The organism is Leclercia sp. M-A074-M, from assembly GCF_965195605.1.
GTDB lineage: Bacteria > Pseudomonadota > Gammaproteobacteria > Enterobacterales > Enterobacteriaceae > Enterobacter.
This window is the reverse complement of sequence record NZ_CBDAHM010000006.1, coordinates 1-57,671: the sequence shown is the minus strand read 5'-3', so window position 1 is coordinate 57,671 and position 57,671 is coordinate 1. Positions and strand designations below refer to the sequence as shown.

45 protein-coding genes (1 of these 45 running past the window's edge) are annotated in these 57,671 nt (G+C 59.8%); 14 read left to right on the top strand and 31 right to left on the bottom strand.

The genetic code is table 11. The annotated features are described in order from the left end of the window. Positions 1-234 carry the end of an amidohydrolase family protein gene (locus tag ACOKCT_RS13510; RefSeq protein WP_159340343.1) on the top strand. It extends 1,155 nt beyond the left edge of the window, so only the last 234 of its 1,389 coding nucleotides appear in the window; the start codon falls outside the window, past its left edge; its stop codon occupies positions 232-234. Between the two features lie 245 nt (positions 235-479). Here ACOKCT_RS13510 and ACOKCT_RS13505 read toward each other — a convergent pair whose 3' ends face one another. Continuing rightward, positions 480-1,400, bottom strand: a complete 921-nt coding sequence (locus tag ACOKCT_RS13505; RefSeq protein ID WP_103180848.1) for a LysR substrate-binding domain-containing protein — start codon at positions 1,398-1,400, stop codon at positions 480-482. A gap of 281 nt (positions 1,401-1,681) precedes the next feature. On the opposite strand from ACOKCT_RS13505, the gene ACOKCT_RS13500 reads away from it, so the two are divergent. The 4 genes from ACOKCT_RS13500 to ACOKCT_RS13485 are packed head-to-tail and all read left to right on the top strand — an operon-like array spanning position 1,682 to position 5,655. Beyond that, positions 1,682-3,013, top strand: a complete 1,332-nt coding sequence (locus tag ACOKCT_RS13500) for an MFS transporter (RefSeq protein WP_103180847.1) — start codon at positions 1,682-1,684, stop codon at positions 3,011-3,013. Positions 3,014-3,049: 36 nt separating this feature from the next. Next, positions 3,050-3,799, top strand: a complete 750-nt coding sequence (locus ACOKCT_RS13495) for an SDR family NAD(P)-dependent oxidoreductase (RefSeq protein WP_103180846.1) — start codon at positions 3,050-3,052, stop codon at positions 3,797-3,799. 12 nt (positions 3,800-3,811) lie between these two features. After that, positions 3,812-4,657, top strand: a complete 846-nt coding sequence (locus tag ACOKCT_RS13490) for a transketolase (RefSeq protein ID WP_156655136.1) — start codon at positions 3,812-3,814, stop codon at positions 4,655-4,657. Next, positions 4,657-5,655 carry a transketolase family protein gene (locus ACOKCT_RS13485; protein ID WP_420193569.1) on the top strand — a complete coding sequence of 333 codons (999 nt, stop codon included), beginning with the start codon at positions 4,657-4,659 and terminating at the stop codon, positions 5,653-5,655. Before ACOKCT_RS13490 ends, ACOKCT_RS13485 begins: the two co-directional genes overlap by 1 nt. Positions 5,656-5,692: 37 nt before the next feature. Here ACOKCT_RS13485 and ACOKCT_RS13480 read toward each other — a convergent pair whose 3' ends face one another. Further along, on the bottom strand, positions 5,693-6,295 hold the full coding sequence (locus tag ACOKCT_RS13480; RefSeq protein ID WP_103180843.1) for a short chain dehydrogenase: 603 nt from the start codon (positions 6,293-6,295) through the stop codon (positions 5,693-5,695). 98 nt (positions 6,296-6,393) lie between these two features. Between ACOKCT_RS13480 and ACOKCT_RS13475 the strand changes: the two genes are divergently transcribed. After that, positions 6,394-7,281: a LysR family transcriptional regulator gene (locus ACOKCT_RS13475; protein ID WP_103180842.1), complete on the top strand. Its 888-nt coding sequence runs from the start codon at positions 6,394-6,396 to the stop codon at positions 7,279-7,281. Between the two features lie 92 nt (positions 7,282-7,373). Here the strand turns inward: ACOKCT_RS13475 and ACOKCT_RS13470 are convergent, their stop codons facing one another. From ACOKCT_RS13470 to ACOKCT_RS13400, 15 genes are all read right to left on the bottom strand, one after another. Further along, on the bottom strand, positions 7,374-7,934 hold the full coding sequence (locus tag ACOKCT_RS13470; RefSeq protein WP_159340339.1) for an Ail/Lom family outer membrane beta-barrel protein: 561 nt from the start codon (positions 7,932-7,934) through the stop codon (positions 7,374-7,376). 168 nt (positions 7,935-8,102) lie between these two features. Beyond that, positions 8,103-8,444 (bottom strand): hypothetical protein, encoded by a 342-nt coding sequence (locus ACOKCT_RS13465; RefSeq protein WP_156239645.1) that lies wholly within the window; start codon positions 8,442-8,444, stop codon positions 8,103-8,105. Positions 8,445-8,486: 42 nt separating this feature from the next. After that, positions 8,487-8,822 (bottom strand): hypothetical protein, encoded by a 336-nt coding sequence (locus tag ACOKCT_RS13460; protein WP_327059673.1) that lies wholly within the window; start codon positions 8,820-8,822, stop codon positions 8,487-8,489. Positions 8,823-8,849: 27 nt separating this feature from the next. After that, a complete protein-coding gene (locus ACOKCT_RS13455; RefSeq protein WP_420193568.1) occupies positions 8,850-9,206 on the bottom strand; it encodes a hypothetical protein in 357 nt (118 codons plus the stop codon). 15 nt (positions 9,207-9,221) lie between these two features. Further along, positions 9,222-9,611 carry a hypothetical protein gene (locus ACOKCT_RS13450; protein ID WP_420193567.1) on the bottom strand — a complete coding sequence of 130 codons (390 nt, stop codon included), beginning with the start codon at positions 9,609-9,611 and terminating at the stop codon, positions 9,222-9,224. A gap of 1 nt (position 9,612) precedes the next feature. After that, entirely contained in the window at positions 9,613-9,948 is a 336-nt protein-coding gene (locus ACOKCT_RS13445) for a hypothetical protein (protein ID WP_420193566.1), read from the bottom strand. Between the two features lie 107 nt (positions 9,949-10,055). Beyond that, positions 10,056-10,517, bottom strand: coding sequence for a hypothetical protein (locus ACOKCT_RS13440; RefSeq protein ID WP_420193565.1), 462 nt, complete (start codon positions 10,515-10,517; stop codon positions 10,056-10,058). 106 nt (positions 10,518-10,623) lie between these two features. Then, the gene (locus tag ACOKCT_RS13435) at positions 10,624-11,106 is read right to left on the bottom strand and encodes a hypothetical protein (RefSeq protein WP_420193564.1); all 483 of its coding nucleotides are present in this window, start codon (positions 11,104-11,106) and stop codon (positions 10,624-10,626) included. 152 nt (positions 11,107-11,258) lie between these two features. Beyond that, positions 11,259-11,414, bottom strand: a complete 156-nt coding sequence (locus ACOKCT_RS13430) for a DUF6966 domain-containing protein (RefSeq protein WP_371816560.1) — start codon at positions 11,412-11,414, stop codon at positions 11,259-11,261. Then, the gene (locus ACOKCT_RS13425) at positions 11,354-11,557 is read right to left on the bottom strand and encodes a hypothetical protein (protein WP_103180830.1); all 204 of its coding nucleotides are present in this window, start codon (positions 11,555-11,557) and stop codon (positions 11,354-11,356) included. Before ACOKCT_RS13425 ends, ACOKCT_RS13430 begins: the two co-directional genes overlap by 61 nt. 103 nt (positions 11,558-11,660) lie before the next feature. After that, a complete protein-coding gene (locus tag ACOKCT_RS13420) occupies positions 11,661-11,915 on the bottom strand; it encodes a hypothetical protein (RefSeq protein ID WP_103180829.1) in 255 nt (84 codons plus the stop codon). Then, the gene (locus tag ACOKCT_RS13415) at positions 11,902-20,457 is read right to left on the bottom strand and encodes a hemagglutinin repeat-containing protein (protein ID WP_420193563.1); all 8,556 of its coding nucleotides are present in this window, start codon (positions 20,455-20,457) and stop codon (positions 11,902-11,904) included. Before ACOKCT_RS13415 ends, ACOKCT_RS13420 begins: the two co-directional genes overlap by 14 nt. Further along, positions 20,450-20,998, bottom strand: coding sequence for a toxin-activating lysine-acyltransferase (locus tag ACOKCT_RS13410; protein WP_420193562.1), 549 nt, complete (start codon positions 20,996-20,998; stop codon positions 20,450-20,452). The genes ACOKCT_RS13415 and ACOKCT_RS13410 overlap by 8 nt, the downstream gene beginning before the upstream one ends. Next, the gene (locus ACOKCT_RS13405) at positions 20,998-22,647 is read right to left on the bottom strand and encodes a ShlB/FhaC/HecB family hemolysin secretion/activation protein (protein WP_236560492.1); all 1,650 of its coding nucleotides are present in this window, start codon (positions 22,645-22,647) and stop codon (positions 20,998-21,000) included. Before ACOKCT_RS13405 ends, ACOKCT_RS13410 begins: the two co-directional genes overlap by 1 nt. Before the next feature lie 250 nt (positions 22,648-22,897). Continuing rightward, positions 22,898-23,290, bottom strand: a complete 393-nt coding sequence (locus ACOKCT_RS13400; protein WP_103180825.1) for a YdeI family stress tolerance OB fold protein — start codon at positions 23,288-23,290, stop codon at positions 22,898-22,900. 142 nt (positions 23,291-23,432) lie between these two features. Here ACOKCT_RS13400 and ACOKCT_RS13395 point away from each other — a divergent pair, with 142 nt between their 5' ends. Genes ACOKCT_RS13395 through ACOKCT_RS13380 form a run of 4 tightly spaced genes read left to right on the top strand, consistent with a single transcriptional unit; the run spans position 23,433 to position 25,925 of the window. After that, positions 23,433-23,939, top strand: coding sequence for a hypothetical protein (locus ACOKCT_RS13395; protein WP_159340333.1), 507 nt, complete (start codon positions 23,433-23,435; stop codon positions 23,937-23,939). 9 nt (positions 23,940-23,948) lie between these two features. Continuing rightward, positions 23,949-24,401 (top strand): DUF421 domain-containing protein, encoded by a 453-nt coding sequence (locus ACOKCT_RS13390; protein WP_103180823.1) that lies wholly within the window; start codon positions 23,949-23,951, stop codon positions 24,399-24,401. Continuing rightward, the gene (locus tag ACOKCT_RS13385; RefSeq protein ID WP_156655127.1) at positions 24,398-24,928 is read left to right on the top strand and encodes a 2-oxo-tetronate isomerase; all 531 of its coding nucleotides are present in this window, start codon (positions 24,398-24,400) and stop codon (positions 24,926-24,928) included. Before ACOKCT_RS13390 ends, ACOKCT_RS13385 begins: the two co-directional genes overlap by 4 nt. 10 nt (positions 24,929-24,938) lie before the next feature. Beyond that, positions 24,939-25,925, top strand: coding sequence for an SDR family oxidoreductase (locus ACOKCT_RS13380; protein WP_420193612.1), 987 nt, complete (start codon positions 24,939-24,941; stop codon positions 25,923-25,925). A 148-nt stretch (positions 25,926-26,073) separates the two neighbouring features. On the opposite strand, the gene cydB is transcribed toward ACOKCT_RS13380, so the two are convergent. From cydB to ACOKCT_RS13350, 6 genes are all read right to left on the bottom strand, one after another. Then, a complete protein-coding gene (gene cydB, locus ACOKCT_RS13375; protein WP_420193561.1) occupies positions 26,074-27,084 on the bottom strand; it encodes a cytochrome d ubiquinol oxidase subunit II in 1,011 nt (336 codons plus the stop codon). Continuing rightward, entirely contained in the window at positions 27,084-28,487 is a 1,404-nt protein-coding gene (locus tag ACOKCT_RS13370) for a cytochrome ubiquinol oxidase subunit I (protein WP_103822604.1), read from the bottom strand. Before ACOKCT_RS13370 ends, cydB begins: the two co-directional genes overlap by 1 nt. 74 nt (positions 28,488-28,561) lie before the next feature. Further along, complete coding sequence (locus ACOKCT_RS13365) at positions 28,562-29,434, bottom strand: manganese catalase family protein (protein ID WP_103180818.1); 873 nt, start codon at positions 29,432-29,434, stop codon at positions 28,562-28,564. A gap of 15 nt (positions 29,435-29,449) precedes the next feature. Further along, a complete protein-coding gene (locus tag ACOKCT_RS13360; protein WP_103822602.1) occupies positions 29,450-29,956 on the bottom strand; it encodes a ferritin-like domain-containing protein in 507 nt (168 codons plus the stop codon). 31 nt (positions 29,957-29,987) lie between these two features. Beyond that, positions 29,988-30,482, bottom strand: a complete 495-nt coding sequence (locus tag ACOKCT_RS13355) for a ferritin-like domain-containing protein (protein ID WP_103180816.1) — start codon at positions 30,480-30,482, stop codon at positions 29,988-29,990. Positions 30,483-30,574: 92 nt separating this feature from the next. Continuing rightward, the gene (locus ACOKCT_RS13350; protein WP_103180815.1) at positions 30,575-30,760 is read right to left on the bottom strand and encodes a general stress protein; all 186 of its coding nucleotides are present in this window, start codon (positions 30,758-30,760) and stop codon (positions 30,575-30,577) included. Positions 30,761-31,341: 581 nt separating this feature from the next. Between ACOKCT_RS13350 and ACOKCT_RS13345 the strand changes: the two genes are divergently transcribed. Together ACOKCT_RS13345 and ACOKCT_RS13340 are read left to right on the top strand one after the other, a co-directional pair. Then, positions 31,342-31,860, top strand: a complete 519-nt coding sequence (locus tag ACOKCT_RS13345) for a hypothetical protein (protein ID WP_420193560.1) — start codon at positions 31,342-31,344, stop codon at positions 31,858-31,860. A gap of 186 nt (positions 31,861-32,046) precedes the next feature. Further along, positions 32,047-32,433, top strand: coding sequence for a hypothetical protein (locus ACOKCT_RS13340; RefSeq protein WP_103180813.1), 387 nt, complete (start codon positions 32,047-32,049; stop codon positions 32,431-32,433). Between the two features lie 33 nt (positions 32,434-32,466). Here the strand turns inward: ACOKCT_RS13340 and ACOKCT_RS13335 are convergent, their stop codons facing one another. The 4 genes from ACOKCT_RS13335 to ACOKCT_RS13320 form a co-directional block, all read right to left on the bottom strand. Further along, positions 32,467-33,153 carry an RluA family pseudouridine synthase gene (locus ACOKCT_RS13335; RefSeq protein ID WP_159340332.1) on the bottom strand — a complete coding sequence of 229 codons (687 nt, stop codon included), beginning with the start codon at positions 33,151-33,153 and terminating at the stop codon, positions 32,467-32,469. Between the two features lie 42 nt (positions 33,154-33,195). Next, on the bottom strand, positions 33,196-34,431 hold the full coding sequence (locus ACOKCT_RS13330; RefSeq protein WP_420193559.1) for an MFS transporter: 1,236 nt from the start codon (positions 34,429-34,431) through the stop codon (positions 33,196-33,198). An 89-nt stretch (positions 34,432-34,520) separates the two neighbouring features. After that, on the bottom strand, positions 34,521-35,000 hold the full coding sequence (locus ACOKCT_RS13325; RefSeq protein ID WP_159340331.1) for a DMT family transporter: 480 nt from the start codon (positions 34,998-35,000) through the stop codon (positions 34,521-34,523). A gap of 4 nt (positions 35,001-35,004) precedes the next feature. Beyond that, positions 35,005-35,439: a DMT family transporter gene (locus ACOKCT_RS13320; RefSeq protein ID WP_103180810.1), complete on the bottom strand. Its 435-nt coding sequence runs from the start codon at positions 35,437-35,439 to the stop codon at positions 35,005-35,007. Positions 35,440-35,537: 98 nt separating this feature from the next. Here ACOKCT_RS13320 and ACOKCT_RS13315 point away from each other — a divergent pair, with 98 nt between their 5' ends. Together ACOKCT_RS13315 and ACOKCT_RS13310 are read left to right on the top strand one after the other, a co-directional pair. Further along, positions 35,538-36,482 (top strand): LysR substrate-binding domain-containing protein, encoded by a 945-nt coding sequence (locus ACOKCT_RS13315; RefSeq protein WP_420193558.1) that lies wholly within the window; start codon positions 35,538-35,540, stop codon positions 36,480-36,482. 96 nt (positions 36,483-36,578) lie between these two features. After that, complete coding sequence (locus ACOKCT_RS13310; RefSeq protein ID WP_420193557.1) at positions 36,579-36,971, top strand: hypothetical protein; 393 nt, start codon at positions 36,579-36,581, stop codon at positions 36,969-36,971. Positions 36,972-37,096: 125 nt separating this feature from the next. On the opposite strand, the gene ACOKCT_RS13305 is transcribed toward ACOKCT_RS13310, so the two are convergent. The 4 genes from ACOKCT_RS13305 to ACOKCT_RS13290 form a co-directional block, all read right to left on the bottom strand. Continuing rightward, positions 37,097-38,266 carry an HlyD family efflux transporter periplasmic adaptor subunit gene (locus tag ACOKCT_RS13305; RefSeq protein WP_103181127.1) on the bottom strand — a complete coding sequence of 390 codons (1,170 nt, stop codon included), beginning with the start codon at positions 38,264-38,266 and terminating at the stop codon, positions 37,097-37,099. A gap of 10 nt (positions 38,267-38,276) precedes the next feature. Beyond that, positions 38,277-40,469, bottom strand: a complete 2,193-nt coding sequence (locus ACOKCT_RS13300; RefSeq protein WP_103180807.1) for a type I secretion system permease/ATPase — start codon at positions 40,467-40,469, stop codon at positions 38,277-38,279. Then, complete coding sequence (locus tag ACOKCT_RS13295; protein ID WP_103180806.1) at positions 40,466-41,866, bottom strand: TolC family outer membrane protein; 1,401 nt, start codon at positions 41,864-41,866, stop codon at positions 40,466-40,468. Before ACOKCT_RS13295 ends, ACOKCT_RS13300 begins: the two co-directional genes overlap by 4 nt. A 77-nt stretch (positions 41,867-41,943) precedes the next feature. Continuing rightward, positions 41,944-57,671 (bottom strand): BapA/Bap/LapF family large adhesin (locus ACOKCT_RS13290; RefSeq protein WP_420193556.1); only part of this gene is annotated, 15,728 nt, incomplete at its 5' end.

The window sequence follows — 57,671 nt, the reverse complement described above, 5'->3', positions numbered from 1 at the left end:
TACGCCCAGCTCTACATTCGCCCGAACGAGCAGACGCTCTCCCGCGCGCTGGGTATCGCCACCGGCGACGTGCTGCCGCTGAACGACAAAGGCGAACGCGTATGGCCGAAGGCGCAGGATGCCGCCAGCTTTGTGCTGGTGGACGCCTCCTGCTCCGCCGAAGCGGTGGCGCGAATTTCTCCGCGTACCGCGACCTTCCATAACGGGAATCTGGTGTGGGGCACGGTAGGGTGATGTGAAGCCGGGTGGCGGCTACGCCTTACCCGGCCTACGAGGTAAAAGCAAACCTCGCCCCGGCCTTCCGGAAACGCTTCGGCGATTTTCAGCCGGACCAGGGAGCCGTTTTAAGTTCCTAATTTTTATGTGATCATTTCATTGCTTTAAAGGCAATTAAATTACCTGGGGTTCCTCAGCTCTGTGGGGAAGGGCATCAGACCGCACGTTCTGTAGGCCGGGTAAGGCGAAGCCGCCACCCGGCGTTACAGGTGATACCCCGACAGCCGCAACTCCCGGTCGATCCACTCGACAAACTGCTGGATCTTCCAGCTACGCTCGTTCATGTGCGGCATCACCAGATGATGGGCGTTTATGGCGATCCCCATGCTGTCCGGCAGCACCTGCACCAGCGAGCCATCGTTCAGATGATCGGTGGCCATCATTTTGCTTTCAAGAATAAATCCCAGCCCCATGCGCGCCGCCTCGAAGCTCATATAGGAGCGATCGAAGCTCAGGCTGAAGTTGAGCCAGGGCCGGTCGATATTGTGCCAGGCAAACCACTTCTCCCAGTTCACCAGGGTGCTGGTGGATGAAATCAGCGCCTGCTGTAAGAGATCCTGCGGTGACTGTACCGGATGCTCGCGCAGGTAATCGGGCGAGGCCAGCACCACCAGCGCGTCATTTTTAATGGTCATCACCCGGTAGGCGTCCCAGTCCGGGATGCCGTGGCGAATGTCGATGTCGATATTATCCCGGGCGAACTGCAGGTTCTCATAAGAGCAGGTGAGGTTGAGGATGATATCGGGATATTCGGCGCGGAACTTGCCCAGGCGGCGCAGCAGCCAGGATAAACCGAAGGTCGGGGAGGAGTGCACGCGCAGCACAGCGTTCTCCTTCTCTTTGATCACCTGCTCGGTGGCGCGCCCGATGGCGCTCATGGCCGCCGAGACCTCCCGCAGATACTTCTCTCCGGTAGGCGTAAGGGTGACCCCCTTGCCGCTGCGGATAAACAGCTTTTTGCCCATCCAGGACTCCAGGGAGGCGATCTGATGGCTCACCGCCGAGGGGGTGACGTTAAGCTGCTCGGCCGCCAGGTGAATGCTCAGGGAGTTGGCGACCGCGATAAAAGACTGAATGTTTCGCAGCGAAGGGATGGGGAGCGTCTGGCGATCCTGCGCGGGCATAACCGGTCCTCCTTGAGGATGTTGCGGTAAAAAAACATAACATTCTGACCCTGCACCGGCAATATTATTGCGGCTGAATGGATTAAACAGGATCCCCGCCACATTTTTAAAAAACCTATATCCCCATAAACGAAGCCGTTATTTTTATGACGCGCTTCGCGAATCAAATTTATCTCAGCAATAAATGAGTTTTATTGAATGGTGTTTCAAACGTAAGCCGATATATTGAGTTTGAACGCGAAATTAAAACGACTCACGTTGTTCGAATAATGAGGTAAAACATGTCTCGTATAGAACAAGCTGTCCCCTACATAGCCACTAAAAAAACCAATTACCGCTTCGTGGTGCTGGCGTTAATATTTATTGTGTATGCCATTAATTATGCAGACAGAACCAATATTGGCGCCGTGCTTCCCTTTATCATCGATGAATTTCATATCAATAATTTCGAGGCCGGCGCCATCGCCAGCATGTTTTTTTTAGGCTATGCCCTGAGCCAGATCCCGGCGGGCTTTTTTATTGCTAAAAAAGGCATTCGCGGCATGGTGGCCCTGTCGATATTTGGCTTCTCTGCTTTCACCTGGCTGATGGGCACCGCCACCTCGGTGCTGGGGCTGAAGTTTATCCGCCTCGGGCTGGGCCTGACGGAAGGCCCCTGCCCGGTGGGGCTGGCCTCCACCATCAATAACTGGTTCCCGCCGAAGGAGAAAGCGACCGCCACCGGCGTCTATATCGCCGCTACCATGTTCGCCCCCATTCTGGTGCCGCCGCTGGCGGTGTGGATCGCCATGACCTGGGGCTGGCGCTGGGTCTTTTTCTCCTTCGCCATTCCGGGGCTGGTGATTGCCGTGCTCTGGTATCTGCTGGTGCGCACCCGTCCCGCAGAGAGCCCGATGGTCTCTAAAGCTGAGTTGGAGACCATCGTCGGGGGGCAAAACGCAGCGGAAACCCGGCGGGAAAATATCGTGATTGAACCGCGCTTCAACCGCCTCGACCGGTTGATCCGCGTGCGCGAGCTGGCCCCGATAGAGACGGTAAAAGGTCTCTTCACCTCGAAGAATATTCTTGGCGACTGCGTGGCCTACTTCATGATGGTGAGCGTGCTCTACGGCCTGCTGACCTGGATCCCGCTCTACCTGGTCAAAGAGAAAGGCTTTACCTTCATGAGCATGGGGCTGGTCGCCAGCATGCCCTGCATCGGCGGCTTTATCGGGGCGATTTTCGGCGGCTACGTGTCGGACAAGCTCCTGGGCCGCCGACGCAAGCCGACCATGATGTTTACCGCTATCAGCACCGTATTAATGATGGTCATCATGCTCAATATTCCGCAAAGCACCGTGGCGGTGTGCGTGGGGCTGTTCTTCGTTGGCCTGTGCCTGAATATCGGCTGGCCCGCTTTTACCGCCTACGGCATGGCGGTGGCGGACAGTAAAACCTATCCCATCGCCGCATCCATTATTAATAGCGGCGGTAATCTCGGCGGATTTGTTTCGCCCATGCTGGCGGGTTATCTGCTGGATAAAACAGGAAGTTTTAATTCTGTCTTTATTTATTTCGGTATTTGCGCAGCCGTTGGCTTATTAATGATTACCCTGCTGGAAGAACCGAAATAATAAATTAAACACCTCTCAATATTTTGGAGTAAATATATGCTACTGAAAGATAAAGTCGCCGTTATTACCGGCGCGGCTTCCGCACGCGGTTTGGGTTTCGCTACGGCAAAACTCTATGCCGAACAGGGCGCGAAAGTGGTCATTATTGATTTAGATGCAGAGGCCAGCAAGCAGGCGGCGGCAAGCCTGGGCGAGGGGCATCTGGGGCTGGCGGCGAACGTCAGCAACGAGCTGCAGGTGAATGCCGCCATCGAGCAGGTGCTGGGCAAATACGGGCGCATCGATATTCTGGTGAATAACGCCGGCATCACCCAGCCGATCAAGCTGATGGATATTAAGCGGGAAAACTATGACGCGGTGCTGGATGTCAGCCTGCGCGGCACGCTCTTAATGTCTCAGGCCGTTATCCCCACCATGCGCGGCCAGCAGTCCGGCAGCATCGTCTGCATCTCCTCGGTGTCGGCCCAGCGCGGCGGCGGCATCTTCGGCGGGCCGCACTACAGCGCCGCCAAAGCGGGCGTGCTGGGGCTGGCGAAGGCGATGGCCCGCGAGCTGGGGCCGGATAACGTGCGGGTTAACTGCATCACCCCGGGGCTGATCCAGACCGACATCACCGCGGGCAAACTTTCGGACGAGATGAAAACCGCCATTCTGGCAGGCATTCCGCTTAACCGCCTCGGCGACGCGCAGGATATCGCCCGCGCCGCGCTGTTCCTCGGCAGCGATCTCTCCTCTTACTCCACCGGCATCACCCTCGACGTCAACGGCGGCATGCTGATCCACTAAGGAGACAGGATTATGACTGATACCACGATTCAACAGGTCGCTGCCGCCGCGTGGCGCATCCGCCGCTATGCCCTGCGGATGGGCGAAGTGCAGGGGCAGGGCTATATCGGCCAGGCGCTGGGCTACGCCGACGTGCTGGCTACCGCCTTTGCCCACGGCATGACCTTTAAGCCCGACGAGCCGGAGTGGGAAGGGCGCGACCGCTTCCTGCTCTCCCACGGCCACTACGCCATCGCCTGCTACGCGGCGCTGATCGAGGCGGGCATTATTCCCGAAGAGGAGCTGGAGACCTACGGCGCCGACGACAGCCGCCTGCCGATGTCCGGTATGGCCACCTACACACCGGGTATGGAGATCTCCGGCGGCTCGCTGGGGCAGGGCCTGAGCATTGGCGTGGGCATGGCCCTGGGGCTGAAGCACAAGGGGAGTGATGCCTGGGTGGTGAACTCCATGTCCGACGGCGAGCTGGACGAAGGCTCCACCTGGGAAGCGGCAATGTCCGCTGCCCACCACGGCCTGTCGAACCTGATCGTGCTGGTGGATATCAACCGCCAGCAGGCCGACGGCAACTCCCACAAAATCCTCGGCTTTGAGCCGCTGGAAGATAAGTGGACCTCGTTTGGCTGGTACGTGCAGCGGGTCAACGGCAACGACGCGCCGGCGCTGGTGGCGGCGTTCGATAACGCGAAGCGCTATCCGGAGAATCAGCCCCGCGTCATTCTCTGCGACACCCTGATGGGCAAGGGGGTGCCTTTCCTTGAGCAGCGCGACAAGAACCATTTTATCCGCGTGGATGCTGACGAGTGGCAAAAAGCGCTCGCGGTGCTGGACGCGAACAAACCGGAAGGAGTGCAGTGATGAGCCAGACCACCGAGAAAAAACCGCGTTTAACCACCTCGGCGATGATCGCCTCTATTGCCGAAGAGGGGCAGGAGACCCGCGCCGCGCCGTTCGGCCACGCGCTGGTGAAGCTGGCGGAGCAGCGCCCGGAGATCGTCGGCATGACGGCGGATCTCTCAAAATATACCGACCTGCATATCTTTGCCCAAGCGCACCCCGAGCGCTTCTTCCAGATGGGGATGGCGGAGCAACTGCTGATGGGCGCCGCGGGCGGGATGGCGAAAGAGGGCTTTATCCCCTTCGCCACCACCTACGCGGTGTTTGCCACCCGCCGCGCCTATGACTTTATTCATCAGGTGATTGCCGAAGAGCACCTGAACGTGAAGATCTGCGCCGCGCTGCCAGGGCTGACCACAGGTTACGGTCCCAGCCATCAGGCGACGGAAGATCTCGCCACTATGCGCGGCATTCCGGGCATGACGATTATCGATCCCTGTGATGCGATAGACACCGAGCAGGCGGTACCGGCCATGGCAGAGCACGATGGCCCGGTCTATATGCGCCTGCTGCGCGGCAAGGTGCCGGTGGTGCTGGACCAGTACAACTACCAGTTCAAAATCGGCAAAGCCGCGCTGCTGGAGGAGGGGAGCGATGTGCTGATTATCGCCTCCGGCCTGATGACCATGCGGGCGCTGGAAGCGGCGAAGCAGCTGCGTAAGGATAACATCAGCGTGGCGGTGCTCCACTCGCCCACCATCAAGCCGCTGGACGAGGAGACCATTCTGGCGCAGGCGGCGAAGCCGGGCAGGCTGGTGGTAGTGGCGGAAAACCACAGCAGCGTGGGTGGCCTGTGCGAGGCGGTGGCGTCACTGCTGATGCGCAACCGGGTGCAGGTCGATTTTGATACCGTCGCGCTGCCGGACGCCTTCCTCGACGCCGGAGCGCTGCCGACCCTGCACGACCGCTACGGGATCTCCACCGCGGCGATGGTGGAAAAAATCCGCCGCAGGCTCTGAACCTGAACGGGGCGAGGCCGACTCGCCCCGGTTACCATCAATACCCTACCTGATACACCCGTCCGCTCTGTACCCCTTCCACGCTGCGGCGATAGGCCTGGGCGACCGTTGCGGCGGGCACGCTTTCGAAGCCCGGGAAGAAACCGTCGTAGGCTTCAGCCGATTCGGTGAGTACCGTCGGGCTAATCAGGTTGATGCGGATCCCGCGCGGCAGTTCGCAGGCGGCGGCGCGGACAAAGCCTTCCAGCGCGACGTTTACCGTGGTGGCATTCACCCCCTGGGCGATAGGCTCGTGGGCGACGATGCCGCTGATCAAAGTGATCGACCCGCCCTCATTCAGATAGTGCTGCCCGGTGAGCGCCAGCCGCACCTGGCCCAGCAATTTGTCCTGCAATCCCTGGTTAAACTCGCTGTCGGTCATGGTCGACAGAGGGCCAAAGTGCAGCCCGCCGCTGGCGGAGACAATCGCATCCACCGGACCGATCTTTTCGAACAGCGCCTGCACGCTGGCCTGGGAGGTGATATCTACCTGATGATCGCCTTTCGTGCGACCCACGCGAATGACTTCATGACGACGACTCAGCTCTTCTGTAACGGCCTGACCGACCGTACCGCTGGCACCAATAATGACGATTTTCATAGCCGACTCCTCTGTGTTGTGAGCCTTGATTGTTTAACAAACCAGAGAGCGGATAAACTGGGCTAAAGTTAGATCATTATTAACCAGAGGTTTGCAATATGGATAAGCTTCGCGGCATGGAGACCTTTATCGCGGTGGTGGAGAGCGGCAGCTTTACCGGTGCCGCCGCCCGGCTGGAGATGTCGGCGGTGATGGTCGGGAAGTATATCGCCTGGCTGGAGGCGCAGCTTGGCACCCGGCTGCTGGAGCGCAATACCCGCCGCCAGAGCCTGACTGACGCCGGGCGGGTCTGGTTCGAAGAGGCAAAGCGGGTCATTGAGCAGGTCGCCATCGCTGAACGTTCGGTGGAGCGTCTGCGTACCGCGCCCGCGGGCACGCTGCGGGTGACTGCGCCCACCTCGTTCGGCGGGTGCGTGATTGCCCCGCTGACTGCCACCTTTTTGCAGCGTTTCCCGGAGGTGCGCGTCGAGCTGGATCTCACTAACCGGATGGTCGATCTGGTGGAGGAGGGGGTAGATCTGGCGATCCGCATTGGCGACATCCACACCGAGGATCTGGTGGCGAAATACCTCTGCCCGTACCGGATGGTGATCTGCGCCGCGCCGGACTACTTAGCCCGCCACGGCACGCCGCAAACGCCGGACGATCTGGTGGAGCATCTTTGTCTCTCTCATACCGTCTGGACCGCACGCAACGAGTGGCGGCTGCCGGGAGTGGAAGGGGAGGTGCGCTGGAAGCGCGATGCGATCCTGCGCTGTAACGACGGATACGGTCTGCGGATGGCGGCGATTGCCGGCGCGGGATTGCTGTTGCAACCGGAGGTGCTGGTGGCGGATGAGCTGGCGAATGGACGGCTGATACGTGTTTTAGAAGGTTACACACCACAACCCCGACCGGTGCACCTGTTATGGCGTCAGGATCTACGTCCGTTGCCGAAACTCACGCGGTTTATTGAGCATATTATGCAGGCACAGTGCGGTTTGTAACGCCCGGCGGCGCTGCGCTTGCCGGGCCTACAAAACCTTCAGACCGTAGGCCGGGTAAGGCATCGCCACCACCCGGCATCAGGCCGCACCAATTAAAAACGGTAACCTACGCCCACATTCCAGCCGTCGATCCCGTAATCATCACCCAGGTCGGCCGTGGTGCCTTCGTAACCGACGTGGATCGCCAGCTCAGGCGTTGGGTTGAACTGTACGCCCGCGCCGTAAGCGAAAGAGGTGGATTTCTCATCGATGCCGTCGCGCTGGGTATAGTTGTCGCCGCCGTTCACCCAGGTAGTGTGGCCGTCTGCTTTCACGCGTGCCACGCCGCCCAGCGCATACAGGGAAACGAAATCATTCAGGCGATATGCCGGGCCTGCCATCAGAGAGTAATATTTCACTTCGACGTGGTTTTTAATGGAGTCGGAAGCGAGATAATAATGCTCGTCCTGATCGCCGCTCATATAGGTAAATGAACCCATCAGGCTGACCGGGGAATCCCACTCGTAGCGATACTGAACGTTCACGCCGCGGATATTTTTGAAGTCTTCAACGTTACTCTGCGCATAACCCACAGAAACAGTCTGATTATCCGCCAGAGCAGCCCCGCTCGACAGACTCGCCGCAACGCATACCGCCAGAGAGAGTTTTTTCATTTTCCGTAATCCTTGTTGTCATTTTTTATGTGTAATGCCATATATCCCCATCTGTCAGGCTGGAGATATTCCACTGCAAATTAAGGCGATAAAATTGTTGGTTTTTTTGGCAGGCGATGAAATAGGGAATAATCTTAAAGCCCGGAATAGTCCTGGAATTTGCCTCCCCTATATTGGTAGGGCGTCATATTTAAAGCTGATGCTTATTTTCTCTGCGGGTATTTCAACGGTGATATCGCAACCTGTCCAGGGCGCTTTACCCTGCATCATATTATTCTGAATATAATAGTCCCGCAGGTTAACTAACAGGAGCCGAAGATGATAACTGGCGAGCTTATCCGGCACGAACCAGTCCAGGTTATCCTGCTGATCAACATAATCATATTCATATTCACAGGACTCGCCATCTTGGGCTAATTTTGCGCGAGCAATGATTTTCTTCGCCTCAGCAGGACCGGCATCAACCAGTAATTGACCAATTTTATTATGCAGATCGTCTAAGTCGCTCATTTATTTGTCCTGAATTTTTATTTAGTACGAGATTATTATCTGTTAATCAGCATACTTAAAATCAATCTTGATTCTGAGCGTTTCAACATCGACCGTTATTTCGCAGGCATGCCAGAACGAAGGCTGTTTTGAGGAGATGTTATTAACAAAAAATGTCCTCAGCTCAACCAGAAGGTCCAGCAAATCAGCATTGGCCTGTGCGCCTGCAGTAAACCAGTTTGTCTCACCTGAGGTGCTGTCCACATAATCAAACTCACATTTGCAGTGATCATTTTCGGGCGACAGCTCAGCACGCACGATGACGGTTGCGGCGTTATCGGGCGCTGCGGCAACTAAGACCGAGCCAATATCATTATAAATAGCCTGGGATTCGCGCATATTTTCATCCTGGGGTGACAAATCGTATTAATTAGGGCAAAGGCCGGTCGGCGCTTTAAGTGGGCCACACGCATCGTAACCGTACACCTTGTAGCCTTTACTTTTCATACAGCCTGAAATTTTTTCGTTCCTGGCAACGATCTCCTGAAGCGTTTGCTCCGGGCGGGCGCTACCACCGTTCCAGCTACCATCATCAAGATTGGCATTTTTAGGTACGCCACAGCTATAGAGATCGGCTTTACGCTGTTCATTATCGGTGTAACCGCCAGCACCTGGCTTCTGAAACGTTTGCACATAGCGCACGTATTGATAGTCGGTTGAATCCATATTGCCAACAACACAGCCGCTGAGTGTGAAACAGAAAAGGATTGGATATATTTTCATTTGCGGCTCCCTGTATTAGTCCTTGTCAATTAACCTTAGCTGAACGTTGCTACCATCAGGAACGTCTCTTATTTGTAATGCAAAATTGGCTCTCGCTTTCATTGCTATTGTCGATTTTTCTAAATAAAGTTTATCTGGCTCATATTCGCCACCCACTACAAACGGAATTTTGGGAACCAGGCGATAGCCCGCTGGTATTGAACCATACTTCTTCTGCCACGCGTTTGCCAGTGGGTAGCCCGTTAAGACATCATAGTCTTCAAGGATTTGTTTACACCATTCATTGATATCTGGTGCAAGATAATCAAATAAGCACGTCTCAGGATCAAACGTGTATATGCCATCTTCTTTTAGACAAAATTGACCGCCGCAACCGGATAAGAGTTTTTCCAAAAATTTTGACATGTTAGTTATCATATTTAAAGTCAATATTAATCCTGAGTGTTTCAACGTTTACCGTTACCTCACAGCCCTGCCAGAAAGGCTTTTCGAGTGATTGAACGTTATCAACGAAAAAATTCCTCAGTTCGACCAAAAGATCTAAAAGTCTTTCACTGGCATCTGCTGTTTCAGTAACCCAATGCTGGTTTCCCTGTTTATCGACATAGTCATAAGTAAACTCACCGCAGTCGCTTTCAGGTTCTAACTTTGCGTTCAGAATGATTTCTACCGCATCCTCAGGCGCGATCGAAAGCAATACCGCACCAATGTCATTATAAATATCCTGGGATTCGCGCATCATTCCTCCTGACAGATAAATTTGCTCAAAGAGGGCAATATTTGTGCCCGTAATCGTTATACACCGATTCGGGCTAAAATTTGATTAAAATCGTTACAAATCATTGTGTTTTAATTTTTAATTAACGTTGCGTGACACAGATGATTATGCTCCTTGTACTGAAGATGTACTGAGTGGTTCCCGTAATCATACTTTGACCATCCATTAATCCCTCCAAGGAGCATGTCGACTTTGCCTTCGCCAGCCAAAGTGGGTTTTCCAAGCAATTTTGTAATGTATGCTCTGTCCATTCCCGCTTCAATTCCAGGGATGAAATTACCTGTAAACGGTGAATATTCATCTTCATAGCCAAAGTAAAAATGAATATGACTTAAGCAGTCTTTCCGAAACCCCATCTCGATACCCGAGTGGTAAAATTTATAGTACTTTGTTTTTCCATCCGGATCATTATATTCGCCAGCATCAGCTGATATAACCGGGGATTCACCGATAGCATGACACAGGTTGTTAACTCCAATAGAATCTTCCCTTTCACCAAGAACATCTATAAAACTAGCCCATTCCACTGTCATTTTATAACCCCATCTGGCGTGTACTTCTCAACTATAATATATCTTGTTTGTTAAAGAACAAATTTATAGCCAAAATTCCGCTAACAAAGTGCCAGGCAATTTAAAGTCAATTACGCCTATCAGAAAGTGTTTCAACAAAGTCATTATAGGCTTCATGAAGATGATAAAAATAAGCATCGGGCTCATTCTTAACAATCTCGTATCGTGCTAACAATTTTGTGAATAGCCCTTCGGGAACGGGATGAGGTTCGGCTTCGTTTTTATCACAATAAAAATAAAAAAACGCCTTTTCAAGTTCCGGGATAGAAAGTCTTTCCGCCTGGCTATAAAGATACTGATACGCGAAACTCCATTCACTGGACAGTAGTAAAAAATCAAGTGCGGCTGATTTTAGTTCATCATTGGCCTGGGACTGCTGCAAAAATCTCTGGCAATACTTTAGCGCCGTGGGTTGTTCTTCCACGAGCAGCATGCCCAGATATTCCAGAGCATCATCATTCGGATCGTTAAATGAATTAGATTCGACATAGCCGTTTGACTGGTAGAGATCTAATCCTGCCCGTAATTGGTTAACTGATTTATTCGTCATTTAAAGGCCCCTGTCGTCACCGTCGATAATCGTTTCGTTCATTGTTCAGGAAGCAGAAATAATTTACATCATCCTGGCCACGTCATCGGGACAGAGCGAATTCACATCCAAATACAACCTTCCAGCCATAATCACCTTACCTTAATTTTTGTTCAGGAAAGAAGGTTAAACAGGTCGCGTCTGAGCTGATCGAGTTCATCGTTCTCACTCATCAAAACCTTTCCGTTTCTATACAGTACGAGATCGTTTAGAGATCCCATTCCACCATAGAGATTGAGAAAAATGTGTTTGGTATCATCAGGTTCCAGCTCATATTTTTTAGCCAGTTTACAAATACTACTGACCATTCGGCATAACCCCCTAATTCTAATAAAGTAGCCATGCGTTGCATTTTCTCTACGATTAGCGTCGTTTTCTCGATAGTCAATACCTTCACCTGTTCTTCGGCCATTTGCTCGGTGGGTTTACCGGGCACTTACCCCGTGGCGATGTCGCCAGGGGCGCTATTCTCAACAACAATCCCAGTCTGCTGGCTGAGATTGTTGTTGGCTTATTTATCTGCTTCTTTTTTTCTTTTTACGCTCTTGTAACCTGGCTTTAATCCAGATGCCGAAAGCAAGTATTAAGCCGCCAGCGATACCTTTCCTTAAGGCATCACTGAAAGCTTCTCTCCAATCGAACTCAAATACATTTATTTTAAAATAAACGATTACTGAAACGATTAGATAGCCGATGACTACCGCAATAAACAATATGCTTACACATATGCAAACCAGTTTAACCAAATCCTTAATGTTAATTTTTTCCATTTTTCTTTCCTGCATTGTCAAGTTTATCTTTAACTTTATTGCCGGAAACCTCTCCCACAGTGGCCCCCGTAGCTGCTCCAATTATTTCAGCACTACCTTCTTTTATAACAGGTTTTAGCTGCTCGGTTGCCACTTTGCCAATACCACCACCAAATAGAGAGCCAACTCCGGCGCCAATAGTTGAGTTAGTTGGATCTTCACCTTTAATACTACTACCTATTGCCGCACCACCCATATTTATAGGAGTTGAAACCAGAATACCTTTCCCCGTTGTTGCTGCGGCTGTTACTCCCGCCATGATTGCGTCCACATAACTGAAAGGATCCTTTCCTGCCAGTTGCACACCCGTATTTACTCCAATACCAATTGCAGCATTAGCGGCCATACCTTTCACAGTAATGCCCAGCACGCTGCCCCCGAACATGACAGGTGCGTCGCCAATGCTGGCATTCGATTTATGGTAGCCCCAGGTATTCATGATTGTCTGAGCCTTAGACATGGCCTCAGAGTCAGGGTTACGTTTCATGTAATCCTGTCCGGAGAGCAAACCTTTGACCAGTTCTTGCGAAACAGCAGAACCGTATTCCCTCTCCATCTCTGATGCGTAAACACGTAAGTAACCTGCCAATTCAGCCCGTTCATTGCTGCTCATCTGTGATGGATCTTTAGTAAATTTAGAAACCAGTGCATCGCTACGTTTGTCGGCATTTTCCAGCTTGATTAGCTCATTGGCAGTTGCTAATGACTTATCACCGTTCTTAATTTTCTCAACGGCTTTGTCAAGTTTGTCTGAAGATGTAGAACCAAGGAAATTATTCTCAACCGTCGTTTTACCCGCCTGCGCCCCCGCCACAGCAGACGCAGAGCTGTCGCCCACCAGTCCACCGGACAAGCCCGCCGCCAGCGTCGCCAGCGCAGAAACCGTCTGCTTCTGGGTTTCGTCCAGCTCGTCGGCCGGTTTCCCGTACATCTCGGTGGCGATCATCCCCACCAGCTCGCCCGTGGCGGCACCGGCGGCGCCCGCCAGCGCGTCCTGGCCCTGGGCGGCGGCGAGCGCAGCGTTGACCACCGCGTGGGCGGCGACTTTGCCCGCGTCGTTCAGACCGCTGTAGTGACCAATCACCTCCGCCACGTATGGCGCAGCACCGCCCGCGAGAGCGGCACTGAGATCGCTCCCGGCCAGCCCCTGAACCGCTGCCGTCGCCGCCTGAATCGCCTGCTGATACTGCCCGCCGGTGCCAAAGCCGGAGGCACTGAGCGCGTCGTTATACGCTGTCTGGTAGATCTGGCTGTTAATGTCTTCAAGAGTCGCGGTTTTGCCCGGGTTGGCTTTCTCCCACGCCGCTTTCGCCTCCTGCAGATCCTGCGCGTTGACGTTTTTCAGCTTCTCTTTCGCCGCGTTGGTGGCGCGGATGCTCCCCTCGGTGCGGGCAATATCCGCTACCTGATTGCCAATCTCGCCGATCAGCTGCGCCTGCTGGAGCCGCTCCTGCTCTTTCTCTTTGTCGAAGATAGGGGAGAGCGTCTGGTTGGCGTGCTCCACGTCGCGGCTGAGCTGATTGACATCCTGAACCTGACGATCCTGGTCGCGGACAATCAGGGTGCCGTCCGATACTGCGGCGTGCGTGGTGCTGCTGTCATGCCCGTCGCGGTTGGCCCCCACCAGCAGGCCGTTCGCCATATTCCCGGCAAACTGGCTGCCGATGCTGCCCCCGGTGCTCATCCCCACGCTCTGGTGTTCCACCTCGAAGTCGGCGCGGTTTTCGATATCGCTGAAGCCAATGGTGCCGGTATCGAGACGGTTTTTATCGGCGGTAGCCGTTGAGCCAATCACCGCCCCGTTGAGCTGGGTATGTTCGCCCACGGTGACGTCGTAGCCGCCTTTGCCGGCGAAGATCCCGGTCTGTTCCACCACAGAGTCGTAGTTGCTGTGCATCTTGTCGCGGCTGAGGTTGACGCTGGCCGAACCAGTCATAGAGCCGATGCTGAAGCTGCCCCCCGCGCTGGCGTTCTGCTGCTTCGAGTCGTAGCGATCGCTGTCCTGCTCGGAGGTGAGGGTCAGGTTGCGGCCAATGTCCGCTTTCACCGTTTCGCCGCTCACCTGCGCCCCGGTCAGGGTGGCGTCACGTCCGGTCAGGATATTCACCTGGCGGCCCGCGTCCACGGTGGTCTCGCTGTGAGTGGTGCCGGTGCCGCTCTCGTTACCCTTGCCGCGGTTGACGCTGGCGGAGATGTTGATGCCCGCGCCGCCGGAGCCGTATCCGATGCCCACCCCGACGCTGCCGCCCTTGCTCTCGTTTTTGCCATCCAGCAGCTGGGTGTTTTGCGCCGAGCGCAGATACAGATCGCGGTTGGCGGCGAGGGTGAGATCGTTGCCCGCTTTCAGCTGGCTGCCTTCCACAGTCAGATCCCCGTCCACGCCACGCGCGCCGCTGCCGGTGGCGACAACGCTCAGATCGCGCCCGGCGTTAAGCGTGCTGCCCTGGGCGGTGTTCTGCTCGCTGTACTGGGTCGATTTCGACGACTGGCTGCCGTAAGAGAGGCTGATGCCCACGGTATTGGTGTTTGATTTGTCTGCCCCCAGCGCCTGGTCCATGCGTGCGGCCTGGGCAGCCTGCACGCCGGAGAGCGCGGCCTTCACGCCCTGCAACGCCTGCATGCGGCTGCTGCCGGAGGATTTCGCCTGCTGGGAGGCCTCAACGGCGCTGTTCAGCGCGCTGCCGACGGTGCCGGAGAGCGCCAGGGTCAGCCCGGAGGTTTTCTGCTCCACCTCATGGGTCTGCTGGCTGCGGTTGTTCACCGCCGTGATGTCGACGTTTTTACCCGTGAGCGTCATGTCCTGACCGGCCACCAGGTCGGAGCCGCTCACCGTCAGGCGATCCCCCGCCCGCAGGGTCAGGTCGCCGTCGACGCTGCCGACGGTGCTGCCCGCCTGGGTCGCGTCCGCGCCGGTGTCGGTGGTTTTGATGCTCCGGGTGCCGACGCTAAAGCCGATCCCGCCCGAGCTCATTAGCCCCGATTTTTTCTCCTGCTTCTGGTGCAGCTCATTATTGCGTTCGGCCTGGGTCTCCACGCTCAGGTTGTTGCCCGCCAGCAGGGCCACATCCCCCGTGCCCGCCACGTTGCTGCCGCGCACGGTGAGATCGTTTCCGGCGGTGAGGTTTACCGTGTCGCCGTTCAGCTCGCTGCTCTGCACCGTCTGACGGGCGATCTGGTCGCGGGTAGTGGTGGTGGTTTTCGACAGGAAGCCGTTACCGCCCACCACTTTGTGCCGTTCGTCCAGATCCTGGCTGTTTTCGCCTGCCGTCAGGGTCAGGTTATTCCCGGCGCTGACGTTCAGCGCCTGCCCGGCGGAGAGGGCAGCGGCGCGGGCGTTGAGGTCATTCCCGGCGGCCAGGGTCACGTCGCCTTTGCCGGTCACCTCGCTGCCGATGCTGTTGGTCTGGCCCTGTTTCAGGCTGTTGTCGCCATCCCACACCAGGCTATCGCGGCTGGCGGTCTGGAGATCGTTGAAGGTCATATCCCGCCCGGCCACCAGCTGCGCTTTGCCGTTCTCGCCGCTGGCGATCACCTGTGCGCCGGTCAGAGTGATATCCCGCCCGGACTGCAACGCCAGTTTGCCGTCGTCGCCCTGCACGTAGATGCCGGAGACGCTGTCGATGGTGGTGCGGGCGAAGCGGTTCTCGCCGTTAACGCTGTCGGCACTGAGGGTGGTGCTGGTGAGATTGATATCGCGTCCGGCGCTGGCCAGCACGCTGTTGTCACCCACGATGGCACCACCGATATTGTTGATATCGGTGCGCGCGTTGAGGTTGACGTCTGCCCCCTGAATCGTCCCGGTCTGGTTGGTGATGTTGTCGGCGTCCAGTTGCAGGACTTTGCGCCCGGCAAGGGTTCCGCGGTTAAACAGGTCGCCGTTAAGCTTGATGGAGACGTTGTTCCCGGCAATCAGCGCGCCAGAGCCGTCGATATCACCCGGTTTCACTTTGGCGTAGACCTGCGGCACCAGCACGTTCTCGGTGGAGCCGTCCGGCATCTTCACCCGGGTGTTGACCAGCCAGACGATATCCCCGGTCAGCAGCGCCATCTGCTCTGGCGTCAGCGCCACGCCAATCTTCAGGTCGTACTGCTTGCCGAAGGTGATGCCGCGATCCATCAGCGCCTTGTACTGCTCTTCGTCGTTGCTGTAGCCATCCAGGTAGCGCTGGCCGGTGATGCCAATCACCTGCTCGCGGATCAGGCGCTGCTCGTAGTAGCCATCCCCCAGCCGTTTCAGCGTGTTGTCGCCATCGGCGGTAAAGGCGTCCTGCATATAGTCGCTGCCGAGCCACTGGCGCTCGTTAGTGAAGCGCGGATCGGTCTCCACCAGGTACGGCACCTCCGCCGACGGGTTCACCTTGAACAGGCTGTTGTCCGGCAGGGTGGTGTTGGGGCCGATAATGCGGATCGCACCGTCGGCCGGGGTCACTTCAAACTGCTGTCCGGCAGGTGGGGTCACCGGCTCGCCCGGCGAAACGGTCTGCTGCGGGGCGGGTTTCACCCCGGCGGCCTGGCCAATGGTCACGTCCGTTCCCTGTAGTACCAGCGGAGTGATGCTGAGATTGCTGCCCTCGACGCTGCCGTTGCTGATCAGCTGGCCCGGCTTCAGGGAGATGTCCTGAATGGTGGTGGGCGGGGTATATGCCGTGCGGTCGCGCCCCTGCTCATCGTCGCCCTTGTGGCGAATACGGTAGTAGTGGGTGACGGTGCCTTCATCGGTGGTGTAACGCTTGCCGGGCACGTCCTCGTTCTGCACGCTGCCCAGCTGGTCGATTGCCAGGGTGCCGCCTGCAATCACCTGGCTCTTGTCGTTAAACAGTTTGTCACCGGTCAGCAGCAGGTTGCCCCCGGCGAGGATCTTCGCCGGGTCGCTCTCTTTGATGCGCGTTTCGTCAATGGTGCGGGTGTAGTCGTACTGGTTGAAGTTGTCGTTATTTGCGCCGCTGTCTTCTGGCGTATTCAGGTTACGCAGTCCGTCGGAAGAGTTGTCATCCACCCAGACGCCTTTTTCTGTCGAACTCCAGCGGTTGGTTGACCCCGTGTGCTGATAGTCGGTGAGCTCTTCCTGCGACACCCGCACCACCTCGGTGGAGAAGTGGTCGTTGATGTTGTTGATCTGCCCGGCGGCAATCGCCATATCCCCGGCGGATTCAATGGTCGAGCTGTGGTTATTGAGGGTCCCGGCGCGGCCAGTGACGGCGCCGTTATCATCCAGCGCGCCGCCGATGGTCATGCTGCCCGCACTGTAGATCAGGCCGTGGTCGGCGTTGTTCAGGGTCTGCACGCCGAGGTTGACGCGCTCGCGCCCGGCCAGCGTCGCTGCGGTGCCGTTTTCGGCGAGGTTGTTAAAGGTACCCACATTTACCCCCACCGCATCGCCGTAAATCCGTCCGGTGCCGGTGTTGGTCAGGGTGTCGGCGTTGATGCGGGTGGCGATCCCGTCGATCAGGCCGGTGTTGCGTACCGTGCCGCGGGCCGTCAGGGTGGTGCTGCCGGCGTTGATTTCACCGCTGGCGAGGTTATTAAGATTCGCGCTCTGCACGTTGAGGGCGCTGCCCGCCATTAGCTGGCCGCTGTTGGTGAGATCGCCATCGGTGGTGAACGTCAGGTTGCCGTTGGCGAGGGTAGTGCCGCTGTTGTTCACGCCGCGGGTGCTGTGAAGCGTCATATCCCCCAGCGACAGCAGCTGGCCGCTGGCATCCAGAGACTGAGCCTCCACGCGCAGCGCTTTACCCGCTTTCAGGGTGCCGTCCGCGTTCAGCAGATTCAGGGCGCTACCGCTGAGATCCAGGGTATCACCCGAGGCCAGCACCCCCGCGCCGTTGTTCAGCACGCCGCTGTTATTGATGCTCAGGGTGTTATTCGCCAGGATACTGCCGCGCTGGTTATCCAGACTCCCGGTGTTCAGCGCCAGGCTCTGGCCCTCCAGCCCCTGGTTCTCGCCGAGCGTACTGGTGTTAACAAATTCCAGGGCAGTGAGGGTCACGCTTTTGCCGCTGCGGATCAGCCCGGAGACGTTATCCACCACACCCTGGGCGCTGTCGAGGAGCAGGTCGCCCACCGACTGGATCTCTCCGCCGCCGTTTTGCAGGTTACCGGTATGCAGGGCGGTATCGGCCTCGCCAATGATGCGTCCATTGTTGCGGTTATCCAGGCTGGTGGCGGCGATCTCCGCCGCGCCGCTGGCCGCCAGGGTGCCGGCCTGGTTATTCACGTTGTCCGCCGAGAGGTTCAGCGCCCCCAGGCTGTTCAGGGTGCCCGCGCTATTATCCAGCGTGCCAGAGGTGACAGCCACGCCGTCGCCCTGCAGCACGCCTTTATTATTGATGAGCTGCGAGGTGCCCAGTGACAGGCTCCCTGTCGCAGCAAGCTGCCCGGACGTATTATTCAGCGTGCCGCCGTTGAAATTCAGGCTTTCGCCGGAGAAGGTAGTCCCCTGGCTGTTATCAAGCAGGCCGCCGCTGAGGGTCATAGCCCCGACCGATTTCAGTGCGCCGCCGTTATTGGCGAGGGTGTCGAACCCGGCGGTCAACGTCCGGTTCGCACCAATCTGCCCGTCGGTGTTGTCGATAGCCCCCGCGCTCAGGCTAAAATCGCCCTCGCTCGCCAGGAAGCCGCGCTGGTTATTCAGCGCGCCGCTCTCAAGATTAAGGGAGCCCTGAGAGAGCAGGGCGCCGTCGCGGTTATCCAGGGCGCCGCCGTTGAGGGCCAGGGTTGCGCCGTCGGCGACAATCACCCCCTGCTGGTTGTCGAGGCTTGCGGCGCTTATGCGCTGGGTTTTCGCCGCCTCAATGCGGCCTTTGGCGTTGTTCACCGCCTGCTGGCTGGCAATCTCGCCGTCACCCGCGCTAGCTGAGATCAACCCCTGCTGATTGTTTACGCTCCCGGCCTCGAGCCGGGTGTTGCCCGCTACCGCCACGATCTGCCCGGCGGTGTTGTCGAGGGTCCCGGCCTTAAGCTGCACGCCGTTCGCCGCGCCAATCTGCCCCTGCTGGTTATTGAGGGCGCCTGGCAGGTCTACCGCCAGGGTGCTGCCGCCGCGCTGCACGATGTTGCCTTTCTGGTTGCTGAGGTCGTGGGCGCTGAGGCTGATGGTCTCCGCCCCCAGCGTGCCGCCGTTGTTATTGAGCATTTTGCCGGTACGCACAGTCAGTTCGCTGGCGTTGACCTTCGCGCTGGCGGTGCTCACGCCTTCCGCGCCGCCGTCCAGCAGCACGCGTTTGCCCTGGGTCTGGCTGCCGCTGACGTCCACCCCCTGGCCGCTGGCACTGAGATTGCCGCCCGCCAGGGTTTGCCCGTGGGCGCTCAGCTGGCCGCGGGTGCTGATTTCCAGATCCCCCGCATCGGCGAGCTTGCCGTCGCTTTTCACCCCGGCGGCCAGCACGCTCTGCTGACTGCCGGTGAAGCTGGCCGCGTTCACCCGGACGTTATTCGCGGCGGTCATCACGCCGCTGTTGTGCACTTCCCCTGCGGTTTGCAGGCTGGCACTGTCGCCGGCGCGCAGGGTGCCGCTGTTCTCGATGCGGCCGTCAGCGGAGATCGTTACGCTGCCCGCCTGGGCGCCAATGGCCCCGGCGTTACGTACCCCGACGCCGCTCTCGGTGCCGACCATGCGGATTTTGCCTGCGTACATGCCACCGAGGCTGGCCACGTCCACCGCCAGCTGCGGACGGGTGGCAGGATCGTCGCTGCCTTTTTCGATCGTCTCGTGGGCGGCATCCACCTTGTTACGCCCGGTGGTGACCTTCAGATCCTTGGCCCACAGCCCGGCATTAACCTTCACCGAGCGGGCAATGATGTCGGTGTAATCCGCGCCAGAGGTGTCCATCCCCGCGCCTTCAACCACCACTTCGCCGCGCTCGACGTTAAACCCGGTCAGCGCGCCGTCTTTCATCTGCGGCTGACCGGTGGTGAGGGTGGCGCGGTTGGCGTTGATAAAGCCGCAGCCGCTACAGGTAATGCCTGACGGGTTGGCGATCACCACCTGGGCTTTTTTACCGGCCACTTCGATCATGCCGTTCAGCTTGCTCGGGTCGCGGGAGCTCACCTCGTTGAGGATCACTTTAGCTTCGCCTTTCGCCAGCCACGGGTTGCCCGCCACCATGCCGCCGATGTTGGTCTGCACGTTTTTGTGCGAGTTGTTGAGGATCGCCCCTTTGCTCTCCACGTCGAACTGGGTGTAGTTGTTACGCGACACCCCCGCAGCAGATGGCGTCTGGATATTGACCTGCGGCGTGCCGTTGGCGCTGTTGATGACCGTTGGCTGCTGGTTTTTTGGCGCACCGGCGTCGGCCACGATAGTGGCCTGCGCCGTCTGCACGGCCCCCATCGCCAGCCACAGGCTAAAGCTTAAGGCGCTCACCTTGCCGATAAGCTGGCTGTGGGTATGGCCAATGCCGGAAGAACGGGACGAACCCGCGCGGCCGGAGCGGGCGATATCCGCCACCACCATCAGCATGCCGCGCGCTTTGTTAAAGACAATTCGGTACAGGTTCTTATTCATGGTTCATTCCTTTAAACGCTTCCGGCAGGCTCACGGTGAGCGGGTGATTCTGTTGCCACTCTCTGGCGTGTTGACGGCTGACGCGGCTGCCGTGGAACAGCATTACGCGCTTGCCACGCGCCGCGCCGCGGTGATACAGCGCGCGGCAGACGTGGTCGGGGAAGATATCGCGACGCATCAGGTTATACATCGCGGCGGTATGGCCGAAGGGGGCGATCCAGTCGCAGAACCAGATCCGATCCCCGCAGTCCCAGTCCGCCTCTCGCATCTCGATGGCGGGGCGGGTGAGGTAGCGGACTTCCGCCTCCTCGTTCAGCCAGGCCCAGCTGAGGAAAAAGACCGGGCGGTCGTTTTCGCTCACCAGCACGTACTGGCGGCGCTTGATGATCGGCAGCAGCAGGGTGGGCAGGGCGTGCAACGGGGCATCCCGGTGCATCGGGGAGTGCATCCACAGCCAGACGGTGGCGCCCAGCACTTCGGCCTCGCTCTCCTCACCGCCGAGGATCAGCGGCGCTTTGATATCCAGATCTCCGACGCGCATCACCAGCTCCAGTTGAGGTTAAAGCCGAGCGTCAGATCGCTGGTTTCAAAGCCGTCCGGCTTCGAGAATGGCGTCCCGGCGAACAGGTCGTAGCCGGTGTTAAAGGCGTTGCCGCGCAGGCCCGCTACGCCGCCCGCCAGATGTTTACCCACCTGGAGATCGGAACTGTAACCGCCCACTTCGCCGTAGTCGGCGCCCAGATAGAACTCCTGGTTCGGCAACGGCGTGCGCCAGGCCAGATCGTTACGCACGTACCAGCCGTGGCTGGCGCTGAGGGTGCGTTCGCCGTCAAAGCCGCGCACCGTCCAGCGGTTGCCGATGGCGAACTGATCCTGCGGCGTCAGCGGCGTGTTGCTGATCTGACGCAGGTACTGCACGTTGTAGCGGAAGTTTTGCGTACCGATGGCAAACGGCAGATCGAGCTGGGCGCTCAGCAGGGTAATTTTGCCAAGCGCGGTGGCATCGCCCCAGTACTCTTCCGGCGCAGGCCGGGCACCGAACCAGCGGGTGCCGCGCTGATAGCTGATGCCCGCATCCAGCGTCGCCTGGCCGATGTAGTGGCGATGATCCAGCCCGATGCGCCAGCCCGCGGTCTGACGGCGCTGGACGCCCACTTCCGTATCGTCGATATAGTTGCGGGTCTCCCGCGCCAGCACGTCGTAAGAGAAGGTGGTTTTTTGTGAGCCGCTGCGGTGCAGCACCCGGCTGAGCTGAATGTCGAGGTTTTTACTTTTACCGCTGTAGCGATAATCCTCGTTCAGCCCGGCGACGGTCTGGTGGTAGTCGTAGTCGCTGCCGGTGACGCCCAGCATCCAGTAGCCAAACGGCACCGAGTAGTGGGCGGTGACGTTTTTACTCCCTTTGCCGCCCTTGTCGTTCAGATCGTGGCTGGCAGAGACATAGAGCAGATCGCTCAGCGAGAAGGGGTTATCCAGCGACAGCGTCACGCCGCCCTGGTAGCGCCCGGTGGTTTCGGTCCCGGCATCGTCCAGCGAGAGGCCGATACGCCACATTTTGCTCTGCTTGCGGGTGATGACCACGTCGCTCTCGCCCGGGTTTTCCCCCGGCAGCAGCTCCATACTGGCCTCAACCGTTGGCAGGCGCTGTAAGTTTTCCAGCCCCTGTTCAATATCGCGCAGATCCAGCAGGTTGCCTTCGTGAGCCGGGAAGGCGCTGTAGAGCTGGATATAGTCGTCGCTCTCTTCGGTCAGCTTCACGTGGCGGATAGTGCCCGGCACGATGGCAAGCTTCAGGGTGCCGCTCTTCAGATCCTGCGACGGGGCCAGCACGCGGGTGGTGATCCAGCCGTGGTCGACGATGCGGTTCTGCAGGGTGCTCATCAGCAGGTTAATGCCCTTGCCGCCCAGACAGCGCCCCTGCGCCTGGTCCGCAATACGCTGCAACGGCACCCAGTGGGGCAGGGCCTCCTCGCCGCTTAGCTCGACGCGGTTAATCGGAAAACAGGGCGTTTCGGTCGGGAAGGCAATGTTACCAAAACCGGATGACGGTTCTGAAAGGCGCACATCCGGGACCGGCGGGGTTAATTGCTCCTCTAATGCTCTCTGGCGCTGCTGCTGAATAATAAATTGATTATCGGGTGGCGCCGCATGGGCAGAGACCATTAAAGACAGACCAGAGGCTGTCGCCATTATCAGGGCAATATTATGTCGGGCTTTCATCGGCGAATCCGTGCTGTGTAAGCAATAAAGAAGGCAATGTGAATTTGTGTAAAATTGTTTAAGTATTGCGAGGGGAAGGAAAGGGGGATTAATCCTAAAGCCCGGAATTATCCGAGTTTTTGGCTCCTTAAATCTGGTAGGTTAAGGTTTAGAGAATATATTCCTCAGGGTTCTCGTGGATATTCGGGAATATCCACGAGAAACTTAAGTGAAATTTACACTATTTCTGAATACGGTCGACACGGACCACCGGTGGATTTGATTTTTTATCCAGACTGCCGTTAATGCTGATCATATTATCGGGCTGGACGGTACGGCCATCAAATACCGCCTGGGGGATCACCGTATCAATAGTGCCGGTTTTATCGCGGAATTTAAATTTATCGCCGCCGGAACCTTCTATGAGATTACCGCGCAGGGAGATCGTAGCCCCGTCGTGCATCTCTTTGGCCTGCTCCACGGTCATGATGCGGGCATCTTCCGCGCCACGATAACCATCATCCAGCGCGTGCGGTGGAGGAGGGGCAGTATCTTTCTTCAGTCCACCATTATCATCGGCATATACAGCCGGAATTATAAGACAACACAATAAGGGTGCGACGGATAATTTCATACAGCCTCCTTGGTTTAGCCTGCTTGACAGATTAAGCCTGGTTGCTATTTTTTATTTTGCAAACAGGAACAGTCTTAATCAAATTTATCGATAAAAATCATCTGGCTGCATAATATTAATTAACGAGACGGTGAGGTGATAAATGGCAAAAGCCAAAGAACCCCCCCCTGAATTGCCCGGCGTCAAACAGAGTCATGCTGCCCTGCAGTTTGAATACGATGCGCACCGCTTCGGTTTTTTTCTGTTAATACTCATTATCACCGCTGCGCTGTCAGGGCTTTTTTCTGGTGGCTATTTTAGCGAAGCGACAAAGAGTAACGCTCCGGGTAATTTGCAGGTTGAGTATGAACGTTTTGGACGCTTGCAAACGCCCATTGAGTTGAAAATTAGCGTGCCAGAACAGAGTACTACGCCGCTGACGTTGCGCATCGGCGGCGAATATATGGAACGGATGCAAACCGATAATATCTGGCCCCAGCCCGATGAAATGTACAGCGAGGGCGGGGAGATCGTGCTGGTTTATCAGGAACCGCGCAAGGGTTTAACCGTCTGGCTCTATACCACCCCACAACGCCCCGGCAAAACCGACCTCTCTGTCACGGTAAATAATCAACCGGGCCTCTCTTTCTGGCAATTTATCTATCCCTAAGGCACCAATATGGAAATGATACTCAGGGCGGTGGCGATTTATCTGATTTTACTGGTGGTATTTAAAATCGCCGGCAGGCGGGCGCTGCTGCAAATGACCAGCTTCGATCTGATCCTGTTATTAATTATTAGTGAAGCTACGCAACAGGCGCTGCTGGGGGATGATTTTTCCGTCACCGGCGCCATGCTCACCATTATTACGCTGGTGGTGGTGGATATGCTGTTTGGCATGGTAAAAAAATATATATCCGGTGCGGAATCGGCCATCGACGGCTCCCCGGTTATTCTGGTGGTGCACGGTGAACTGCAAAACGAAAAATTAAAGAAAGTCGATGTCTCCTGCGACGACATTCTGGTCTCTGCCCGGCAAAATCACGGCATAACCACTCTGGAAGAAATTAAATACGCCATACTTGAACGTAATGGTCATATTTCGATTATTCCTGAAGAGAGTGCATCATGAAAGAAAATGAAAATGTCTGGAACCAGGCCAAAACCACCAAAGAACTCACCAGCCAGGTATCAACTGTCCTGATCGATCTGGGCTGGCTGCTTACTACCGCAGAATCCTGCACCGGCGGCAACCTGGCCTCTGCGCTCTGCGCCGAGAAAGATACCGCCTCGTTCTTTGGTACCGGCGTGGTCACCTTTAACAACGAAGCTAAACACAAGGTACTGGGTGTCAACAATGCCACCCTGGAAAAATATACCGCCGTCAGTAGCCAGACGGTGGGCGAGATGGCTCAGGGCGCACTGGAGCTTGCCGACGCGGATATCAGCATCGCCATCAGCGGTTATGCCGGGCCGGACGGCGGTGAGGATGGCACTCCGGCAGGCACCGTCTGGTTTGGTTGGTCTTTTCGCGGTGAGGTCACTACCGCCGTGCAGCACTTCACCGGCGAGTGTGAAGATGTGATTGAGAAAGCGGTTCGTTACGCGCTTTCTGAACTGTTGCGGCAGATCCCGCACTGGAAAAAGCAACTGCATTAAGGAGAGCATGATGAGCGTTGTGGTGATCACCGGAGCGACGGCTGGCGTGGGCAAAGCCACGGCGCTGCGTTTTGCAGAGGCGGGCTATCACGTGGGGATTATCGCCCGGGATGACCCCAGCCTTGAGGCGGCGCGGGCCGAAATTGAACGCTTCGGCGTGAAGTGTCACACGGTGAATGCCGATGTGACGGACGCGTCGGCCATCATGGCGGCGGCCAACGCGTTCGAGACGCAGCTCGGCGCAATTGATGTATGGATCAACAACGCCATGTGCGGGGTGCTGGCGCCGTTTCGCACCATGAGCGATGAGGAGTTTCGCCGGGTCACGGACGTAACCTACCTGGGCTACGTTAACGGCACCCGGGCGGCATTGTCCGTGATGACCCCGCGCGATGCGGGACAGATTATCCAGGTGGGCTCTGCCCTGGCTTACCGCTCCATCCCGCTCCAGTCCGCCTACTGCGGCGCGAAAGCGGCGATCCGCGGCTTTACCGACGCGGTACGCACCGAGCTTATCCACGAGCGTATCAATATCCAGCTGACGATGGTGCAGATGCCGGGCCTTAACACGCCGCAGTTTAGCTGGGCGCGCAATAAGTTTGCCTTCGCTATGCGCCCAATCGGACCGGTCTATGAGCCGGAGGTGGCCGCCGAGGCGATTTTCAACGTGACCCGCCGCCCGGTGCGGGAGCTGTGGGTCGGGCGCAGCACCATACAGGCGATTATCGGCCAGTTTCTCTTCCCCGGCCTGCTGGATCGCATGATGGTGAAAAAGGCGTGGGAAGGGCAGATGACCAACGAACTCAACGTCCCCGAGCGGCAGGATTATCTTTCCGGGCCGGTCAGGGGGATGCACCAGGTCCACGGGCGCTTTTCCGACGAGTCGAGAACCCGGGCGACGGCCATCACCTCCGGCGTGCCGGGGAAAGTACTGCTGGGTAGCGCTGCGCTGGCGGGACTGCTGCTGGTGGGGAAACTGATCACCCGGCGGAAATAGGGTAAGCAGTATCGTTTTGTAGGCCGGGTAAGGCAAAGCCGCCACCCGGCTTTTTATTGCGCACCGCCCGGCGGCGCGATGCTTGCCGGGCCTGGGGGCGATTTGTAGGCCGGGTAAGCGTCAGCGCCACCCGGCAATGCTGCCGCGCTTAATGGTAGCCCTCGGTGTCGGTCACCTTGCCGCGAAACACGTAGTAGCTCCAGGCGGTATAGACCAGAATCAACGGGATGATCAGCAGCGTGCCCACCAGCATAAAGAGCTGGCTGGACGGCGGCGCGGCGGCGTCCCAGATGGTGATGCGTGGCGGGATAATGTTGGGCCACAGGCTGATGCCGAGCCCGCTAAAGCCAAGGAAGATCAGCCCGAGGGTCAGCAGGAAGGGTCGGGTATGGCTGTGCGGATCGCGGGTGAGTCGCCAGATCCACAGACCGAAGATCCCCACCAGCAGCGGCACCGGCAGGAAGTAGAAGAAGTTCGGCAATGTGAACCAGCGGTCGGCCACATATTGCCAGTCGAGCGGGGTCCAGACGCTTACCACCGCCACGACCGCCAGCAGCGCCAGCAGCACCTTGCGGGTCAAATCCCGCATATGGCGCTGTAATGCCCCTTCGCTTTTCATAATCAGCCAGGTGGTGCCCAGCAGGGTATAGGCCACCATCAGCCCCAGCCCGCAGAAGAGGTTAAAGGGGGTCAGCCAGTCCAGCGACGAACCCGCGAAGCGGCGGCCTTCAACGTCAAAGCCGTTAATCATCGCCCCGACGACAATCCCCTGGCTGAAGGTCGCCAGCAGCGAGCCCCCGGCGAAGGAGTAGTCCCAGAAGGCGCGGTGCGACGGCGTGGCTTTGAAACGAAACTCGAACGCCACCCCGCGGAAAATGAGCCCGATCAGCATCGCGGTCAGGGGAATGGTCAGCGCATCGATAACCACCGCATAGGCCAGCGGGAAGGCGCCAAACAGCCCGGCTCCCCCCAGCACCAGCCAGGTTTCGTTTCCGTCCCATACCGGGGCGACGCTGTTTACCATCACGTCGCGCGCCTGCGGGTCGCGCTCAAAGTAGAAGAGCATGCCGATACCTAAATCGAAGCCATCCATGATGATGTACATCAGGGTGGCGAAAACGATGATGGCAAACCAGATAACTGAGATATCGACGCCCATTACAGTTTCTCCTCTTCCGGAACCGGTTCTGCCGCCGAGAGCGGGCGTGCGGGTCTGCCGTCGGTCTTCATCGAGAGATTATCGGTAGGCTGCGGTCCTTTCTTAATCAACCGCACCAGATAGACTAACCCCACGCCAAATACCGAGCAGTAAACAACGATAAACGCCAGCAGGCTGATGCTCATTTGCAGGGTGCTGTGCAGCGACACCGCATCAATGGTGCGCAGATAGCCATATACGACCCACGGCTGGCGGCCCACCTCGGTCGTAACCCAGCCGGCGAGGATCGCGACGACACCCGCTGGCCCCATACTCAGGGCAAAGCGGTGGAACGGGCGGGAGTGATAGAGCCGACGGCGATGGCGCAACCAAAGGCTGATAACCCCCATCAGGATCATCAGCAGCCCCAGGCCCACCATCACGCGGAACGACCAGAAGACGATGAGCGAGTTAGGGCGCTCATCTTTCGGGAAATCTTTCAGCGCCGGGACCTGCTTATCCAGGCTGTGGGTGAGGATCAGGCTGCCAAGCGCCGGGATCTCCAGCCCATACTTGGTGCGCTCCTCTTCCATATCGGGCACACCAAACAGCAGCAGGGGCGTCGCTTCGCCAGGGGGATTTTCCCAATGCCCTTCGATGGCGGCGATTTTTGCCGGCTGGTGTTCGAGGGTGTTCAGGCCGTGCATATCCCCGACAAAGGCCTGAATCGGCGCCACCAGCAGCGCCATCCACAGCGCCATTGAGAACATTTTGCGCACCGCCGGGCTGTCGTTACCGCGCAGCAGATGCCATGCCCCGGAGGCGCCAACAAACAGGGCGCTGCTCAGGAAGGCGGCGATGGACATGTGGATCAGACGATACGGGAAAGAGGGGTTAAAGATGATGGCGAACCAGTCCTCGGGGATGACCTGACCGTTCTCGATGCTAAAGCCCTGCGGCGTGTGCATCCAGCTGTTGGAGGCGAGGATCCAGAAGGTGGACATCAGAGTGCCCAGCGCCACCATACAGGTGGCAAAGAAGTGCAGGCCAGGCCCAACCTTGTTCCAGCCAAACAGCATGACCCCAAGGAAACCCGCTTCGAGGAAGAAGGCGGTGAGCACTTCATAGGTGAGCAGCGGGCCGGTGATGCTGCCGGCAAACTGCGAAAAGCCACTCCAGTTGGTGCCAAACTGGTAAGCCATCACCAGCCCGGAGACCACGCCCATGCCGAAGTTAACGGCGAAGATTTTTAACCAGAAATGATAGAGCGAGCGCCAGACATCATTTTTCGTTCTCAGCCACATCCCCTCCAGTACCACCAGATAGCTGGCAAGGCCGATGGTTAACGCCGGGAAGATAATATGAAATGAGACAGTGAAGGCAAACTGAAGCCTGGCGAGATAAAACGCATCGAGTTCGAACATCGTACTCTTCCCCTGTCAGCGAAAAGCCCCGTATAAAACGGGGCATCGTGGTACGGCTGTTGTTGCGGGCGGGGTTACGGTTTATTTTTACCGGCACCCAGCTCAGCGCCAGTGAGCGGATCGGCTGTTGGATCCGACTCGGTGCGGCTCGCCATCGCTTTGAGTAGTGCGGCCTGCTCTTTCGTGAGCGTAACCTCAGCGCTGCCATCGCCGCCATCAACGGCGGGTTGCGGATCGGCAACGTACTCAAAGTTTTCATCGCTGTTCCAGCTGCCGCGAAGATCATCACCTGCAGACATATTGTAGTAGGTGGTTGCGTATTGTTCGATTGGCGGTAGTTTCCCTGGTGGGAAATTATTGCGAATCGACTGCAACGCCTTCTCAAACGAGAGCTGGTGTGCGGCTTCACGGGTCATCAGGAACGCAAGGGCATCTTTTACCCCGACATCGTCAGTGACGTTGATCAGGCGTTCATAGATGATTTTGGCGCGTGCTTCCGCCGCGATGTTGGAGCGCAAATCGGCGGTGGCTTCCCCGATAGTATCGATATACGCCGCAGTCCATGGCACGCCTGCGGAGTTGGTCAGCGGTGGCCCACCGCCATACAGCAGGGAGGTGATATGGCTATCGTTACCGTTTTGCGTCAGTGAGCGGTAGAGTTCCGCTTCACTTTCGGTACCTTCCGCCAGTTCGCCTTTGGCGCCTTTGTTCAGCATGCCGACCAGCGTACCGATGATCTCAAGGTGGCTGAGCTCTTCGGTCGCGATATCCATCAGCATCTCTCTGCGGCCTGGATCGTCATCGCCCAGCCCCTGGGTGAAGTAACGGCAGGCGGCCGCCAGCTCGCCCTGTGGGCCGCCAAACTGTTCAAGCAGCAGGTTTGCCAGGCCGGGGTTCGGCTCGGCAACGCGGACGGTATACTGCAATTGTTTTACGTGTCGAAACATACGCTCACTCCCTAGTTATTTTTTCGCTTCGACACCGTCAGCATCTGAGCGCAGCAGGAACTGCTCAGTCGTGTCAGGAATATGCTGGATCAGCCAGTCGGCCATGCGCTGCTCTTCGGCGAGGATCGATTCGATCGCTGGAATCGATGCCACGTCTCCGGCTTTTCGCGCCGCGGCCAGCAGGGAGGTATAGCAGGCAATTTCGAACTGCTCGAAAACGTAGCCGCTAATAGAGCCTTTTACGATTTCATCCGAGGTCATAATGCCGCCGACAGACTGGCCGAACGCCATCATTTTGCTCATGGAGTCTTTCAACATTGAGCGGGAAATATCGTTACGGTCGAGGATCTCTTCCAGTACATTTATTTGCTGTTTGGTTTCAGTAAGATGTTGCTCAATACGGGCGCGGACATCAGGGTAATTATCGATACGGCTCGCCATTGATTCGAGCATAGATTCCGCTTGCTTTTCCATGGCGTGAGCATCGCGTAGCCAGTCATGGTAGTGTTCTACGTGATTCATATTTTCGTCCTCGGGTTCGGTTAATTCAGGCTTACTTTTCTGCTTTCTGATTAATATTACCGACTGCCAAATCGGTCAGTTTAAGATCGGTGGATTTCTCTTCTTCCAGCGTCTCGGCTAATAATTTGACCGCCTGGGTGTATCCTAATTGCTCCGCCAGGGTAGCGAGTGTGCCGTAGCTGGCAATTTCATAGTGTTCGACTTTTTGCGCCGCAGCGATTAATGCTGCATCACGCACTTCATTTTTTTCTGTGCTTTCAAGGACTTCATTGGCTTCTTCAATTAACCCTTCCATCGCCACGCATTTCATTCTTTTCAATTTAATATTTGGCGTTTTCTCGATGAGCTGATCGATACGCTCAATCTGACCATGGGTTTCTTCCAGGTGCGCTTTAAACGCAGCGCTCAGATCGGGGCTGGCGGCTTCGCGGGATAATTTAGCCAGCGCACGAGTAAGCTGTTTTTCTGCACTATAGGTATCGGATAACAAATGAATAAATACATCCTCTATACTTTTCATATTCATACTTTTTCTCCAGTGCTATAAAAATCTGCGAGCCCGCGGACCCGCAGAGGTTACCCATTAAAGTGAAGAACAGGCTTTAATAATGAGATGAATTAAGAGTTGTCAGACTTACGTCCGCCACCATGGCTATGCTGACCGCCCTTTTTACCTGCTTCGGAAGCGCGCTGCGGATCGTTTTTGAAATTACCACCGCTCTGCTGACCGCCTTTTTTCCCTGCTTCAGAGGCCTTTTCACGATCCTGTGCGAAATTACCTGAACCACCACGTTGCTCTGCCATATTATGTTTCCTCATTTACATCGTTTATGTCAGTAAGATACGTTTTTATTCGTATCCGTTGTCGTTCAGGATTAAATTTAGCCCCTATTTCAGAAGAGTCAAATGCGGTTTTGAAAATAAATTATCTTATGTTTTAAGATTTAACTGAATATATCGCTCCGCTTGTTTCGCAAATAAGTTTCGCCAAGGTAATGTAAACAAACGACCTTCCGGTTGTTCTGCTTTATCGCTTGTTTTGTGTTTCGCTGAAACGTTCGAGTCCAGGCGTGGCGGGGCTCTTTACGTAAGTTTACGTTCAGGGTGGCCCGCTTATAGCCCATATGAAAATATTGTACGTGGGATTAATCTTAATTGGTTTTTATATTATTTATGGACATTGTTTTCGGCTGTTAAATAATATAACAAATTGTTTGCGTATATTATGTATGGATTACAGTTACTCACGGAAATTACTACTTCAAAAAGGGTAAGCGAAGGGCAAATAAAAGAACCTGATAAAGTATGATGGTAGAGCGGGTACCCCAGGCAATACTCAACCGGAGCGGTGACGCGGTGTCACCCCGGAGTCGAAGGTGAACCCTATGCTTGATTTCATCTCTGGTGTCCTGATTCATACCCCCGTCTGGGTCTATCTGGTTCTGCTGTTCCTGATAAGCAGAGGCATCCGGGCGCGTAAGCCCGCCACCGTTGCGCTGGAAAAGCTCGCCATCGTTCCGGCCCTGTTTCTGATCTGGGATATCTACGACCTGCTGGTCTTTCGCACACTCACCTTCGGCACCGGCTCCCTGTGGCTGGCAGGTCTACTCAGCGGCGCGGCGATGGGCTATTTCCTGAGCAAAGGGGTGACGGTGAGCCGGGCTGCCGCCCCGCGCAGCATTTACCGTTCGGCGGACTACTCGGCACTGCCCATTATGATGCTGGCCTTCGCGGTGAAATATGTGCTGGGAGCGATCAGCGCCATTGCGCCCGAGACGCTGCAGCGCCCCGGCGCAAGCGCCTTCGCCATCATTACCGGCGGGCTGTTCGCCGGGGTCTTTGTCGGCAAATTTGTACGCTACGTGCGGGTCTATTTGTCGGCACAGGTGCAGCAGTCGGGGTGAGAGGGCTCATCGTTCTGGATTAACCGGATAGCCACATTCCGCTGCAAACTCACCCAGACCGCCCGGCGGCGCGATGCAACATCAGGCGTGCCGCCGTTATGTCGGAACGCACTGAGAGGAAAATGGCAAACGCAACGGCAGGTAGACTGAGACGGCATGATAAACCAGCAGCCCACAGGAGCCCGGATGTTCACCCATATGCGTATTGCCAGACCTGTCATAAACCTCGACAACGCTTTCCTGATGTACAGCCAGGGATTAGGACTGAAAAAGATTGCGGACTTTAGCGATCATCAGGGCTTCAGCGGGATCATGTTAGGGCGGGAAGATTTACCCTGGCATATCGAATTTACCGTGTGCCACCACCATCCCGTTCAGCCTCTGCAAACGAACGAGGATCTGATCGTTCTCTATTATCCCGATAAAGCCGAATGGGAAGCGACCTGCGGGCGAATGCGCAGCGCGGGCTTTACGCAGGTAAATGCGTTTAACCCCTACTGGGAGGTCAATGGGCACACATTCGTGGATGACAACGGGTACCGGGTGGTGATTCAGAACCAGGCGTGGGGCTGAACTGACAGAGAGCCGCGTGGCAAAATGGCACTATCAAAACGGGCTGGCATGGCGGATATGGACAGGCTCCCCGTTGACCGGATGCACGAACCGCAGCTCGCTGGCGTGCAGCATCAGGCGCGGCGTGCGTTCGGTGCCGGGTATCTGCACTCCGCCATACAGGTCGCAGCCTAAAATCGGGTGGCCCAGCTGCTGGCAGTGAATGCGCAGCTGGTGGGTGCGCCCCGTCTCCGGCGTCAGTTCCACCCGCGTGACCGGCACATCACCCTGATAATGCCCGCGCTCCACCACCCGATAGCGGGAACGGGCGGGCTTGCCGTTGATAGCGCAAATCGACATCCGCGGGAACAGCGCCGGATCTTTGGCTATGGGGGCGTCTATCACCCCTTCATCATCGGCCAGATGCCCGCAGAGCAGGGCGGTGTAAGTCTTGGTTACGCTGCGCTGGCTGAACTGCTGGCAGAGAGCGGCATTGATCGCCTTGTTGCGGGCAATCACCATCAGCCCGGAGGTGCCAAAATCGAGGCGATGCACCAGCGTGCAGCCGGGAAAGGTCTGCACCAGCCGGTAGTGCACCGAATCGAGGTTTTGCGGATTTTTCCCCGACAGGCTGAGCAGCCCGCTGGGTTTATTGATCAGCACCAGATGGTCGTCCTGCCAGAGCGTCTCTATCGCCGCATGGCAGGGCGGGGCAATAAAATTATCGATAATCACTGACATCAGTCTGACCGCAGAAAGAGGAGGGAGACGGATGATAACCCATTATGTATGCGATTTAAGCTGTGACGTGTTATCGAGTCGTCTTATCGCCGGCACCAGGCTGGCGGCTACCGTGGCGAGAACCACGGCACAGGCCGCCACCAGCAGCACGTTGCTGGTGCCGTACTGGTTGGCCAGCGGCCCGGCGATAAGCTCGCCGCAGGGGATCGCCACAAACGATCCCACCGCATCGTAGGCATAGACGCGTGCCAGCTTATCCTGCGGAATATGCGTTTGCAGGGACTGGGCCCAGGCCACCCCAAAGAGGCCAAAGGTCACCCCGGCAATAAAGAACGCGGCAATCAGCCAGGGCGTGGAGGGGAGCAGGCTCAGCATAAAGATGGGCAGGGCGCAGCATGACACCAGCATCACGCCGATAAAGAGATCCCGGCGCGGTCGCCAGCGCAGGGCAAGGGAGGAGCCCACAATGAGGCCAATACTCTGGCATGCCAAAATAATCCCCCACTGCGCCCGGCCAAAAGAGGTATCTGCAATCACCGGCCCGAGCACCATCATTACCCCGCTAAAAGCGGCGTTAATAATGGTGAACTGCACGACGATCGACCACACCCAGGCCCGGCTGGCGAACTCCTGCCACCCCGCTTTTAAATCCTGCAGCATGTTGCTTTGAGAAGGCCCGGCTTCAAGGGCGGTCACGCGAATAATCAGGTAGAGGGGGGCGGCGGCGGCGAACCCCAGGGCATCAATGGCAAGCCCCCAGCCCGGTCCGACGGCGCCTGTCAGAACGCCGCCCAGCGACGCGCCGATAACCGTCCCGCTGTACACCCCGAGCTGAATGAAGGCGTTGGCTTCGCGCAGGCTTTTACCGGGGACCGTCTGGGGAACGAGGGCAGAAGAGGCGGGAAGGGTGATGCCCGCGGCGGCACCGTTTACCGCGCCAAGCAGGGTCAGGCTGAGCACCGTGGCGGACCCGTCCAGCACCGACCACGCCACGACAGCCTGTGAGATGGCGGCCACCACCGACGAGGAGACGAGCACCCGGCTGCGGGAGTAGCGGTCCGCTAATACTCCGCCCAGCAGCAGAAACAGCACGTTAAAAATCGAGCGGGAGGCCACGACGATACCTAAATCAGAGGCCGAGCCGCCAATATCCAGCACCGCAAATGCCAGCGCAATGGGGGCGATACCGTTGCCCAGAACGGTGAGAAAACGTGCGGCAAAAAGATGGCGAAAAGGGGAAAAATGATAAGCACGAACGCGTTTATTATCGGTTTTCATGGTGTTAATGGCTACGGGATGAGGGGAAGTACTATAAATGACCTGAAAAGCAAAAACACCTGCCTGCGCCTCCCCTCACCGAAGCTGGCTTAACTTCGCGTTTCTGCAGGCGCCTTCTCCTCTGACTTCTGCGTGCTGCTGGCGTAGATGAACCAGAGTGCAATCCCGAGGCAGAGGACAGCGCCCAGGCGCGTCATCGAGAAGGGAATGGCGTCGTTCCCCAGCCAGCCAAAATTGTCGATCAGCATGCTCATGGTCAGCTGACCAAAAATCACCGCCACCGTGGCCACCGCCGTACCGATACGCTGCACGGCCAGCACCATGATGACGATGTACGGCACGCCAAACATCGCCCCCAGCAGCTGCCATTTGGGCACATCCAGCAGGCTGACGGCATGGCGCGGTTCAAAGAAGAAGATCAGCAGGGCGGTGATCAGCGCCCCGACGGAAAAGGTCAGGAACGCGCTTTTGAATACGCCCACCTTGCTGCCCAGCTGGCCGTTGATGGCGGCCTGAATGCTCAGCGTCGCACCGCCAATCACCGCCAGAATAATCATAATTAATGTCATCGTCTTACCCCTGTGCAACCAGAACCAGCGCGGCAATGATAAAAATCAGCGCGATGATGCGTTTAGTGTCAATTTTGCGGTGCGGCGTGCCCAGCAGGCCGTAGTGATCGATGATCAGGCTTTTAAAGACCTGGCCGGCAAGGATGCCAATCATCGTCATGGCGATACCGATGGCGGGCGTCACCACGGTGAGAATAATGACGTAGACCGGGCCGAGAACGCCGCCCAGTAGCTGCCATGAAGGCTGTGAAAAAAACGACGGGCTGTTGCGTGGGCTGAAAAAGAGCATCAGCAAAAAGGTCAGGGCGGCACCGACGCCGAACACGCTGAACGTGGCCCATAAATCACCTACCTCACCGCCGAGCGGCCCCAGTAGCCCTGCCTCGACGGACAGTCCCATCCCCCCGGCAATAACCAGTAAAATCAATATCAGCTGCATAGTTACTCTTCTCCGTTTTCAAGGCGGGGAAGCGTACCCCTGAACATCCGTGAGAAAAATGCCATAATGAAAGAAACACCTGTGCAGGAAATGCATTAATGCGCGACTCCGCCACGATCAGCCTCCGCTGGCTGCAAACCTTTAAAGAGGTCTATGAATCCCAGAATTTTTCGGTGGTAGCACGCCGGGAGGGGATCTCCGCTTCGCAGGTTTCGCGGGTCATCCATCAGCTTGAGGATGCGCTCGGCCAGCAGCTTTTTTACCGCAACACGCGGGCAATTATTCCCACGGAAAGTGGGCACCTTTTTATCCGCTATGCCCGCCTGATGCTCGGCAATCTTGAGGAGGCGCGCCGGGAGCTGGACGCGCGCAAGCAGGAGCCCTCCGGTCTGCTGCGCATCAACGCCCCGGTCTTTTTCGGTCAGCGGCATATCGCGCCGGGGCTTCCCGGCCTGACGGAACGCTACCCCCGGCTCAGCATCGAGCTGACGCTGACGGATGACTATATCGATCCCCATCGGGATGCTGCCGACCTGATCTTTCGCATCGGTATGCTGACCGACTCCTCTTTTCACGCCCGGGTTTTCGGGCCGCAGTTTTATCACCTCGCCGCCTCTCCGGCTTATCTGCGTAAATATGGTGCGCCCGAGGTGCCCGACGACATAACCCGGCATAAATGCCTTGTCTACCGCGGTTCGTCCGGCCCCAACCGCTGGCTGCTGCGTGCGCCTGGCGGGGCGTGGGTCCACTATCCCGTGTCGCCGCTGTTATCGTCCAATAACGCGGAAACCCTGCTGACCTCGGCGCTGGGCGGGATGGGGATGGTGCTCTTCCCGGACTGGCTTATCGGCGACCGGTTGCGCAGCGGGGAGCTGGTAAAACTGCTGCCGGACCATGAGGCCGCTATCAACACGGAACCGCAGAACATTTCGGCGATCTACCCCAATGCGCGTCATCCACCGCTGAACGTCAGGGCGGTGATTGACTACTACGTGGCGTTTTTCGGCACGCCCCTTTACTGGCAATCCGCAATGAAGGAGTAAAGAGGCGCGGGCGTTTCTAATGATTTCCTATTATTGCTCTAAGTCAGCCTGCTAATAAGAATGTAACTACGCTACTTATCTTGCAGGGTGACTCACATGTTTGTGTCATGGTGGTTAATTGTTCCTGTCATCGCCGGGGTCGCCATCCTCTTTATGATGGTTTCCCGGCTGACCAATGAGGTTGATAAACTTGAAACGGCGCTGGAGGAGAGCCGGGGGCAGCTGAAGTCTGCCAGTCAGCACGCTGAGGCGTGCAAGCTGACGAATCTGCGCATGACGGAAAATTTGCTTCAGGTGAGAGGCTACACGCAGCAGTTGTCCGGCAGCAGCGGGCCTGAACAGGAAAGGCTGCTGTATGAGATGCACTGCGCCCTTAATCTGGCGACAAACAATGTTATTCATCACCCTGATTTTATCGAACACCCTTCAGCATCAGGCGCAACCCGACCGCAGCAGCCTGGCGAAACCTTGCCGTTAATGTTTCGTTGAGAGTATGGCCTGGTGGGTTTGCACCGGTGCGACCTGTTTGCCGGGCGGCGCTTCGCTTGCCCGGCCTACAAGGGCGTGCCGGTTTGGTAGGCCGGGTAAGGCGCCGCCGCTACCCGGCGCTCTTGCTACCGCTCCCTTAGTGCCTCTTTCGCCCGGTTAAACGGCTTGATCATATAATCCATCACCGATTTCTCGCCGGTTTTGATATCCACCGTGGCAATCATCCCCGGCACAATCGAGAAGTGCCTGCCCGCTTTGTTCACCAGGTAATCCTGGCTGGTGCGGATAAACACCCGGTAGTAAAACACTTCCGGTTTGGCTTCATCCTGAATGGTGTCCGGGGAGATGGTCTCCACCACGCCATCCAGCCCGCCGTAGATGGCGTAATCGTAGGCGGTGATCTTCACCAGCGCCTTCTGGCCGGGGTGGATAAAGGCGATATCCCGCGGCGACAGGCGGGTTTCAATCAGCAGGTGATCGTCCACCGGCACAATCTCCATCACCTCGCCGTTCGGGGGAATAACGCCGCCGATGGTGGTCACCTTGATGTTCTTCACAATGCCGCGCACCGGCGAGGTCATCGTCAGGCGGGTCACCGAGTCTTCACGTCCTTTCAGGACCGCCGAGAGCATATCCACTTCGGCGTTCGATTTAGAGAGCGCCTCCCGGGCCTGAACATAGTACTGCGAGCGCAGGTCGGTGAGCTTCAGCTCAAGATCGCTCTTCTGGCGTTGCAGGCGCAGCGCCTCGACGTGGCTGGCGGCGCCGGTTTTTACCAGCCGCTGGGTGATCGCAAGCTCTTTATTCACCAGATCCAACGCCTGGCGCAGCTCGCGCCGGGAGTCTTCCAGCTGCTCGCGGCGGGAGTTGTAGAGCCGGGTTTCGGCGGCGATCAGGTCGGTCCATTTCGCCAGCTCCGGCGGAAAGATGAGGGGCAGATCGTTCACCTCCGCACGCAGACGGGCGCTGGAGGCCAGCGACGCGCGGTAGCGGGCGGCGCTTTCGCCGACGTTGGATTCAGAGCGGGTCGGGTCGAGACGCGCCAGCACCTGGCCGGCCTGCACCTGATCCCCTTCGTGAACCTTTAGTTCGGCGAGGATCCCGCCGTCGAGAGACTGCAACACCTGCTCCCGGGAGCTGGGGATCACCTTCCCGGTGCCGGTGGAAACCTCATCGAGAATGCTGAACCACGCCCACACCCCGGCAGCGACAAACAGCAGCAGGCTGAATAACACAATGCTTCTCGCCCCGGTATAGCCGCTCTCGGAGCCGAGGGCGTTATCCAGGTCATCCATCGCCGCAACGTCACGCTGATTGATTTTCATTTTTCCACTCCCGGCCATTTGTCTGCTGCGGTTGCTGCATCCGGCTGTTGCTCAGCGCCTGCGCTTTCGGCGCGTCCATCACCAGCATGCCCTCTTTCAGCACCACCACGCGCTCCACCAGCTCCAGCATCGGTACGCGGTGGGTGGCGACAATCAGCGTGCGATGACCGAGCCACTGGCCCAGACGCTGGATAAATTCACGCTCGGTGTGCTCATCCAGCGAGGCGGTGGGTTCATCCAGCAGCACGACGTTGGGATCGCGCAGGAACATCCGCGCCAGCAAAATCGACTGGCGCTGGCCGCCGGAGAGCCCGACGCCGTTCTCCATAATCGGGTGATCCAGCCCCTTCGCCAGCTTCTGCACAAAGCTGGCCGCGCCGCACATCTCCAGCACGGCAAAGATCTCCTCATCGGTGGCCCGCGGCATCCCGAGGGTGATGTTCTCCCGCAGGGTGCCGTAAAACAGCCGCGCGTTCTGGCTCATCAGGCCGACGTTGCGGCGCACATCCGCCATGTCGAGATGGGGCAGGCTGAGGTTGTCGAGCCGCAGCTCGCCGCCCACCAGATCCATGCTGCCCACCATCGCCTGCAGCAGGGTCGATTTGCCCGCGCCGTTACGTCCCAGCACTGCCACATGTTCGCCGGGTTTGATCTCCAGCCGGTTGATGCGCAGCGCCGGGTTCTGCGCGTCGCCGCCGTAGGCGAACTGCGCCTGCTCGAAGAGGTAGTGTCCACGCAGCACGTCCTGGCGGATCGGCGTCTCTTCACGCTGGTTCTCGGTGGGCAACTGCATAATGTTGTCCAGCCCCTCTTTAGCCGCCTTCACCTGCTGCCAGCGGGCCAGCACGCCGCACAGGGTCGCCATCGGGGCGATCATCCGCGAGGCCAGCATTGAGGCGGCCACCACCGCACCGGTGGTCATTTCGCCTTCGATCACCATCGGGGCACCCACCACAATCACCGCGGTGTAGACCAGGCTCTGAATGGTCATCCCCCAGCTGATCAGGCCCTGAGTCAGCTCCCGGGTCTTAAGGCCCGACTCGGCGGTGATCTGAATGTAGCTGTTCCACTGTTGCAGGAAGCGGTTCTCCGCCTGCATCAGCTTGATGTCCTCCAGCCCCTGCACGCTCTCCACCAGCACGGCGTTGCGCAGGGTCGCCTCGTGGGCCGACTGCTTCGCCAGCGCCGCCAGCTTTTTCTGTAGCAGCAGGCCCGGCAGCACCATCACCACTGCCGCAACCGGGGCGATCCAGGCGAGTGACGGGGCGATGATCGCCAGCACCACCACAAACAGGAAGAAGAAGGGCAGGTCGACGATGGTAGAGATGGTGGAGGAGGTGACCATCTCGCGGATCTGCTCCAGCTCACGCAGCTGGGAGATAAAGCTGCCGGTGGAGCGGGGCACCGCGCTGTTGCGCAGGCGCAGGGCGTGGCCAAACACCCGGTCCGAGACGCGCATGTCGGCGCGTTTGCCCAGCAGATCCATAATGTGAGACCGGGCGAGACGCAGGATAAAGCCGAACAGGGTGGCAATCAGCACCCCGATGGTCAGCACATAGAGGGTGGGGTAGGACTGGGCGGGGATCACCCGGTCATAGACCTGCATTGAAAAGAGAATGCCCGCCAGCGACAGCAGGTTGATGAACAGCGCCGCCAGCATGACGTAGGTATAGGGGCGCAGGTCGCGCATCACCAGCCGGTAGAGCCAGTCGGGGCGGTATCTGGAGATATAGGCATCCACCCGGCTGTCTTTCAGCGCCGCCAGCGGGCGCAGGGCCACCACCTGGCGAATGGCCGGGAGCATCTTCGCCAGCGAGATGCGGTTGGTCTGCGCCTTGCCGTCAAAGAAGCAGACATCCAGCAGATCCTCGCCGTCGAAGTGCTCAATCACCCCAATCTTGCCGTCATTAAGCTCCACCACCACCGGCAGGCGCCAGCTGTTGATGGACTCCTGGCCGTTGGTGAGCAGCTGAAAGGAGAGGCCCGCCTCGCGGGCAAGCCCGGTCAGCGCCGGGATTTTGCTTTTGCCCTGCAGCCAGGGCGCGCCCGCCACCAGCGCGCCGGGGGAGCAGGCCACCCGGTAGCGGGTGGCGACGTAGCCAAACGCCTGCGCCCAGTGCTCCAGCGCCTCTTGCGTCAGTGTCTCCTCATAAAGGATATCGTCTCGGATCATGGCTGGATCTCCACTGACTGAATGGTGTGGTTTTCAAGGCCGAAGGCATTGCGCATTCGCCCGGTGTTATAGAGGCAGTTGATCTGCAGCTGGCGAAGCTGTCCGGCGGTTTGCCACTGGGTAAAGCGGGCCTGGTAGACCTCCTGCTCGGCGTTCAGCACGTCCAGCAGGGGGCGGGAGCCCAGATCGAGATACTGCTGCTGATAGAGTTCGCGGGTACGCTGGCTGAGCGTCTCCTGGCGGGACTGGATCTGCAGGGTGCTCATCAGGCTCATCACCTGACTTTTGGACTCCAGCAGCTTTTGCCGCACGTCCAGCCGGGTGCGCTGAATATTGGACTGCGCCGCTTCCACCGCGTGGCTGGCGGCGTTGCGCCGGGCGCTTAGCCCGCCGCCCTGGTAGAGGGGCATCTCGACGTTCACCGAGACGTTGTACTGGGTCTTGTCCAGCGTATCGTGGCCGGGGTAGCGGTTGTTCATGTAGTGACGCACCTGCGGCTCCAGCGAGACGGTAGGAGTCATCTGCGCATTGGCGTAATCGAGGTTCGCCTGCGCCACGTTAGCCTGCGCCCAGGAAGCCAGCACCGCGGGCACCAGCCGGTCATCCGGCTCGTTGATGTCGCAGCTGCGGGCCAGTTTTTCCGGGAAGGCGTTGCTGACCGCGTTCAGATTGCTCCAGCCGAGGTTGCTCATCAGCGTGGCGCGGGCGCTGTCGAGGTTGGCCTGATACTGCATCAGCTGCGAACGCGCCCCTTCGATACGGGCGTCGGTCTGCACCACGTCCGAGAGCGAGGTGGCCCCTTCGTCGTTACGCTGGCGCGTCAGCTTGCCGATGGCGCCGAGCGCCTCAAGCTGCTCTTCTGCGGTCTCCACCATCTGCTGCCACATCTGCACCTGCACCAGGGCGATGGCGGTATCCCGGGCGATAGTGTCGATGCTCAACAGCACGTTGGCCTGCTGTTGCACCACGCCCGCGTCTTCAGCGCGCACCTGGCTTGCCACCTTGCCAAAGTCATAGAGCATCTGGGAGAGGGAGACCACCACCGAGGGGGTAAAGCCGGTATCGCTGGAGTTATTGCTGTAGCCGTTGTCTATCCCGGCGCTGATTTGCGGATAGTATTTCGATTTAGCGACATCGACCTGCTGGATCTGTTCGTAAAGTTTGCCCACCGCTTCGCGAATGGTGGGATGCCAGTTGACGGCGCGGGTCACCGCATCGCCAAGGGTTAAGGTACCGGGGGCGGCCTGACGGGTGGGCAGGGCGACCCGTCCATCCAGAGCGGGCAGCGCCTGATTTTCATTTAATTGTCCAAAACTGATTACCGCAGGCGAATCGGCGGCAAGGACCTGTGCAGACAACAGGCAGCACCCAAGCCACCAGCAAGGTACTTTGTTCATGGCATTATCCCTAAAAAAACTGAACAACTTTATAATGTTAAGCCCGGGCGACGAGCGCCCGGGTCTTGTTATTAGCGCTAACCGGTGATGATGTGATTCTGGTTAACCAGCTCCTCATAAGTTGTCTGAACGTTATCCAGTGTTACCAGTGTAGTATTCGTGTAAATATTTGCCGCTCCGTCCCGGTCGACGGAGATCACGGTATTGCCATTGCTATTTGTGACGTGCAAATAGTTACCGAGCGTCGCGCTACTTCCGTTCCAGCCCACCAGCAGATCGCTGATATCGATCTTGTCTCCCTGCGCCAGTGAGAAGTTGGTCCAGTGGTCGTTACCGCCGTTGCCTGCCGTCCCGTTCCCCGCCGTGTTGTTCAGCACTTCGTAAATCAGCGTGTCGCCATAGGCGCTACCGGTGAAGGTATCGTTATGCTCCGTGCTGACGAACTTCGGTGCCATGTTGATGGTGAGGGTGGCGGTGTCGGTCGTGCCGTTATCGCCGGTCAGTTTGTAGGTAAAGGTCTCCTTCGTGGTCATTGAGGCCAGCGAGACGCCGCTGTTCAGGGTGTAGGTGTAGTGACCATCTACTCCGATGTTCAGCACCCCGTAATGCCCCTGAATGTTGGCGGTAGCGTTGGCCGTGGTGTACGGATCGAGGGTAGTGGTGGTGCCGTTATAGCCGGTGATGCTCAGACGGCTGTCTACCGAGTGCAGCTGATCCAGCACGCCGCCGGAATCCGTCCCGTCGAAGATATTGCCGGTGACGGTGTGGCCCGCGGTGGTGAGCTCATTGTTCAGGTAGACGGTAGTACCGGTGACGTATGGCGTGATGGAGATCTGGCCCACTCCCAGCGGCCCCATGGAGCCGGTAAAGCTCAGGGTGTAGGTCCCGGCGTCCAGATCCAGACCGGTGACGTTAATGGTCGCCACGCCACCCAACAGCAGGCCGCCATTGAATGAACCGCTTCTGGAAACCCCTCCCCCGGTAATGGTCCAGTTTACGTTCAGCCCGCCCAACGACAGCAGGGAGGCGACGTTAAAGTGGAGCACGATGTCATGCAGGGCGGTGTTGGCGTCCACCACAAACGTGCCGCTGCCGCTGCGGGAGGTTGGGGCCAGCAGGGCGGCGTTCCACGTTGCGTTACCCACCGTGTCATCGCGGTAGGCGGCAACCTGCGGGGTAGTATCCACCACCAGCTCGCGGCTGACGTCGTTCACCGCATCCAGCGCCACCGGTGTCGGGGTGATGTTCAGGGAGGCGGTGTCCTTATCGCCATTCGGTGCCGTCACGGTGTAGATGAAGCTGTCCGGGGTGCTGATTTGGTCGGCGCCCACCCCGGCGCGCAGGGTATAGGTATATTTGCCCTGGGCGTCGATCAGCAGTGTGCCGTACTCTCCCTCGATGCGGGTGGTGCCGGTGGCGTTCACGTTAACGCCGTTCACCTGGGTGACAAGCGTGCCCGCAGGCGCGATGTCACTTTGCAGCACGTCGCCGGTGGTGCTGGCGGTGGTGCTGGTGACGGCATAAACGTGGTCCTCAAGCACGTTCAGACGGTAGCCGGTCAGGGCGGTGATCCCCGAGACGGTGTTCATCAGGAAGATGTAATCCCCTGCCGGCAGGGTCAGGGTCAGCGGTGCCGAGGTGCCACCCAGCAGCGGCGCGCGCAGCCAGCCTGCCTCGGTGCGTACCCGCTCGTAGCTCTGGGTTGCCGGGTTGAACTTGTAGATATAGAGGTCAAACACCGAGGCCAGGGCCACCCCGCCGACGCTACTCTGGATGGTCATGGTGCGGGTGGTACCCTCCGCCACGCTGTACTTCATGGTCTCGCTACGATCGTCCAGCAGGTTGAGGTTCAGCACGTTGCCGAGGTTAACCCCCACCACGGTAAAGCCGCCCTGGCTTGACGGGCCGTAGTCGATGGACTGTACCTGCGTGCCGAAGGTCAGGGAGGCGGTGTCGTCCACCGCCGTCACGCTGTTGCGCACCGTGTTCTCACCCAGGGTGATCACCAGGCGGGCGTCGTCCGTGGCCCCTTTGCCGGCGATGTTATAGATGAAGGTGTCGGTCCGGCCCAGCACCGAGGCGCTGGTGTTGGTCAGGGTGTAGGTGTAGCTCCCGTCGGTGTGCAGGGTCAGGGTGCCGTACAGCCCGTTGATGGTGGTGCCCGCCGCCCCTGCCGCCACGTTGACGGTGACGCCGTTGGCGTTGGTCACGCTGGTCACCACCGTGCCGTTTGGCGCGCTGTCGCTGCCGCTCACCGGATCGATATCGGTGATGACGTTACCGTTTTGCACCAGCGTGCCGGACAGGGTACCAGCCGTGGTCTGGGTGACGTCCACGTCCAGGCTGGTGTATGACCCGGTTGCCAGCAGGTTGGTGTTGTAGCTCAGCACACGATACTGCCCGCCCGGCAGACCGGCCAGGTTCAGGGTCACGCCGCTGGCACCCAGGGTCAGCAGGTTGGCGAACTGCGGCAGGCCAGTATCCACTTCGGTGGTCCAGGAGCTGCCGTTCCAGCGCTGCACAATGATCTCCAGGGTGTTAAGCAGGGAGAGCACGATACCCGTGGCGCTGGCGTTGATCTCCATATCTGCGCTACCGCCGGTCGGTACGGTGAAGGTCACCTGGGCGGAATTCTCCCCCAGCAGCGACAGCACGTTGCCGACGCCGCCCACCAGCTGCACGCCGTAGTCGCTGTACTGGGCGGTGCTGGTGGTGGCGTTGGTGGTCAGGGCCAGCCCTACCACGTTGTCACTCGCGGACAGCGGCAGGTTTGGCGCAATCACCGTACCGGTGGCGGAGGTGTTGCCCGCCGCATCGGTGGCGGAAAGGGTGATTCGCTCCCCTTCGGACTGTCTGTCGAGGAAGGTGTAGCTCCAGTTGCCCTGGGCGTTAGCGGTGGTGGTCACCACGCTGTTATCGCTCAGCAGCAGGGTGATGGTGCTCCCCGCTTCGGCGGTCCCGCTCAGAACGCTGCCGTCGGCGTTAAAGGTTCCCTGCGGCGTGCCCGGGGCGACGGTATCCACGACAATCGAGCTCAGCGGCGTCACCGGGCTGGTGCCAACCGCATTGCCTGCGGTGGCGGTAAAGGCGTGAGGGCCATTACCCAGCGGCACGGTTGGGGTGTATGTCCAGACCCCGGCGCTGTTGGTGGTCACCGTGGCTAACAACACATTGTTGTCATACAGGGTGATGGTGGAGAGCGGCTGCGCGGTCCCGGTCAGCGTTGGGGTGGTATCGTCGGTGCGCTGCCCGTTGAGCAGATTGCCAATGATGCTGCCCACGTTGTCGTTGACGCTGGTGATGACTGGCGGATTCGGGATCACCGAGTACGGCACCCGCAGATCCACCGTCTGCCCCACGTTACCGGCCCGGTCGGTGGCGAAGAGGTGCAGCAGTTCGGCGTTCACCTGCGGCGTGGAGAGCGCGATGCTGAAGCGCCCGGACGCGTCGGCTACGCCGGTGCCCAACACGGTCACGTTGTCGGTGCCGAGAATGGTGACGGTGCTGCCCGCCTCGGCGGTGCCGTTAATCCGGCCCCCGCTCTCCAGTACAGTCAAGCCGCCCGGTGCCCCTGGGGCGATAGTGTCGACGGTGATGGCGGTGACCGGCGATGCTGCGCTGAGGTTGCCCGCCGCATCGGTGGCGGTGGCAGTAAAGTTATGTACTCCGTTGGTGAGGGCGGTGGTGGTCTGCGCCAGCGTCCACTGGCCCTGGGCGTTGGCCGTCACCTCGCCTACCAGCGTGGTGCCGTCGTAGATGCGCACTATTGCGCCCGCTTCGGCGGTGCCGTTGAGGGTTGGACGGGTGTCATTGGTCGGATTGCCGTTGATCACCGGGCCCTGGATCGAGCCGACGTCATCCACTACCGAGGTAATGACAGGCGCAGCCGGGGCGGTGGCATCGACATTCACGGTAAAGCCCGCGGTCGGCAGGCTGACGTTGCCCACCGCGTCGGTGGCGGTCACCGTCAGGGTGTGCAGGCCATCCGCCAGCGGGGTAGTTGGAGTAAAGCTCCAGGCGCTGTTGGCATCGGCCACCACGCTGCCGAGCAGCAGGGTGCCGTCGTAGATGCTCACCGTCGCGCCCGCTTCCGCGGTGCCGCTGAGGGTCGGTCTCGCATCGTTGGTCAGCTGGCCGCTGGTGAGGGTTGTCACCGCACCGACATCATCCACCACTGAGACCAGCACCGGCACCGCTGGCGGCTGGGTATCTACCGTCAGGCTGAAGGTATTGGACGGATCGCTGACGTTGCCCGCCGCATCCGTCGCCAACGCTGTAAAGTTGTGCGTGGCGTTGGTGAGCGGGGTGGTCAGGGCAATCGACCAGTTACCGCTGGCATCCGCGGTGGCGGTGCCCAGCAGGATATCGCCTTCAAACACCTGCACCCGGGCGTTCGCTTCGCTGGTCCCGGTGAGCACCGGCAGGGTGTCATCGGTGCGCTGCCCGCTGGGGAGTGCCCCGGTTATGCTGCCGACATCATCCTGGGCCAGGGCGATCACCGGTGCGAGCGGTTTGACGGTATCGACAATCACCGTGAACCCCGCCGAGGCTTCGCTGAGGTTGCCTGCCGCGTCGGTGGCGATGGCGGTGAAGGTGTGGCTGCCGTTACCGAGCGCCGTGGCCGGGGTAAAGCTCCACTCCCCGGCGGCGCTGGCCTGTACGGTGCCAAGGGCCACGCCGTTGTCATAGATCGTCACCGTGGCGCTGGCGGCCGCCTGGCCGGACAGGGTTGGGGTCGGATCGTCGGTCACCTGGCCCGAAACGGTGAGCGGCGTCTGGATGCTGCCCACGTTATCGGCGGCGGCCAGGATGGTCGGTGCCGCCGGGGCGGTGGTGTCTACCGTCAGGGTAAAGGCTGCGCTTGCAGGACCGGTGTTCCCCGCCGGATCGGTGGCGGTGAAGGTGACGCTGCGCAGCCCCTCGGCGAGGGCGGTGTCAGGGGTAAAGGTCCAGTTCCCGGCGGCGTTAACCACCGCGGTGCCGACCGCTTCTCCATCCACAAGGATAGTGACAATCGAGCCCGCTTCGCCGGTGCCGTTAAAGGTTGGGCGGGTATCGTTGGTGATGCCGCCGTTGTTCACCGTGCCGGTAAGGGTCCCGACGTCATCCACCACGTTTGCCAGCACCGGCGCCAGCGGCGCGACGGTATCGACGTTCAGGGAGAAGGCTGGAGAGGTGCCCGAGACGTTGCCTGCGGCATCGGTGGCGCTGACGCGCAGCTCGTGCGGCCCCTGGGCCAGATCGGTGTCCGGGGTAAAGCGCCAGTTGCCGCTGCCGTCCACCAGCGCGGTGCCGATCTGCTGGCCGTTATCCAGAATGCGCACGGTGCTGCCCGCCACGCCGGTCCCGGTCAGTTCCGGACGCGCGTCATTGGTGATCTGGCCGCTGACCAGTACGCCGGTGTTGCCCGCCACGTCGTCATTAACGCTGACCAGGACTGGCGTCGCCGGTGGCGTGATGTCCACGGTCAGGGTATAGGCCCCGGACGCTACGCTGACGTTGCCCGCCAGGTCGGTGGCGATGGCGGTAAAGCTGTGTTGGCCCTCCGGCAGCACCACCGTCGGAGTGAAGCTCCAGATCCCGCTGGCGTTGGCGACCACGGTGCCGAGCAGACGGGTGCCTTCATAGAGGGCGACGCTGCTGCCCGCTTCCGCGGTGCCCGTCAGGGTCGGAGTGTTGTCGTTGGTGCTGCCGCCGCTGACCACGTTGCCGGTCACCGGCCCGACGTCATCATTCGCTCCGGTAATAACCGGTGGTGTCACCACCGTATCCACCACCAGTGAGAACGGTGCCGACGGCTGGCTCTGGTTGCCCGCCGGATCGGTGGCGGTGAGGAGCAGGGTATAGGTGCCATCCGCCAGCGGCTCGGCGGGGGTGAAGCTCCAGGCTCCGGTTGCGCTCACCGGTACGGTGCCGAGCACGGTATCACCGGCATAAATGGTGATTACATCCCCCGGTGTCGCCGTGCCGTTCAGGGTTGGCTGGTTGTCGTTGGTCGGGGTACCGCTAACCACTGAACCGGTGACGGTGCCGACGTTATCCACCAGCGTGCCCAGAGCAGGTGCCGCAGGCGGGGTGAGGTCGATATTCACCGTCGCCTCTGGCGACTGGCCGCTGGTCTGGCCGTCGACGGTAGCGGTGACGCTGAAGCTGTGGCTGCCTTCGCTCAAGGCGGTGGCAACCGGCAACGTCCAGGCCCCGGTGGTGGCATCGGCGGTGACGGTGCCCAGCGGCGTGGTGCTGCCGTCGAGATAAACGGTCACCACGCTGCCCGGGATCGCCGTGCCGGTAAGGGTTGGCGTAGCGTCGTTGGAGCTCAGGCCCTTGACGTTGATGCTGCCGCCGGTGCCGTTGTCATCCACGATGGCGTCGATAACCGGCACGTCCGGCAGCGCTGGCGTAGCCGGAACGTCATACGATCCCGGCAGGCTGGTGTTGCCCGCCACGTCGCTGGCGGTCAGGCTCAGGGTGACCGCGTCGCTTTGCGGCGGGGTCAGGGCGACGGAGAACTGCCCCTGGGCGTTGGTGATGCCGGTGCCCAGCACCACGTTGCCCGGGCCGGTCACCGTAATGATGGAACCCGCTTCGGCGGTCCCGGTCAGCGGCGTACCGCCGGAGACAATCCCGGTCACCACCGGCGCACCCGGCGCCTGGGTATCAACGATCAGGTTAACCGGCGTGCTTTCGCTGGTGTTGCCCGCCGCATCCCGCGCCACCACGGTAAAGGTGTGCGGGGCATCGGAGAGCGGGGTGCCGTCAGGGATCGGCAGCGTCCACTGGCCCTGGGCGTCGGTCTGCACCTCGCCCAGCGGTTGTCCGTCAACAGAGACGGTGATGGTGCTGAGCGGCTCCCCGGTCCCGCTCAGGGTCGGGGTGCTGCTGTTGGCGTAGAGCTGGCCGCCTGCCAGGGTGCTGTCGGAGATCGCCAGCAGCTGCGGGATGGCAGGAGGGAGGGTGTCAATGGTGAAGGCGAAGTCGCTCCCCGCCGCGCTGACGTTCCCGGCAACATCCACCGCCGCCACGGTCAGGGTGGTGGGGCCATCTCGCAGTTCCGAAGTGGTGATGCTCCAGATGCCGTCAGTGACCTGGCCGCGTCCCACCTCAATGCCGTTGCTGTAGAGAATCACCGTGGTGCCGTTCTCTCCGGTACCGGTGACGGTTGGGGTATTGTCGTTGCTGCTGCCCCCCGCCGTAATGTTGCCGGTGACCGGACCGACGTTGTCATCCACGATGCCGATAGTTGGGATCGCTGGCACGACGCTGTCAACGGTGACGGTCATGCTGCCAGATACCGGCGATGCGTTGCCCGCCGGATCGGTGGCGGTCAGGGTGAAGCTGTGGGTGCCCTCCGTCAGCGGCAGGTCCGGACGCCACGTCCAGTTGCCGTTGATGTCGACCACCACTTCGCCCACCGGATTGTTTCCGTTGAGGGTCTCGTCATAGATGGTGATGATGTCGTCCGGCGTGCCTGTGCCGCTCAGCACCGGACGGGTATCGTTGGTGGCGCCGTTGTTGGCTACCGGGCCGGTGATATCGCTGACGTTATCCGTCACCACCGGCAGCGCTGGCGTCTCTGGCGCTTCGGTATCGATGGTGATGCTTACCGGCTGGGATGGCGCACTCTCGTTACCCGCGCCGTCGCTGTTGGTCACGGTCAGGCTCAGATCGTAGGTGCCGTTAGGCAGATCCGCAGGCGGCGTCCAGGTCCAGGTCCCGTCCGGCTGCACGGTGGTTTCACCGATAGGGGTGGTACCGTTATAGATGGTGACGAGATCCCCCTCATTCCCGGTCCCGCTCAGGGTTGGGGTGGTATCACGGGTGCTGCCCCCACCGGTAAGCGGGGTCTCGCCGCTGCCGTCCGGGTTGACGGTGATAGCCGGAATCTCCGGCGTGGCAGGCGGCACGTTATCCACCACCAGGTTAAAGGTGCCGGAGGTGGCGATGTTGCCCGCCGCATCGCTCACCGTGGCGGTCAGGGCGTGGGTGCCGTTCCCCAGCGGCGTGGTGAGCTGTACGCTCCATGCTCCCGTCGCGCTGGTGGTGGCGGTGCCCAGCAGGGTGGTGCCGTCATAGAGGTTAATCTGCGCGTTCGCCGGACCCGTTCCGCGGATCAGCGGCAGATTCTCATCGGTCGGCTGGTCGCTGAGCACGTCGCCGGTGACGCTGCCGGTATTGTCCACGGCCAGGGTGATGACCGGGGCGGCTGGCGGTACGGTATCGATAGTGATGTTAAAGGCGGCGGACGGCTCACCGGTGTTCCCGGCGGCATCGGTCGCCACCACGGTGATGACGCGTAGCCCCTCGCCGAGCGCCTCCGGCGGCGTGAAGGTCCATTCGCCCCCCGCGCCCACCTGGACAGTACCCACTTCCTCGCCGTCCACCCGAATGCTGAGGGTGGTGCCCGCCTCCCCGGTCCCGCTCAGGGTTGGCTGGTTGTCGTTGGTGGCGCCGTTATTGCTGATGGCAACCGGGCTGCCGGAGAGATCGTTGATCGCCTGGGTAATGACCGGGGCGTCCGGGGCGGTGGCATCCACTACGATGCTCCAGCTGTTGGACGGCGCGCTGTTGTTGCCCGCGGCGTCCGCCGACTGCGCGGTCAGAACGTGACCGCCATCAGGCAGCGGTGCCGTCAGCTGGATCTCCCAGGTTCCCTCTGCGCTGACCTGGGTGGTGCCAACCAGATCCGTGCCGCTGTAGAGCAGGATAGTGGCGTTGGCAACGCCGGTGCCGCGCACCAGTGGCGTGTTGTCATTGGTGGTCTGCCCGTCATTGATGGTGCCGGTATACGCACTCACGTTGTCCACCACGTCGGTGATCGCCGGAACGGCAGGCGGCGTGGTGTCCGGAGCGACGATCTGGCCTTCCGCGCCGGTGTTCCCGGCCCGGTCGGTTGCCGTTACCGTCAGCAGTTCCCCATTCTGTTTTGGCGTGGTGAGGGTAAGGGAGAAGTTGCCGGTCTCGTCAACGACCCCGGTGCCAATCACCGTGTCTCCATCGCGCACGGTGATGGTGCTGCCCGCTTCGCCCTGGCCGGTGAGGGTATTGCCGTTGTTGAGCACGGTGAAGCTGCCCGGCGCGCCCGGGGCGATAGTGTCAACGGTGATCGACGTAACCGGTGACCTCGCGCTGAGGTTGCCCGCAGTGTCGGTGGCGGTGGCGGTGAAGTTATGCACCCCGTCGATGAGAGCGGTGGTGGTCTGCGCCAGGGTCCACTGGCCCTCGGCGTTAGCGATCGTCTCGCCCACCAGGGTGTCGCCGTCGTAAATACGCACGATGGCCCCCGCTTCGGCGGTGCCGTTGAGGGTCGGACGGGTATCGTTGGTCGGGTTGCCGTTGAGAACAGGCCCCTGTACCGAACCGATGTCATCCACAACCGAGACGATGGCAGGCGCTGGCGGCGCGATGGTATCCACGTTGATCACAAATCCGCTGGTCGGCGGGCTGACGTTGCCCGCCGCGTCGGTGGCGGTCACCGTCAGGGTGTGCAGACCGTCGCCCAGTGGGCTCTGCGGGGTAAAGATCCAGGCGTTGTCGGCCCCGACGAGCGCCGTGCCCAGCAGGGTGGCGCCGTCGTAAATGTTCACCGTGGTGCCCGCCTCTGCCGTGCCGCGCAGCGTCGGGTTCGCATCGTTGGTCAGCTGGGCGTTGTCGAGGATGCCTCCGGCGCCGACATCATCAGTGACCGAAACCAGTACCGGCGCCGCTGGCGGCTGGGTATCGACGGTCAGGGTGAAGGCGGCGGATGGATCGCTGGCGTTGCCCGCGGCATCAATGGCTACCGCCCTGAAGCTGTGCTGAGCATCGCTGAGCGGCTCGGTGAGCGTGGCCGTCCAGTTTCCTTGCGCATCCGCCACGCCAACGCCCACCAGGGTTTCGCCTTCAAAGATCTGTATCCGGGCATTCGGCTCGCTGGTGCCGGTGAGCACCGGCAGGGTGTCGTTGGTGCTGCTTCCGCTGGCGAGCGCGCCGGTGCCCGGGGCGACGTCATCCTGGGCCAGGGCGATCACCGGGGCTACCGGTTTAAGGGTATCGACAATCAGGGTGAAGCCCGGCGAGAGCTCGCTGACGTTGCCCGCCGCGTCGGTGGCGCGGGTGGTAAAGGTATGGCTGCCGTTGTTGAGCGCCTGGTCTGGGGTGTATGTCCAGTCACCCGCTTCGTTGGCCTGCACGGTATCGATCAGGGCGCCGTTGTCATAAATATCCACCGTGGCATTGGCTTCAGCCCTGCCGCTCAGGGTCGGGGTGGTGTCGTCGGTGGTCTGGCCGGAGGTGGTGATCGGGTTCTGGATCGTCCCGACGTTATCGCTGATGGCGGTGAGGGTCGGCGCCGTTGGCGCCTGGGTATCCACCGTCAGAACAAACGGCTCGCTGGCATCCCCGGTATTTCCGGCGACGTCAGTGGCGGTAAAGCGAATGCTGCGGGTGCCCTCTTCCAGGGGCTGATCGGGCGTGAAAGTCCAGCTGCCCGCGGCGTTAACCACCGCGGTGCCGATCTCCCGATCGTCAACAAGGATACGGATCGTGGCACCCACTTCGCCGCTGCCGGTAAAGGTTGGACGGGTGTCGTTGGTGGTATCGCCGCTTGCCAGCGTGCTGGTGGCCGCGCCGACATCATCCACTACGGTGATCACCACTGGCGCCAGCGGGGCGGCGGTATCCACGTTCAGCGTGAAGGCTGGTGAGGTGCCCGAGAGGTTGCCTGCGGCATCGGTGGCGCTGACGCGCAGATCGTGCGAGCCCGGTGTCAGATCGGTCCCAGGGATAAAGCTCCAGTTGCCGCTTTCGCTGACTAAGGCGGTGCCGATCTCCACGCCGTTATCGAGAATATGCACGGTGCTGCCCGCCACGCCGGTCCCGGTCAGTTCCGGGCGGGTGTCGTTGGTGACCTGGCCGTTGGTCAGCGGCCCGGTGCTGCCCTCCACATCATCGTTGACGCTGACAATGACCGGGGTGGCCGGTGGGGTCATGTCCACGAACAGCGTGTAAGCACCGGATACCGGGCTGACGTTACCCGCGCTGTCGGTAGCCACTGCGGTAAAGCTGTGCTGACCTTCCGCCAGCACGCGGGTGGGGGTGAAGCTCCAGGCGCCCGTGGCGCTGGCGGTGACGGTACCCAGCAGCGTAATGCCATCGTAGATCGCCACGCTGCTGCCCGCCTCCGCGGTGCCCGAGAGGGTAGGGGTGTTGTCGTTGGTGCTGCCGCCGTTAGCCACGTTGCCGCTGGCCGGATCGACGTTGTCGTTAGCGCCGGTGATAAGCACTTCGCCCGCGCTGGTATCCACCACCAGCGTGAACGGTGCCGAGCGCGGACTTTCGTTGCCCGCCGGATCGGTGGCGGTCAGGGTCAGGCTGTAGGTGTCATCATCCAGCGGCTGGGCGAGGGTAATGCTCCAGGCCCCGGTGTTGCCCACCGTTGCCGTACCGAGCACGGTGTCGCCTGCATAGAGGGTAATGACGTCGCCCGGCGTCGCTGTGCCGTTAAAGGTCGGCAGATCATCGTTAGTCGGTCTGCCGCTGACGATGGCGCCCGAAACCGGGCCCACGTCGTCCACCACGCTACCGAACGCCGGGGCGGATGGCGGGGTGATATCGATATTGACCGTCGCCTCCGGCGACAGGCCGCTGGTCTGGCCGTCAACGGTGGCGGTGACGCTGAAGCTATGGCTGCCCTCATCCAGGGCAGTTTCAATCGGGAACGACCAGGCGCCGGTGGTGGCGTCGGCGGTGACGGTGCCCAGCGGCGTGGTGCTGCCGTCGAGATAGAGTGTCACCTCGCTGCCCGGGATGGCGGTGCCGGTGAGGGTCGGGGTGGTGTCGTTGGAGCTGCCGCCTTTAACGTTGCCGCCGGTACCGTTGTCATCAACAATCTCGTTGATGACCGGCACCTCCGGCAGCGCTGGCGTAGCCGGAACGTCATACGATCCCGGCAGGCTGGTGTTGCCCGCCACGTCGCTGGCGGTCAGGTTCAGGGTGACCGCGTCGCTTTGCGGCGGGGTCAGGGCGACGGAGAACTGCCCCTGGGCGTTGGTGACCCCGGTGCCCAGCACCACGTTGCCCGGGCCGGTCACCGTAATAATGGAACCCGCTTCGGCAGTGCCAGTCAGCGGCGTACCGCCGGAGACAATTCCGGTCACCACCGGCACGCCCGGTGCCTGGGTATCAACGATCAGGTTAACCGGCGTGCTTTCGCTGGTGTTACCCGCCGCGTCGCGCGCCACCACGGTGATGGTATGGCTGGCATCGCTCAGCGTGGTGCCCTCGGGCAGCGGCAACGTCCATTGGCCATCGGCATTGGTCTGCACTTCGCCTACGGCGTTGCCGTCGATAACGACGGTGATGGTGCTGAGTGGTTCACCGCTGCCGCTCAGGGTCGGAGTGGCGTTGTTCACATAAAGCTGGCCACCGGCCAGGGTGCTTTCAGAGATCGCAAGCAGCTGTGGGTTACCTGGCGGTTGGGTGTCGATGGTGAAGGCAAAATCGTTGCCCGCGCCGCTGACGTTCCCGGCAGCATCCACCGCCGCCACGGTCAGGATAGTCGGGCCATCTCGCAGTTCCGGAGTGGTGATGCTCCAGCTGCCGTCAGTGACCAGGCTGCGTCCGACCTCCACGCCGTTGCTGTAAAGGATCACGGTGGTGCCGTTTTCGCCGGTACCGGTGACGGTCGGGGTATTGTCGTTGCTGCTGCCGCCCGCCGGGAGGTTGTCATCCACGCTGCTGATAACCGGGATCGCCGGTACCTCGCTGTCGACAGTCACGGTGATGGTGTTTGAGATCGCCGAGACGTTACCCGCCTCGTCGGTGGCGGTCACGGTAAAGCTGTGCTGCCCCTGGGCCAGCTCGTCATCAGGTCGCCAGCTCCAGTTGCCGTTGATGTCGACCACCGCTTCGCCCACCTTGACGTTGCCCGTGGCGGTCTGGTCGTAGATGCTGATGGTGTCATCTGGCGTGCCCGTGCCGCTCAGTACCGGACGGGTATCGTTAGTGGCGCCGTTGTTGCCAACCGGGCCGGTAATTTCACTGACGTTATCGGTAATTACCGGGGCGGCAGGCTGATCCGGCGCGTCGGTATCGATGGTAATGCTCACCGGCTGCGACGGGGCGCTCTCGTTGCCCGCGCCATCTTTGTTGGTCACGGTCAGGCTGAGATCGTAGGTGCCGTTAGGCAGTCCTTCTGGCGGGGTCCAGCTCCAGCTCCCGTCTGGCTGGACGGTGGTTTCGCCGATTTTGGTAGTGCCGTCGTAGATGGTGACGATGTCGCCTTCCGTACCGGTACCGCTCAGGGTTGGGGTGGTGTCGCGGGTGCTGCCGCCGGAGGTGAGGATCGCTTCCTCGCCGCCGTCAGGATTGACGGTGATCTCCGGTAGCGCCGGAGTGTTCGGGGCGAGGGTATCCACCACCAGGTTAAAGCTCTCCGAGGTGGCGGTGTTGCCCAGCGCATCGCTGACGGTGGCGGTAATGGTGTGAGTGCCATTCCCCAGCGGGACGGTCACTTGCAGGCTCCATTCGCCCTGCGCATTGGTGGTGGTGCCCAGCAGAGTGGTGCCTTCATAGAGGGCGATCTGCGCGTTCGCCGGGCCGGTGCCGTAGAACACCGGACGGGTTTCGTCGGTGGGCACGTTGTTGCCCACATCACCCTGCACGCTGCCGGTGTTATCTGCCACCCGGGTAATGACCGGGGCGGCGGGGGCGGTGGTATCAACGGTCAGCGTAAAGGCGTCGGAGGCGGCGCTGTTATTCCCGGCGGTATCTTTCGCCACCACCGTGATGGCGTGCTCCCCATCCTCAAGCGCCGTCGCCGGGGTGAAGTTCCACTCGCCGCCGCTGCCCACCTGCGCGGTGCCCACCTCCACGCCATCCACCAGAATAGTGATGGTCGACCCGGCTTCACCGGTGCCGTAGAGGGTAGGGCGGTTGTCGTTGGTGGCGCTGTTGTTATTAATCACGCCAGCGGAGTCAGGCAGATCGTTGATCACCTGGACGATGGCAGGCGTACCCGGCGCGGTGGCATCGAGAATAATGCTCCAGGTGTTGGACGGGCCGCTGCGGTTGCCTTCACTGTCCACCGCTTCCGCCCGCAGGACGTAGCCGCCGTCCGCACCCAGCTCTGTTTGCGCTGACCAGTTGCCGTCCGCATTCACTACGGCAGAACCGACCACAACGTCGCCGCTTAAGATGTAAATGGTGCTCCCTGGTTCCCCGGTGCCGGTGATAACCGGACGGGTGTCGTTGGTGATCTGACCCTCGAGAACCAGGCCAGTAACATCATCCACGTCATCAACCACGCTGTTGATAATCGGCGCCTCGGGCGGGGTAACGTCCGGGGCGGCAACGGTGCCCTGCGGCCCGGTATTGCCCGCGGCATCGGTGGCGGTAACCGCCAGTGCCTCACCGTTGAGCCTTGGGGTGCTGAGAAGAATATTGAAGTTGCCGTCAGCGTCCGCCACCCCTCTGCCGATCACGTCGTCGCCATCGCGGATGGTGACGGTGCTGCCCGCCTCCGCCTTACCGGTAACGGTGGCGCCATTCAGGGAGATTTGCAGATCGGTTGGCGCGTCAGGCGGGGTGACATCCCCCACCACCGCAGTGGCGGGCTGGCTCTGGTTCCCGGCGGCATCGGAGGCCACCACGTTGAGGGTATCGCCTTCGTTTTGCGCCTCGTCGAGGGGGATCGTGAAGTCGCCGTTGGCATCGGCAGTGCCGCGGCCAATTTCGTCCCCGGCACCGTTGGTGATGATGATGTTACTGCCCGGCTCGGCGGTACCGACGACCTCGGTGCCGCCCGGGATCAGGCTAATGGTTGGCTGGTCCGGTGGTGTACGGTCGATGGTAAAAGCAAACGGCTCGGAGGGGGCGCTGGTGTTGCCCGTGAGATCCGTTTCCGTCAGGGTGAGGGAGTGTGGCCCGTCGGCAAGGGGCGTCTCCGGAGTAAAGCTCCAGGTGCCGTCTGCGCCGACAACGGTCTCGCCTACGAGCTGGCCGTTATCATAAATCCGGATGGTGCTGCCCGCCTCACCGCTGCCGTTCAGGGAAGGGCGGTTGGCGTCAGTGGTCTGCCCGGCGGCAATGACTCCCTGTATCGTGCCGGTGGTGTCATTCACCGTCACGCCGGATGGCGCATTCGGCGCGACGGTATCCACGGTAAAGCTGAAGGCCGGGGAGGCCGGTCCGGTGTTACCCGCGCCGTCGGTGGCCCGGGTGGTGATCTGATGCGCCCCTTCGCCCAGCGCGCTGGCCGGGGTGAAGGTCCAGCTACCCTCGCTGTTGACCTGCGTGGTGCCGATGGCGTTGCCGTTGTCGTAAATCGTGATAGTGGCACCGGGTTCGCCGCTGCCGCTAAAGGTAGGGCGGGCGTCATCGGTGGTCTGGCCGCTGGTGAGCGACCCGGTTACGTTGCCCACGTCATCGACCACGCTGGCGACAACTGGCGCTGCGGGTGGGGTGGTATCTGCGGCGGTCACCGGGGTGCCCGGGCCGACGTTGCCTGCGCCGTCGGTTGGCGTGACGGTCAGGGTTTCCCCGTTGGTATAAGGCTTGCCGAGATCGACGGTGAATTCGCCGTTGCCGTTGGCCTGGCCCCGACCGATGACGTTGCCGTTGGCATCGGTAACGGTGAGGGTGCTGTTGGGTTCGGCGCTCCCGCTAAGCTGGGTGCCATCTGCTGAGAATCGGAGGTTGGCGGGTGCGCCCGGCGGGGTGGTGTCGTTCGGGCTGCCCGGGAGGTTGGGGCTCCCGCCGTTGTCGCTGCCACCGCCGTTATCAATGCCGCCGTCACCGTCGCCATTACTTCCGCCACCACCACCACCAC

Coding starts and splice junctions, on each gene's coding strand:
- ACOKCT_RS13505 (WP_103180848.1), bottom strand. CDS start 1,400: ATGCCCGCGCAGGATCGCCAGACGCTCCCCATCCCTTCGCTGCGAAAC.
- ACOKCT_RS13500 (WP_103180847.1), top strand. CDS start 1,682: ATGTCTCGTATAGAACAAGCTGTCCCCTACATAGCCACTAAAAAAACC.
- ACOKCT_RS13495 (WP_103180846.1), top strand. CDS start 3,050: ATGCTACTGAAAGATAAAGTCGCCGTTATTACCGGCGCGGCTTCCGCA.
- ACOKCT_RS13490 (WP_156655136.1), top strand. CDS start 3,812: ATGACTGATACCACGATTCAACAGGTCGCTGCCGCCGCGTGGCGCATC.
- ACOKCT_RS13485 (WP_420193569.1), top strand. CDS start 4,657: ATGAGCCAGACCACCGAGAAAAAACCGCGTTTAACCACCTCGGCGATG.
- ACOKCT_RS13480 (WP_103180843.1), bottom strand. CDS start 6,295: ATGAAAATCGTCATTATTGGTGCCAGCGGTACGGTCGGTCAGGCCGTT.
- ACOKCT_RS13475 (WP_103180842.1), top strand. CDS start 6,394: ATGGATAAGCTTCGCGGCATGGAGACCTTTATCGCGGTGGTGGAGAGC.
- ACOKCT_RS13470 (WP_159340339.1), bottom strand. CDS start 7,934: ATGAAAAAACTCTCTCTGGCGGTATGCGTTGCGGCGAGTCTGTCGAGC.
- ACOKCT_RS13465 (WP_156239645.1), bottom strand. CDS start 8,444: ATGAGCGACTTAGACGATCTGCATAATAAAATTGGTCAATTACTGGTT.
- ACOKCT_RS13460 (WP_327059673.1), bottom strand. CDS start 8,822: ATGCGCGAATCCCAGGCTATTTATAATGATATTGGCTCGGTCTTAGTT.
- ACOKCT_RS13455 (WP_420193568.1), bottom strand. CDS start 9,206: ATGAAAATATATCCAATCCTTTTCTGTTTCACACTCAGCGGCTGTGTT.
- ACOKCT_RS13450 (WP_420193567.1), bottom strand. CDS start 9,611: ATGTCAAAATTTTTGGAAAAACTCTTATCCGGTTGCGGCGGTCAATTT.
- ACOKCT_RS13445 (WP_420193566.1), bottom strand. CDS start 9,948: ATGATGCGCGAATCCCAGGATATTTATAATGACATTGGTGCGGTATTG.
- ACOKCT_RS13440 (WP_420193565.1), bottom strand. CDS start 10,517: ATGACAGTGGAATGGGCTAGTTTTATAGATGTTCTTGGTGAAAGGGAA.
- ACOKCT_RS13435 (WP_420193564.1), bottom strand. CDS start 11,106: ATGACGAATAAATCAGTTAACCAATTACGGGCAGGATTAGATCTCTAC.
- ACOKCT_RS13425 (WP_103180830.1), bottom strand. CDS start 11,557: ATGGCCGAAGAACAGGTGAAGGTATTGACTATCGAGAAAACGACGCTA.
- ACOKCT_RS13420 (WP_103180829.1), bottom strand. CDS start 11,915: ATGGAAAAAATTAACATTAAGGATTTGGTTAAACTGGTTTGCATATGT.
- ACOKCT_RS13415 (WP_420193563.1), bottom strand. CDS start 20,457: ATGAATAAGAACCTGTACCGAATTGTCTTTAACAAAGCGCGCGGCATG.
- ACOKCT_RS13410 (WP_420193562.1), bottom strand. CDS start 20,998: ATGCGCGTCGGAGATCTGGATATCAAAGCGCCGCTGATCCTCGGCGGT.
- ACOKCT_RS13405 (WP_236560492.1), bottom strand. CDS start 22,647: ATGGCGACAGCCTCTGGTCTGTCTTTAATGGTCTCTGCCCATGCGGCG.
- ACOKCT_RS13400 (WP_103180825.1), bottom strand. CDS start 23,290: ATGAAATTATCCGTCGCACCCTTATTGTGTTGTCTTATAATTCCGGCT.
- ACOKCT_RS13395 (WP_159340333.1), top strand. CDS start 23,433: ATGGCAAAAGCCAAAGAACCCCCCCCTGAATTGCCCGGCGTCAAACAG.
- ACOKCT_RS13390 (WP_103180823.1), top strand. CDS start 23,949: ATGGAAATGATACTCAGGGCGGTGGCGATTTATCTGATTTTACTGGTG.
- ACOKCT_RS13385 (WP_156655127.1), top strand. CDS start 24,398: ATGAAAGAAAATGAAAATGTCTGGAACCAGGCCAAAACCACCAAAGAA.
- ACOKCT_RS13380 (WP_420193612.1), top strand. CDS start 24,939: ATGAGCGTTGTGGTGATCACCGGAGCGACGGCTGGCGTGGGCAAAGCC.
- cydB (WP_420193561.1), bottom strand. CDS start 27,084: ATGGGCGTCGATATCTCAGTTATCTGGTTTGCCATCATCGTTTTCGCC.
- ACOKCT_RS13370 (WP_103822604.1), bottom strand. CDS start 28,487: ATGTTCGAACTCGATGCGTTTTATCTCGCCAGGCTTCAGTTTGCCTTC.
- ACOKCT_RS13365 (WP_103180818.1), bottom strand. CDS start 29,434: ATGTTTCGACACGTAAAACAATTGCAGTATACCGTCCGCGTTGCCGAG.
- ACOKCT_RS13360 (WP_103822602.1), bottom strand. CDS start 29,956: ATGAATCACGTAGAACACTACCATGACTGGCTACGCGATGCTCACGCC.
- ACOKCT_RS13355 (WP_103180816.1), bottom strand. CDS start 30,482: ATGAATATGAAAAGTATAGAGGATGTATTTATTCATTTGTTATCCGAT.
- ACOKCT_RS13350 (WP_103180815.1), bottom strand. CDS start 30,760: ATGGCAGAGCAACGTGGTGGTTCAGGTAATTTCGCACAGGATCGTGAA.
- ACOKCT_RS13345 (WP_420193560.1), top strand. CDS start 31,342: ATGCTTGATTTCATCTCTGGTGTCCTGATTCATACCCCCGTCTGGGTC.
- ACOKCT_RS13340 (WP_103180813.1), top strand. CDS start 32,047: ATGTTCACCCATATGCGTATTGCCAGACCTGTCATAAACCTCGACAAC.
- ACOKCT_RS13335 (WP_159340332.1), bottom strand. CDS start 33,153: ATGTCAGTGATTATCGATAATTTTATTGCCCCGCCCTGCCATGCGGCG.
- ACOKCT_RS13330 (WP_420193559.1), bottom strand. CDS start 34,431: ATGAAAACCGATAATAAACGCGTTCGTGCTTATCATTTTTCCCCTTTT.
- ACOKCT_RS13325 (WP_159340331.1), bottom strand. CDS start 35,000: ATGACATTAATTATGATTATTCTGGCGGTGATTGGCGGTGCGACGCTG.
- ACOKCT_RS13320 (WP_103180810.1), bottom strand. CDS start 35,439: ATGCAGCTGATATTGATTTTACTGGTTATTGCCGGGGGGATGGGACTG.
- ACOKCT_RS13315 (WP_420193558.1), top strand. CDS start 35,538: ATGCGCGACTCCGCCACGATCAGCCTCCGCTGGCTGCAAACCTTTAAA.
- ACOKCT_RS13310 (WP_420193557.1), top strand. CDS start 36,579: ATGTTTGTGTCATGGTGGTTAATTGTTCCTGTCATCGCCGGGGTCGCC.
- ACOKCT_RS13305 (WP_103181127.1), bottom strand. CDS start 38,266: ATGGATGACCTGGATAACGCCCTCGGCTCCGAGAGCGGCTATACCGGG.
- ACOKCT_RS13300 (WP_103180807.1), bottom strand. CDS start 40,469: ATGATCCGAGACGATATCCTTTATGAGGAGACACTGACGCAAGAGGCG.
- ACOKCT_RS13295 (WP_103180806.1), bottom strand. CDS start 41,866: ATGAACAAAGTACCTTGCTGGTGGCTTGGGTGCTGCCTGTTGTCTGCA.